Origin of the sequence: Aminobacter sp. BE322 (genome assembly GCF_050433525.1) — a bacterium.
In the GTDB taxonomy this organism is placed as follows: domain Bacteria; phylum Pseudomonadota; class Alphaproteobacteria; order Rhizobiales; family Rhizobiaceae; genus Aminobacter.
Window position 1 is genome coordinate 1 of sequence record NZ_JBNPXB010000013.1, and the last position, 53,093, is coordinate 53,093.

Sequence of the window (53,093 nt, forward strand, 5' to 3'; positions counted from 1 at the left end):
CGGTCGCCGCGCCCTGATAGCCCGAGGCGGTCGCCGCGCCCTGATAGCCCGAGGCGGTCGCCGCGCCCTGATAGCCCGAGGCGGTCGCCGCGCCCTGATAGCCCGAGGCGGTCGCCGCGCCCCGAGTGCCCGAGGCGGTCGCCGCGCCCTGATAGCCCGAGGCGGTCGCGCCTTCTTCGGCCGTTACACGGGCCAGCGTGTATTTGATGGCTGCGTCGATCATCTCGAAATGCGTCAGCTCGCGCACGATCGTGATCTTCCGGGCGGCTATCTTGTCGACCTCGACGTCCATGTCTCCTTCCAGTTCGACCATCGCGAACCGGCTCGTAGCCGGCACGTAATAATCGAAAACAGAAAGCGGGTACTCACAAGCGTGGAAGCCGTTCCGGCACGCTTTGACCGCTCCTGCAACCTCGTAGGTCTCGCCGACCTTGAACTGGTGGTCCCGGCACCGGAAATTCAGGTCGAACCCTTTATAGGCTACGACCTTTGCGCCTGCTGCGTGCGTTTCGGTAGTCATCATTGCCGTCCTTCTCTGTAGGTTGTGCATGTCATTTTGTTGGTTGACTATGGCATACAACTGACATACACAATTGGCAACGTCAAGACGAAAACGGAGAACAAGCGTGGCGGCAAAACCCAAGCGACGCCGGAAGAAGTTCACCCGAGCACCCGGCGCCGGACGTCCACCGACCGGCGTCGAAAAGAAGAGGATCATCGCCTTCCGGATGCCGGCCGATATGATGGACCTTCTGAAGGTCCGCGCGGCCAGGCAGCGCGTGTCGCGCAACATGCTCACCGAGCGGATCCTGTGGGATTACCTGAACCGCGGCGACGACGCCTTGCAGGCGTTGATCGACAACCCGCCGCCGATCGTCGACAGGGAGGCCGCCGGTGCTCAGCCCGACCTCTTCGCTTGACGAGCTGCGCGCGGCCTATCCGCATCTCGGCTTCGCGGTCTATGCGCTCGAGCCAGGCGGTACCGTGACGCTCGAGGTCCACACACCGGACGGCCAGCTCTTTACGTGGTCGGCGCCGACGGTCGACGCTGCCATCGCCAGGGCGTTCCCGCCCGAAACGCTGGAGCCGGAACCCGCTCCGCCCGACATCTTCGACTGACTTGTCTGCTTTCACGACCTACAGAGAAAGGATACCCGACAATGAACAGCCTGACCTACTCGCAGGAAACCGCCATGATCGTCGGCCTTGTGATCGGCTGCGCGATCTCGATCGCGGCCGTTTCCGTTGCCGTCTGGCGCAACCGGCGCCGCGCGACTGACTTCCTGAGCGATCCGGACGATTGGGGGCGGCAATGATCCGCCGCTTCATCAACGATATGCAGCCCTTCGAGCGCGTCGGCGTCGCGCTGAAGCTGGCGATCCTCGTCTACGTCCTTGCCGAGAGGTTTTTGCCATGATCGTTCTAAACCAAGAGGCGCTTGCCATCGCCACCGCCCGTCCTTATGCGGCTCTGCATCGAACGACCGTCGTCCAGGCTATTCGCGATTATCTCGAAGCCCCCCAGTCCCAATCGGGAGAAGCATTCGACATGCTCGCCCATTTGCAAAGGCAGCGGGATTGGTCAGGCCACACATTCGGCCCTGGCTCCAGAACCAAGGGCGTAGTCGATCATATCTGTAGGGAGCTTCGCGAGATCGAAGCCGATCCTTCCGATATCTCAGAATGGATTGACGTGACCATTCTCGCGCTCGACGGGGCTTGGCGTGCTGGTCATACGCCAGATCAGGTCATTGCCGCTTTGGTTGCGAAGCAGGCAAAGAACGAGGCTCGGGACTGGCCTGATTGGCGCACTGCCGATCCCGACAAGGCAATCGAGCACATTCGGGTAGGCGAGTAGATGCGCCAGGCCCTCACCGACGAGCAGGTCAAGCTGCGCTCACACCTGTTCAGCCTGTCGGCGCAGGGCGCCCGCAACCGGCTCGTGCTCGACTACCTGACGCGTATCTACCCCGCCAGCGCTCGCCAGGACGATCTGCTTGCCGCGGCCTACCCTGACGGCAGCGTGCGCCACGTCGCCCATGCCTGGAAGACGCTGAAGGTGATCTTGTCGCGTCTGCGCGCCGAGCTCCGGCCGTTCGGCTACACGATCTCGATGACCGCCGGCGGTGGACCGCGCGTGCCGCAGAGGTTCGGCGTCTACAGAATTGAGCCCATCGACACGACCGTATTGTAGGTTGCGTCTTCCAAAGGCACCCGACATCGGCCTACAGTTATGATCCCGAAAACAGAAACGGCGGTCCTTTCGAACCGCCGTCTCCACCGACAATGACCCTCAACCTACAGAGGCAACACCATGGATAGTCGAAAATCGCGAACGACACAAGCCAACAATACGACATATAGCGCGCTTGTGCCGGGCCAGCACGTCGTTCTCGTCGATGACAGTTGGCGGCCTCGCCGATCGACGCGAGGAAACAGATGGCCGGTCAGAGGCGTCGTCTACACAGTTCGCGAAGCGTTCGTCGACCCTTATGGACGGGTCGCAATCCGTCTAGCCGAGATCGTCAATCCGGTTTTGCACTACTCGGTCGATAAGCGTTCCGTCGGCTATCTGGAGCTCGGTTTCGCCGCGCGCCGCTTCCGCCCGCTGCCCCGCCTGAAGGTCGAAGACTTCGTGTCGACCAACGCGCTCCGCGAGGTCGAAACGGCGGAATGAACATGGTCAAGCTAAATCCCTTCACGACCTATTGGGCGCTCGGCTACTCGCGGCTGATCCCGATCATCCCGCCTGACGCACAAATCTCCGGGCGCTCGTCGCTGTTCAAGCGCGTGGGCACCAAGCAGGACGGCCGCGGTAAGACGCCCGGCACGCGCAGCCGCGACGGACTATGGTCCGGCTTCGATTGGCTCCCCTACGAGGCCGACACGCGCGACCTGGAGCGCTGGCACGAAATGGGCGCCGGCGTCGGCATCAAGACCGGCAACGGCCTGATCGCCATCGACGCCGACACGATGGATGGCGACTGCGCGCGCATCGTCCGCGACCTCGTCGAAGAACACCTCGGCAGGCTCCCCGTCCGCGTCGGCCGATATCCCAAGGCGCTCTATCTCTGCCGTACCTCCGAGCCCTACCGCTACACGCGCGTCGAGTTCGGCGCCCGCAACGACCGGAACGCGCTTACCGACCGCGTCGAGATCCTGAGCGATGGCCGCCAGTTCGTCGCCCACGGCATCCATCCGGTCACGCAGAGCCCCTACGAATGGCCGCGCGAGATCGTCCACTTCGACGATCTGCCGGCCTTCAGCGCGGCTCAAATCGACGGCCTGATGTCGGCCCTCCAGAAGGCGCTTCCCGCCGTAGCCCCTATCGTCCGCGAGGGTGCATCGACCGACGTCAACCAGGAGGCCCTGCGTGGCGCCCTGGACACGGTCAGGAAGGCCGTCGAGGCCACGCCCAACACTTCCGACATCTTCCCTACCCGCGAGGCCTACAGGGACTACGGCTACGCCATCAAGGCCGCCCTGCCCGACGACCAGCTAGAAGCGCTGGAGCTCTACCACGACTGGTGCGCCAGATGGACGGACGGCGACAACGATCCCGATATCGTCGAGGCCGACTGGCGCCGCATGAAGCCGCCTTACCGCCGCGGCGCGGGCTGGCTCTACGAGCTCGCCGAGCAGCACTCGCACGGTGCCTTCAGCCTGGCGGAGGCATGGTTCGACGACATCGACACCCTGCCCCAGGTCGAGCTAAATCCCTTTGAGGTCGCAGCGGCCAAAGAGGCTCAACGCGAGAACACCGATGTCTTCCCGCTGCTGTCAATCGGCGACCTGTTCGACCGTCCGCCGCCTGTGTGGCTCATCGGCCGCCACATCCCGCAGAAGTCGGTCGGCTTCGTCTACAGCGAGCCCGGCGCCGGCAAGACCTTCATTACCCTGGACATGGCGCTATCGATCGCCCACGGCGTGCCGACCTGGCACGGCGACGAGATCAACCCCGGCACCGACACGCCGGCCGTTGTCTACATCGCCGCGGAAGGTGCGTTCGATCTCGGCGACCGCATCCGCGCCTGGTTGAACAGGCGGGGCTTCGCTGACAATTTATCTAAATCCTTTTTCGTGCTCGAGCAGACCGTGAAGTTCATGAGCGCGGACGACATCGCCAAGCTGGTGCGCACGCTGCGCGGCGTCGCCGATCGGATCGGCCACCCCGTCCTGGTCGTCGTCGATACCGTCTCGCGCGCCCTGCCTGGCGCCGACGAGAACTTGCAGAAGGATATGACGCTATTCGCCGAAGCGTGCGACGTGGTCTCGCGCGCCTTTGCCTGCGCAGTCATAGGCGTTCACCATGCCGGCAAGAGCGGCGATATGCGCGGATCCACGGTGCTGCAAGGCGCTGGCGACTTCGTTTTCCGGCTAACCAGGAAAAAGGGCGCGACCGTCGGCGAGCTCTACGCGGAGAAGATCAAGGCGGCGCCGGACGGTTGGAGCGAGCACTACAGGCTTGACACCGTGACCGTGTCCGACGGCCGGTCTTCGCTGGTCGTCGAGCGCGCAGAGATGGGCGTCGGCCCCCGTGTGGAATTGACGCCTGATATAGCTGTGGCCGTGTTGCGGGCGATGGACGCGGCGTGGCTTGCGGGCGAGCCGTGGTCCCTGGCGCCCCAGGCATCTGTTGAGCGGCGCGCAGTCCGGCGCATGGTGATGGACTTCGGATTTGACGCTGCGAAGGCTGAAGAGTTGCTGGCGCTGTGGCAGCAAACGGGCGTTATTGCCGTTGAAACCCTGTCCGCAAAGCGTCGGCTGATAGGCTTGAAGGTGAAGGCGGCGCCCGGACATGCTGTCCAGAATGAAGATATTTTCGGCTAAAATGGCGGCGAGGGTTAGGCGAGGGTTCGGCGAGGGTTGCGCATGGTCCGCTGTAAGTCATTGATTTCATTAGGCGAAAGTCAAATGGCGAAAGTCGGGCGAAAGTCGGGCGAAAGTCGCCGACAATTGGCGAAAGTCCCTAGCTAAGTATTTGATTTCATTGGTGGCGAAAGTTGGCGAAAGTCGTTGGCGAAAGTTGCCTTATTACACACCTTCGGTGGAGGCGGCGACTTTCGCCCGCCGCTTCGCCGCCCGCCTCCCCGATCTCGGTGGCGGAATAGGAAAAAACTATGTAGGACAGTTTGTCCAGAATTGGCCGACGCAAAGGGGAGACGCATGCGGTCCATCAAGCTAATCGCAATAGCGGCCGCGCTATCGGCATGCACAACCCAACAGGCCGACGTTGAAGAAAGTAGGTTCGCGTCGTTCAAAGGTATGTCAATCGCCCAATTCATGGCCGAGACTTTAGTCACACCGAGTGACTACTACGAGGCGAGCGGTTTTCGTGTTTTCGTCGCCGACAAACGTGCGCCGGACGCGCGTTTCGGCTGCACCATCCATTTGGAAACGAAGGCCAACGGTAAAGGGCAAGGTCCGGAAGGTTGGACAATTGTGCGCACCCGACGTCAGGGCGGGTGCGCACAGGTCTAGCCGAACACCGTTCGGTCCGCTTTGACGGGTTTGCCCGGTGCACGGTGCTTGCGGCAGCGTTTGTCGTAGAAGGTCGTCTTCTGGCCCACGTATTGCGTGAACACCTTTCCGCAGTTCGCGCACAAACTTTCGAGAGCCGCCAGTTCATACGGAGGTCGATTTCTTCGCGTAGACTTTTCGAGGGTCACTGAGACACAAAAGTAATGCTGGCCGTTGTGCGCAAACAAGTCGCCCTTTCTGATTATAGCGGGTCTCATTTGAGCGCCTCGTTGTGCTCGTCGCAGATTTTCTGAAGCTTTTGGACAAGCGACCTCGGCGCCAATCCATCAAACAACAGGCGGTCGTCGTGTGGAACACCGCCCTCGATGATGTCGAGAACCGCGAAGTTGGTAGCTCGAGGTAGCGGAAGGCGAGTTCGAAAGTCGATGATTAAGGCCATGAGCGTATCCCGTTCAAAGGAATGTTGATCCAGGGGTTGAACAACCGCGCTCGACGGCTCCGCACGCCTTTAGGCTTTCGCCCTGGACATGATGCGTGCGGCCCCTGGACCAATTCTGTGTGCGGGTGAAGGGTCTTTCGGATAACCTTCTAACCGCGAGCGACGGGCGTTCAAACCCATCGCCAAGGTATGATATACTTCTCGCAATGTCAAACTTAACCTAGCGATCGAAGACGCGTGTCACCAAGCGATCAATGCACCGCCCCGCCAAAAGCGCGGGCAGGGTGATGACGACGATTAAAGCAGCGCCAGAAACAAGCCGGACCATGACGTATCGCTTCCCGAACCGTGAAAGTTGCGCAGGAGAAAGGGCGCGCCGCTCATCCGCCCGCCTTCGTATCGAGTTGTGGGCGAAAGGTTCAGCGGACAATTTGTCCGAAGGAATGGCCGACGTTCAGGCAAAAGTAAAGGGCGCCTCAACGGCGCCCCTTCAATCGGGAAACGATATGGCCGACACAACGGCCGAAGATGATGGCGGGCGCCGCGGCTATCAGGATGAGCGCGGCGCCTAACAGGATCCACGTCAAAGGCGGCCCTCGCGCTTTATGGGCTTATCGCTGCCGTGATACGCCTTTCGCGCGTCGAGCTCATCCCAGGCGGCTTTCACATCCAAGCGCGCGTTGAGGTAGTCGCGGGCAAGGTTGGCCTTGCTTAATAGCGAACTGCCCTTGGCGAGCTCGACGATATCCGCGAAACGCATTTGGCCCATGCCTGCCGCAATGGTCGCGTCGAGAACCTCGGCCCAACGAGCGTTGCGACGAGTGATCAATTCGTGGAGTTTCTTGGCGGAAAGTGTGGTTAGATCGGTCACGGCCTATCCCTTCCGCAAGCGGCTCGCACGCCTTGAACGCTCATGCACTCGGACGTTTCCCCGTCCTTGAGTAGCTCCACCCAATTCCCGCGCAACGTGACGACGAAGCCAAAAGCACGCGCGTAGTCGTCCACCCATTTCTGAAAGCTGTTCATGGTCAGACGCCTTTCGCCAGCACGAAGAACGAAACGCCGTCGTTACTCGGCGCGGCTGACGGCACCCACACATAGCAATTGCCGTACTCGAGGCCGCCACCCATCCAGCCGCCGCGCCACTCGAACTTTTCCGCGAGCGCCTTCGCCGCCCTGTCGTGGAAAGCGGCGGCGATGCGGAAGAGATCGGCGTTAACGAGTGCGGTTTTCATGGTGGCATTTCCTTTCTGTCGGTTTGTATGTTGGTTGTATGCCACATAATAATAGACACTGTCAAACAGAATTTTTCGGCCCTTGGATTGCGTACCGCCGCCATCCGATGTAACTGTATAACATCACAAACGTAACGTTATTACATCACATGCCACGCAAAGACGGTAAGCTAACTAGGGGTGAAAAGGTGCTGGCGGAGGCGTACGCCACGACGGGCAACAAGGCCTTTGCGCGCCACCAAGCCGGCATGAGCGCGATTAGCGGCAACGCGGATAAGGCGCTGCAAAGGCCGGCAGTCCAGGCCGAAATTGCACGCGTGCAGCTCGAAAGGCTGTTCAATGAGGCGTTGCCGGCGGCCGTCAGCACGATTGTTTCGATCCTGAACAACGACAAGGCGCCAGCCGGCGCGCGCGTCCAGGCCTCAAAGGTCGTTTTCGACCGCACGCTAGGCCGCGATGAGGCGTTCAAGGGCAAGGATCCGCACGAAATGACGCCCGACGAGCTGGCGAAGGCCATCGACGAGCTGAAGCGCTTGGCCGCCGACAAGGCTAAGCCGGTGCTCGAGCTCGAGGCGTCGGCGATCGACGATAGCGACCAGGGCGGCGACATTTTCGAGTGATTGTGCGCAGGTAGTGCGCAAGAACGGCGCGCAAAGCCTTAGTTTGCAAGGCTTCTAACTGTATTAGTGAGACAGTTAGCGCGCCGCGCGACCGCCTCGCCGGCCACGCGCGACCGCCTCGCCGGCCACCAGGCCGGACCCGGCCCCCCGGCCATAGTCCGCTCGCCGATCCGGTGGCTGTGCCGGGTGCTCACAGAAAAATTCGCCCCAAAAACGAAACGGGATGTCTTGTCCTGTCAGCCTTCAATCCGTACATTGCCGGACATAACGCCGCGACCGGCGTCTGAAACGCAGCCGCCTAGCCCGAAGAGGAAGACCATGGCGAACCGTGACGAACAGGCCCTCGAAGCCGAACTCCAGCGCAAGAATTTGAACGCTCCCCGGCTCACGCCCGACCACATCGACGGCCAGATCGTCGACGCGGCCTACCACGTCTTTCCGGGCACGACGCTGACCGTCTGCGCGCTCACCCTGCGCAACGGCTTCCATGTCATCGGCGAGAGCGCGGCCGCCTCGCCGGCGAACTTCGACGCGGAGATCGGCCGCAAGATCGCGTTCGACAACGCCCGCAACAAGATTTGGGCGCTTGAGGGCTACCTGCTCCGCACCAGGCTCTCCGAAACCGTGTCCGCCGTCGCTTGACAAACTGGCCGACAACGGCCAACATAGAACCGTCCTCTCAAGACATCCGCACCAGACAAGGCCGCCGCCCCACCTCGCCCGGCGGCCTTGTTTTTTGTCCATTTTGACGGTAGACATTGGCCGACAAAGAGGGTTCTCCGGTGGCCGATCCGACCAAATTCGTTCCTGGCTACAGCTACAGCAACTACCAGACGGCGAACCCGTCCAAGCCCCTGCCCGCGCCGCAGGTCGACAACGACATGGCGAATATCGCGCTGTCCGTGGGCCAGCTCGTCGACGCGGTGAAGGACGTCCGGCGCTCGGATGGGGCGGTCGGGAACAAGTCGATCGGTTTCGACCAGCTCAAGGACGAGTTGAACGGCTTCGGTTTCGAGCCGCCGTCCGAATGGGCCGCCAGCGTGGCGTATGTCGTGCGCGACACGGTGTTCTACGGCGCCGGGTTCTATCGGTGCATCGTCAGCCACACGTCCGGGCTGTCGTTCGAAGACGATCTCGCCGCCGGCAAATGGGATCTGGTGGCGGATTTCACCGCGGCGACTGCGGACGCAGCGGCGAGTGCCGCAGCAGCAGCCGCGAGCGCGACGACAGCGACCACCCAAGCCACGAACGCCTTCAATTCGGCCACCGCAGCGGCCGGCAGCGCGACGACCGCGACGACCCAGGCCACGAACGCCTCCAATTCGGCGACAGCGGCTGCCGGCAGCGCGGCGACCGCGACGACCCAGGCCACGAACGCCTCCAATTCGGCAACGGCAGCGGCCGGCTCGGCGACACTGGCCCAGGATTGGGCGGCGAAGGCCGAGGACGATCCCGTCTCGGGCGGGCTCTATTCGGCTTTCCATTGGGCCATGAAGGCCGCCGCGTCGGTCGTCGGGAACATCGGGGCGGCGATCCACTCGTTGACGGACAAGGCCACGCCGACGGGCGCCGACGAGCTTGCGATCTCCGACAGCGCGGCCGCGTGGGCCTCCAAGCGGTTGACGCTCACCAATCTGGCGGCCTGGTTGGCCTCGCTGGCGCAGACGCTCACCAACAAGACGCTGACCAGTCCGACGATCAACACGCCTACGATATCGGGCGGAACGTGGACAGGCGGTACTGACCTTGCCATTGCCGATGGCGGTACCGGCGCGAGCACGGCAGCAACAGCGTTCAGCAACCTGAAACAGGCAGCATCGGACACGGCAACCGGCGTTGTAGAACTTGCGACCGCCGCTGAGGTAGCTACCGGAACGGATACCGGACGCGTTCCGTCTGTTTCGACCATGGGCAGTCATCAAGGCATAGCCAAGGCGCGGGTTAGGTTCAACGGCACTGGCACCGTGGCCATTACTGACAGCTACAATGTGACGTCAATCACCGACAACGCAACGGGCGATTATACCGCCAATCTGTCGATCACTATGGCCAACGCGAACTTCTCAGCAGTCGGCTCAGGCGGAACTGACGGCTCAGGGAATGGCCGATGGATAGCGATTAATTCCGTCACTACCACGACCGTCCGCGTCGGCACTTACTCGTCCAGTAGCACGCAGAACGACGCCAACTTCGTTTCGATTGCTGTATTTGGAGACTGATGAAAATGGTCCAGCGCATCATTTATCCGACCTTGAGCGGCGGCGTCGCCGTTCTTATCTGCCATCGAGGGGACGGAACTCCCCTATCCCCGCTTCCCCTTTCGGAGGTAGCTCGCAAGGACGTGCCCGCAGGGTTCCCGTTTCGCATCATAGATGAAGCGGATATTCCTGCAGATCGCAGCCAACGCGAACTTTGGGCGGCGGATTTCAGCACGCCCGATGGGTACGGCATCGGTGCCGAAGCGTGGTTTGCGGAACAGGCCGCGCAGGAGGATGCAGAATGAACGTCATCACTATCCGCCCCGCACCGCTACCGAACGTGCAGGACTACCAAGGTGCGATTGTCTCGTTGCTCGACGCCAAGGCGCAGGAACGCCGTTACGACAATGCCGTGTCCATCTCGACATATCTCGGGAGCACCAACTCGCAATGGGCCGGCGAGGCTTCGGCTTTCGTTGCCTGGCGGGATGCGGTGTGGGCTTATGCATACACCGAACTTGACAAAGTGTTGGCCGGGCAGCGGCCACAGCCGACCATCGAAACACTTCTGAGCGAACTGCCCGCGATGCAATGGCCCAATTGACAACCCTTGCGACGGAGGTCGGAAACTACTAAGCGAGTAAGCAACGTGCTTAGGGTTTCGAAGATGTTCAATCTGCTCAGAAAATGGAAAAGCGGGAATTTCCGCTCAGGTGAATATTGGGACCGGCGCTATCGCGACGGCGGAACCTCCGGCGCAGGGTCATACGGCAGACTGGCCGAGTTCAAGGCCGAAATCCTGAACGCGTTTGTCACTGAGAACGGGGTCAAAACGGTCGTCGAGCACGGCTGCGGCGACGGCGCTCAGCTCGAGCTCGCCAAGTACCCGGAATATGTCGGGCTCGATGTCTCTCCGACCATTATCGAGACGTGCCGAAAGCGCTTCGAAGGGGACGCGTCGAAACAGTTCCATGTTTCCGGCGCCGATGTCGGCACCCATGACCTGGCGCTGTCCCTCGATGTCGTCTACCACCTGGTCGAGGACGCCGTATACCTCCAGTACATGCAACGGCTGCTCGGCTCGTCACATCGCTTCGTCGCGGTTTATGCCAGCAACTACGACAAGTGGGCCAAAGCCACGCATGTCAGGCATCGCCGCTTCACCGACGCGATTGCCGAGGCCGGGCAGTGGTCCTTGATTAAGTACGTCCCAAACCGCTATCCGTTCGACCGGCAAAACAAGAACGAAACCAGCTTCGCGGATTTCTACTTCTTCGAGCGGTCAGCTGACTAGCTGTCGCTAATCCCCCACGTCCCTCGGCGGCTTCCAGCCCTTCGGCATTGTCGGTCTCTTCGGGGCTGACAACTTCTTCTCGACCGAAAAAATGCTGCTCTCATAGACTGACACTGGCGTTCCAACGCCGGGGATATGAACGGCGATTAGATCGCCCACCAGCTTCGTCACCTCGCATTTTATGACGACGGTATCGCCTACCTCGATCCTTGGCATCTGAAAGCCCTCCCATCCCAAGAAGTTGTAGCGGGAACGGCCGGCTTTCAACCGTCTTCGAATTTCGCGCGCCAGGCATCCGATTGCCAGCGCGTACAACTGTATGTTATGACGGCCAACAAATATGGACATCCGACATGCCCGAGAACATTCCCTACGAAGGCAAGGTGCTGCTGAAGTTCATCCGCGAGACGGAGACCGGCAAGGACGCTGGCGCCTACGAGACGATCTTCGGCCACAACCAGGACAAGCTGCCGAAGTCGATCACCGCGATGACCATCGCCGAGATCCAGAAGGCTCAGCCGGGCTGGTCGAAGAAGTTCGGCTCCAGCGCCACCGGCGCCTACCAGCACATGAACGCGACGCTCAAGGAGCAGGTCAAGGAAGGCCTCGCCGACCCGACCGAGAAGTTCACGGCTGCCGTGCAGGACCGTCTCGGCTTCGCGCTGTTGAAGCGCCGCGGCTTCCTGTCGTTCATGACGGGCAAGATCGACCGCAACGAGTTCGCCAAGCGCCTGGCGCAAGAATGGGCGTCCTTCCCCGTCCTCGAACCCACGCAGGGCGCGCACCGCAAGCTGAAGCGCGGACAGTCCTATTACGCCGGCGACGGCCTCAACAAGGCGCTCGTCAGGCCGGAGGACGTCGAACGGGTGCTCGCCGAGGTTCAGTCCGTGCCGCGCATCGTCGACAGCTTCGCCGACCCGGTGAAGCCGGCGCAGAAGCCCGGCAGCAAGTCGATGACCGCGGCAACCAGCCTCCTGGCGGCCGGCGCCATGGGCGTGGTCTACGCCGCGTCGGAATGGATCGGCGACACCTTCCGCTGGATAGGGAGTTTCTTCTAATGTGGGACCGTATCCGCCGCTTCTTTCGCAATAGCGAGACGATCTTTTGGGCTCGCGCCCAGGCCTTTGTCGGCCTACTGGCCGGCATCGCGACCTACGTCGATCCGCAGTTGGTCGCACCGGTGCTGCCGGCAAAATGGCTGCCCATTTACCTGCTCGTCAACGGCGTGCTGACCGAATACCTGCGGCGCCGGCGCGGCGGCACGGGAGACAGCGGCGCGTGACCGCCCTGCTCTACAAGATCGGCGTCGCCGCCGTTATCGTCGGGCTGGCCTTCGGCGCCGGCTACGTGAAGGGCAAGAACGCCGGTCGGATCGATCAGTTGCAGGCCACGGTAGAGGCCTACAAGACCAGGAAAGCGATCGAAGGCGATGTCCAGAACCTTGATGCTTACGCTCTGTGCGATCAGCTTGGCGGCCTGCCAGACGAATGCGAGCAACTGCGCGGGCTGGACCAAGCCGCCGAAGGCAAATGACCCGGCGCGGTTGGCAGTTCAGGAAGAACCGCTCGCCCGCTGGATCGTGACAACCGACCGCTACGGCGTGGCGCAGAAGTGCTGGAAATAGAGCGTGTCGCGGGAAGCTGATATGCATTTGCCGCCCAAAGGCAAGATCGAGTGGAACCTGAACACGATCATTACGCTGATCGGGTTCGGCGCCGGCCTCGCCGCCTGGGGCACCACTTGGGGATCGTTCACCGCTGACGTTCGGGCGATGGACCAGAAATTCACCGCATGGGCCACCGCTCACGAAGGCGGCCACAAGGATAGTCTCGCCGCTCAGAAGGAGAACGACGGCCGCGTCGACGCACGTCTTGGCAACGTCGAGAACGAAGCGCGCAAGATCGACAATCTGGCCTATAGGATCACCGTCGTCGAGCAGTCGCAGGCGACCACCTCACAGGCTTTGAAAGAGCTCAAGGACGCCGTCAACGGGCAAGCGGCCGACATAAAGGTCATGCGGGAAATTCTGGAGCAGATGCGCGAGACGCAAGGGCTCCAGCGCCGGCTGCCTGCCAAGGGTTAGCCGTGCCGCACCCAAACGCCATCAACCCGAAGACCGGCAAGCGCTACGGGTGGGAAGCCGAGCAGCGCGAACAGCGCGGCGAAGACGTCAAGACCATCAACAAGCAGATCGCGCTGCTCGAGCGCGTGCAGATGGCGCAGCAGGCGCGCGACCGCTTCATGCCGTTCATCCGGTTCACGATGCCGGACAGTGAGGATCCGAGCGACGTCAACAAGTCCCGTTACAAGAATGCGCGGCACCACGACGCCCTGGCGCGTGTCATCGAAGAGGTCGTCAAGGGCGAAATTCCGTTCCTCATCCTGACCATGCCGCCACGACACGGCAAGACCGAACAGGTGTCGAAACGCTTGCCGGCATGGGTGATCGGCAAACTCCCCGAGTGGAACGGCGTCGTCGCGACCTATAACGACGACTTCGCGGCGGACATCGGCAAGGAAGTCCGCGCGATCGTGAGCACGCCGCAGTTCAAGCAGGTGTTCCCGAAAACGGGCCTGCGCCGCGGCGGCGCCGCTTCCGACCGTCTCCAGACGCTTCTAGGCGGCCAGTGGTCGTTCGTCGGCCGCGGCGGCTCGCTGACAGGCCGCGGCGCGCATATCCTGATCTGCGACGACCTCATCAAGGACGACAAGGAAGCGCAGAGCCAGGCGATCCGTGACCAGGCATGGAACTGGTTCACGAAGGTCGCGATGACCCGCCGCATGGGCATGAAGCTGGTCATCATGACCTTCACGCGCTGGCACAACGACGACCCGATAGGCCGGCTCACGGACCCGGAAAACCCGCACTACAACCGCAAGCTCGCCGAGAAGATCAAGATCATCAACCTGCCGGCCATCGCCGACGAGGACGATCCGCTCGGCCGTAAGCCCGGCGAAGCGTTGTGGTCGGACGGCCCGGACAAGTTCGATCTCGATTTTCTGGAAGAGCAGCGCAGCCTTGATCCGCTCGGCTTCGAAGCGCTCTATCAGCAGCGGCCGAGCCTGTTGGACGGCGATCTTTACCGGCGCGAGAACATCAAGTTCTACCGTCCGAGCGAGTTGCCGGAAGACCTGCGCATCTACGGCGCCAGCGACCATGCCGTCGCTACCGGCCAGCGCAACGACTTCACGGTTCTGCTGAAATTCGGCGTCGACCGCCAGGCGAATATCTATCTGCTCGAGTGCTTCTGGCAGAAGGCGAAATCCGACATTGTCGTCGAGGCAATGCTGAACATGGCGCGCGGCAACATGAAGCCGCTCGTCTGGTGGGCGGAAAAGGGCCACATCTCGAAGTCGATCGGCCCCTTCCTGCGGCGGCGGATGCTCGAGACGAACACCTTTATGAACGTGCGCGAGGTTACGCCGATCGGCGACAAGGCGACACGCGCCCAGTCCATGGTCGGCCGCGTCGCCATGGGCAAGCTCTACTTCCCGAAGGAAGCTGCGTGGACGGAAAAGGCCATCAACCAGATGATGGCATTCCCCAACGGGACGCACGACGACTTTGTCGACACGCTGTCGCTGATCGGGCTCGGCCTACAGAGCCAGTTCGCACCGAGCAATTCTTCTGGTAAGAAGAGGCTCGAAAAGCCCGAATTCGGAACGCTGGCCTGGGTAAAGCTGGCCGACAAGTGGGCGCAGGAGCAGCGCGCGCTCGAAGCGGCTGGAGGTTTTTGATGGATTTTGAGGACGACAACGCCGGACAGATGGACGCGACGCCGGTCGACGTCACCGATGACGTCACCGATGACGGCAAGAACCCGCCCATTCCGGAGCGCGACAAGAAGCTCGTCGAGCAGATCATCCGCACCATCAAGGAAGACAAGCGCCACCACGACAAGGCCTTCGGCCGGATGCGGCGCGACATGCAGGTCGCCATGTGGGGCGCCGAAGAGAACTGGGGCGAGAACAACTATCGCGCCAATGTCACCGGCCGCCACGTCAAGATGAAGACGGCGGCCCTCTACGCCAAGAACCCCCGCGCGACGGCGAAACGGCGCGAAACGCTCGATTTCGCCATTTGGGATGAGAACCCGCAGACGCTTCAGTTGGCGTTCCAGACTGCCATGGCGGTACAGCAGGCGGTCGCGGTGGCACAGCAGGCCCAGGCAGCGGCGCCGATCGATCAGGCGACGGGAATGCCCGCCGTGGTGGAGCCGCAGCTTCCGCCCGGCGCGCAGGAGGCTCAGGCGCTCATCGCGGACTTCCAGCAGGGCATGCAGCGCCGCCAGTTCCTCACGCGCTACGGCAAGACGCTGGAGATCCTGTTTGCGCAGGCGCTTCGCGAGCAGAAGCCGGTCGACTTCAAGCGTGGCATGAAGCAACTCGTCCGGCGGACCAGTACGACCGGCGTCGGCTACATCGAGCTCGGCTTCCAGCGCGAGTTCGGCCCGCGGCCCGGCATGACCGAGAAGCTGGCCGACGCTCGGGCGCGGCTCGACCACCTCCGCAATCTGACCGAAGAGCTCGGCGACGGCGAGTTCAGCCAGGATGACGGGGAGATGGCCGAACTGGAGCACGCTGTTGCGCAACTCCAGCAGGAGCCGGAAATCATTCTGCGCGAAGGGTTGATCGTCGATTTTCCGCAGTCGACAAAGGTCATTCCGGATCGGCTGTGCAAGCAGCTCGACGGCTTCATCGGAGCCCGGCACCTCACCCTCGAATACAGCTACACGGTCGACGAAGTCAAAGAGCTGTTCAAGGTCGATCTCGGCGACAGTTACACCGGCTACTCCGCCGGCGCCGGATCAACGCGCGAGATCAGCTCCAACGACGTCATGGATGACGACTACGAATGGTCGCCGCCGTCCAAGAAGAAAAACGGTCTCGTCTGTGTGTGGAAGCACTACGACAAGCCCTCCGGGCTCGTCTATTACGTCGCCGACGGGTATCACGGCTTTCTTCGTCCGCCCGCCGCGCCGGACGTGTTCGTCGAGGACTTCTGGCCGGTCTACGCGCTCACGTTCAATGCAGTCGAGAGCGAAAAGGAGCTGTTCCCGCCGTCCGATGTGACGCTGCTGCTCGACATGCAGCGGGAGTACAATCGGTCGCGTCAGGGGCTTCGGGAGCACCGCTACGCAGCGCGGCCGCGCTATGTCTTCGCCAACGGCATCTTCGACGAAGAGAATCCGCTGGCTCTGAAGAACCTGAAGCCGTTCGAAGCGCTCGGGCTCAACATGGACCCGACGGCGAAGATCGGAGACATTCTCCAAGTCGTTCCCGTGCCCGGTGTCGACCCGAACCTTTACGAAACCGGCCAGCTATTCTCCGACATGCAGCTCGTCGGCGGCGCGCAGGAAGCGCAGTATGGCGGCGTGTCCAAATCGACGGCCACCGAGAGCGCCATCGCCGCCAACTCGACGAATGCTTCCGACGGCTCCAGCATCGACGACCTCGACGCATTCCTGACAGTCATCGCCAGGGCGTCCGGCCAGGTCCTTCAGCGCGAGATGTCGGAGGAAAAGGTCATGGAGGTCGTCGGCCCCGGCGCGGTTTGGCCGGACGTGACATTGGCCGACATCGCAGGCGAAGTCTTCCTCGAGGTCGAGGCGGGTTCGACCGGCAAGCCGAACCAGGCCGTCGAAATCAACAACTGGAAGCAGATCGTGCCGCTGCTGCTCCAGATCCCGAACATCAACCCGGAGTGGCTGGCTCGCGAAACGCTGCGCCGGCTGGATGATCGCATGGACCTTACCGAAGCCATCGTCTCGGGCATCCCCGCGATCGTCGCGCAAAACACCAACGCGCAGCCGAACATGGCCGACGCAGCGAGCGATCCGAATGCGCAGGGCGGAAAGGGCGCCAATAACGCCCCACAGGCCCCGGCGCAGCCCGGCACGGATGCCGCGTTCGGGAGCAATCAGGTGTAGGTCAATTGTATGTTATGGCTTGCGACAACGCCGGACATAGCGTATCTATCAACGCGGAAACACAGGAGTTTTCATGCCTTCCCTGGACGATAATATCGAGGATCTGGAGCCGTCCGCCGATCCCAACCTGGACGTACAGGCTGATACCGCGGCGCCTGCCGCCAAGCCTGCTGAAGCGAATTCGTCCGCCGCGACAGGCGAAACTGAAGACAACGACCTGCTTTCCGTCGTCCGCGATGTGGTCGGCGAGAGCAAGGCGAAGTCGCAGGCGGCCTCGCCAGCCGAAGGCGAAGAAGACGAGGGTCAAGGCGCGGAGCCCAAGAAGCCGGACGACGAGAACTATGAAGACGTCCCGTTTCACAAGCATCCCCGCTTCCAGCACCTTCTGAGGAAGTCGAAGGCGTTCGAACAGGACGCGGCTCGCTACCAGAATGTGCAGAATTTCCTCGAACAGGCGGGTCTCACCGGCGAAGAAGCCGCAGACGGCCTGTCGGTCATGGGGCTTGCGAAGACCAACCCGGCTGAAGCCTGGAAACAGATCAAGCCGTGGGTCCAGAAGCTGCTTATCGCTTCCGGAGAGGTTCTTCCCGATGATCTCCGCACTCGCGTCCAGAGTGGCGAACTCAGCCAGGAAGGCGCAGTTGAGATCAGCCGGGCGCGCGCGACGGCAGCGTCCGTCACCGCGGCGCAAACCTTCGAACAGCAGCAGCGCGAACGCCGTGAGCAAACCACTCTGCGGACTTCGTTGCTGACGGCTGCCGAGGACTGGGAGCGCGACCGCCAGATCAAAGACCCGAACTTCAGCGCCAAAGTCGAACCGCTCCAGAAGGAGATCGCTTTCCTCCAGATGAAGGAGGGGCGGCCCAACACGCCCGAGGGCGTCAAGGACCAGCTCAAGCGTGCGTACAAGGCTGTGAACGACCAGTTCCGGCCGCCAGCGCCCGCGCCTTCTCAGCAGAGGCGAGAGATCCGTCCCGTCACGGGCGGACAAGTCGCAGGCGGTCAGAAGCCCGAGAACGTGTCGACGCTGGACATCGTCCGCGCCAACCGTCGCCGGGCCTGACCACGGAATGAAGGTCAACAGCCATGGCTTTTACGGCTGACGAAATCGCGAATATCAACAACGCCGCGCTCGAGAATTTCATCGACAAGGGCAAAGTCTGGAAGCAGAACGTTGCCAACAAGCCGATGCTCGCAGCGTTCAACCAGGCAGCCGGCCGGTTCTCCGGCGGCAACGAGAACGTCTCGTTCGCCGTCAAGGCCGGACAGGGCGGCGGCTCTCTCCAGGGTTACTCGGGCGACGACCAGGTCGCCTACTACAACCCGACGGGCATCAAGCGTGCGCGCTTCCCGTGGAAGGAGCACCACATCGGTATGGTCGTCACCCATACCGAGCTGAAGATCGACGGCATCAACATCGTCGAGGACGGCGCTGACCAGGACACGTCCGCGATGGACGGCCGCGAAGAGCACGCTCTGGCGAACCTGCTGGACGAGAAGAACGACACGCTCGGCGAAGACTACGCTTTCTCGTTCGACCGCCTGCTCCACCAGGACGGCGCGGCGGACCCGAAGGCTTTGGCCGGTATCGCGTCCCTGCTTCTGGCGAACCCGAACGCTGGTTCCACCGGCAGCATCAGCCGTGTCGCGAACACCTGGTGGCGCAACCGCGCCGCGACCGCCGCATTCGGCGCCGCTGGCGGTCAGGGTGCGATCACCGTCAACGCCGCGAATGGCGGCGCGCTGATCGAGTTCATGGACAAGGAAGCCCGTGCGCGGTCGAAGTACAAGAACGGCTCGACGCGCGTTCGCTATTTCGCCGGCTCCGACTTCATCGACGGCTACAAGAAGGAGCTCCGCTCGAACGGCTACTACAGCCAGACGGGTTGGCAGGGCCAGAACAACGCCGATGGCGCGATGCCCGATCCGAAGCACGGCGGCCTTCAGCTCGAGTGGGATCCGACGATGGACGACCTCGGCCTGGCGAAGCGCTGCTACGCCATCGACATGGGCCGCACCGGCGTTCGGCTGCTCTACATGGACGGCAATCGGATGAAGAAGCACAACCCGGCGCGGCCCTACGACCGCTACGTGTTGTACAACGGCATCACCACGACCGCCGTCATGATCGCGAAGCAGCTCAACACGTCTGGCGTGTATGATATCGCGTAAGATGTTGGCTGACACGGGGCGCTGACACAGCGCCCCGTTTCCCCATCAACAGGCATTCGGAGAACTCAAATGTCGATTGTAACTGCTGAACTCACGCTAGGAGCGGCCGTCGCGTCGCCCGCTGGCACTTTCACTGCCGCGTATCCGTCCGGCTACGCGCAGGCGAACTTCACCGGCATCAACGCGTCGGCCACCGCGTACATGATTGTCAACGGCAACGACCGCTACGAAGAGGCGGACGACGAGTTCGACATCTCTTACGGCGCGTCGGACGTCACCGTCACCAACAAGACGGGCGGTACCCTGGCGGCCGGGACCTCGATCCTGCTCGGCCTTGCGCGCCTCGTCACCGTCGAAGAACTGGTCGCGCTCACCGACAGCTCGGGCGGCAACGCGTCCAACACCATTGTCGACGTGCCCGCCGCCTACACCGAAGCCACGCTTGCCAATCAGCTCGCGTCGCTCACCGCCAAGGTCAACCAGATCATCACGGCGATTAAAGACCGTCTCTGACGTCTTTCTCGACTGAGCGGGGCTGCGGCCCCGCTTTTCCTCTCAACCATTCGAGGTCAGTTCCATGCAGCTTGCCAGCATCCTTCTCGCCATCGGTGGCGATACCGGCAATACCGTTCCGAAATACGACGTGACGCCCGCCGAGGTGGCCGTTCTCCGCGTGATCCACGGCGACGATGCCGTGACCGAAATCGAACCGATCAGCGAAGTCGCGCGCACTTCGCGCGCCGAGCGCCAGCGTCTCATCGAAATCTACGCTTCTGTCCAGCCCGACGGGTCGCGCCGGTCGCGTGCGGTCGACATGCTTTTCCCTGGCGTCGCGGCGCGCGTTTTCGAGAGCTTCGACGAGATCGACGACCTCGACGAGAGCTTCTTCAAGGCGGAGACGCGCGTCGGCGCCAGGAAGGCCGCTCCCGACCAGGACGTCGCCAAGGCCTCCGCCAAACCGCGAGCCACCCGCAAGTCGAAGCAGGCCGAAGAACCGGCCGCCGCGCAGGGCGATGCCGAAACCACGGCCAGCACCGATGATGTCGGCGAAGACGACGGTATCGGCGACATCAACGATGGCGTCGGCGGCGACGAGAGCGTCTTCGAGTAAGGAGCCACCACATGGCCCGCGGGACCACCCTGGTCAAATTGCTGGACGACTTGCGGGCCGAAACTCGCGTGTCGCTGAACCCTGCGCATAACGCGCAGGCGCGCGACACGCAGATCAAGCTGCTCCAGCGCGTCCAGGAATGGCTGTGGGATGATTTCGACTGGCCGATCCTGCGCGTCGAGCGCATCGTGCCGCTTCTAGCCGGCCAGCGCTACTACGACACGCCCGCCGATCTCGACATCGACCGGATCACCAAAATGGAGGTCCGGCACGATCAGGTCTACTGCGCGCTGAAAGCCGGCATCGACGCCGAACACTACGCGGCCTACGACAGCGATCTCGGCGAGCGGCAATGGCCGCCGCAGCGGTGGAAGATCACCGAAAACGAGCAGGTCGAAATCTGGCCGATCCCCGACACGAACGCCGATCCGCTCACGTTGGAAGGCAATCTGAAGATCACGGGCATCCGCAAGCTGAAGCCGCTCGTTGCCGACGGCGATCGAGCGGACCTGGATGACAGACTGATCGTGCTCTACGCAGCCGCCGAGTACCTGGCCGCCAAGGGCGCCGACGACGCCAAGCTGAAGCTGGACCAGGCGAACAAGCGCTACGGCAAGCTGCGCGGCCAGCAAACCCCACGCAAGAAGTTCTCCCTCTTCGGCATTGGTCAGCCTTCGCGCATCGAGCGCGTGCCGATCGCCGTCTACAACAAGACGAGCTGACGCCGTGGGGACGATTTGGGTTCGCGAGTTCACAGGCGGCCTTGATACCCGCAGAATGCCCGAAACGACGCCGGGCAGCGCGCTCATGGTCGCGAGCAACGGCCACGTCACACGCGGCGGCGAGTTCGAGAAGCGGCCGGCTTTCGTTCCGGAATATACGCTCCCGGCCGGAACGGTCGGCATGTGGTATGACCGCAACAGCATTGTTGTCTTTGGGCACGCTGCGACGCCGGCAGGCATGCCGACTGGCGTAGCGTATCAACGCCTTCAGCATCCGGACAACGTGACGGCCCTAGTCCGCGTTCATTCCGCTGATCTATACGCCGGGAAAATCTATGCCGTTGGCGAGTTTGCGGACGGCAGTATCCATCACTTCTACGACGGCGTGCGCATCGAGGACTGGTATGACGGTCGCGCTCGCGCGGCGTTCATCGTGACTGGCGGCACGTCCTCTCCGCTTTCCGCGATGACCAACATCAAGGTCAACGGCGTGTCCATCATCGCTGCGGCGGTGAACTGGACCGGTGACAGCCAGTCCATGGCAGCGGCCATCGCAGCGGCGATCAACAGCCACACGTCGACACCCGACTATTCGGCGACCGCTGTCGGCGCCCAGGTCAACATATCGGCCGTTACCGAGGGTGACGGCTCCAACGGCTACGCGGTCGATTTCACGTTGTCGAACGGACTGACCGTGTCGCCGTCAGCGGGCCTGGCGCTTAACAACGGCAGTTCGGAGCTCGGCGAGAAGGCGAGCGGGTCGTTCAAGGTCGGCTACGGCATCAGCGGCAATTCCAAGGCGACCGGCTCCTACACGCATAGCGGCAACACGTCGTCGAACTCGAGCATCATGGTCGCGATCAACGGCGTGAACCTGATGTCTGCGGCAGTGACGTTCACGGCCGCAACTTCGCCGACTGACGCCGCCTCCGCGGTTGCGACCGCGATCAACAACCACAATTCAGTCCCGAATTACACGGCAACCGCCTCTGCCGGCACCGTGACGATCAAGACCTCCGACGACACGGCCGCCGTGAACGGCCTGTCTCCGACGTTTACGAAAACGGGCACCGTCCCGACCGGCGCGGTAAATCCCATGGCCGGCGGCTCTGCAGGAACGGCCGGCACCGTTCTTCCGAAGCTGAACGGCGTCAATCTGACCGCCGCTGCCGTTACTTGGGCGACGAGCGAGACCTCGACGGCGGCGGCCATCGCAGCGGCGATCAACAGTCACACCTCGACGCCCGACTATACCGCTACGTCGTTGGGCGCCGTGGTGACGGTTACGACGGTCGACAGGACCAGCGCAGTGAACGGCATGTCGATGACGTTCACGATCACGGCAGTGCTTCCGATCACCGAAAACAAGCCGATGAGCGGTGGCGGCCTGGACAATCTCTTCCAGCCGGGCCTGTTCGTGAAGACCATTGGGTCGAAGATGAACTCGGTGTCGGGGCCGAACTTCCATTTTTCCGGCATCAAGGCTCCGACGAAATGGACGACGGACGCAGTCGGCGCCGGCTTCATCGACATGTCCACGGAAGCGTCCGGTTCGGAGACGCTGGTCGCCTTGGCGAAGTATCAGCAGCAGATCGCGATCTTCGCCGAGCGGGTCACGCAGATCTGGTATGTTGACCCGGATCCCGCGCTGAACCGCCAGACGCAGGTGCTCAACAATACGGGTACGCTGAGCCCGCGCAGCGTCACGCAGTTCGGCGACAACGACATCTTCTACCTGGACGAAAGCGGCCTTCGCTCGCTGCGTGCCCGCGACAGTTCGAACGCCGCGTCAACGACCGATATCGGCGTGCCTGTCGATACCCTCGTGATCGACAAGCTCAGCCAGATATCGGTCGACGACCGGCGCGACATCATCGGTATCATCGAGCCTCGAGACGGCCGCTTCTGGCTCGCGATCAAGGACGTCATTTTCGTCTTTTCGTTCTTCAATGGCGCGCAGGTCAGCGCGTGGTCGACCTACACGCCGAGCGTCATAGTGGCCGGCGCTCCGGTCGTGTTCGACGTCGAGGACATGGCGGTCTTCCGCCGACGCGTCTACATCCGATCCGGCAACACGATCTACGTGTTCGGCGGATTGGCCGACGAGCAGGTTTTTGACGCAACTGTCGCCGAGGCGTGGACGCCCTACCTGGACGCGGACGATCCGACGCGCACGAAGACCTTCACCGGCGTCGACGCGGCCCTCACCGGGGATTGGTCGATCGCCGCGGCCTTTGCTCCTACTGACACGGTGGCCGAAGACGCCGTCGCGGTCCTGACGGAAACGTCCTTCGGACACGACGCCGTGTCGTCGATCGGTGAAAGCACGCACGTCAGCCTGCGCTTCCGCACCACGGGCGCCGGCCCGGCGAAGCTAAGCGCGGCCGTGATCCACTACCAGGGCGATAAGGATGAAGACTGAGCCGTCCCCCGAGGTCAAAGCGATCCTCGCCGAGTTCGTCAAAAAGCAGCGCGCCAAATATGGCCCGGACTGGAAAGAAAAACTGGCGGCCGAAATGGCGGAAAAGGCCGCTCCGGTAGTTACGGCCTTGCTCGCTCTCAGAGACAGGGCCAAGAAATGAGGATTGATCCGGCCTCGCGCGATGACGTGCGGACGGTCGCGTTGGCGATGCGCGGCCGGGATTTCGCCGAATTCTCGGCTGTCTCCTTCGCCGACACCCGCGAGCAACTGGCCGACGCACTGGCCGAACGTTACGGCGACCGCCACGATGTGATGTGCGGCTTCCACAAGGGCTCGCCGGCGTGCATCGGCGGCACGATCCTGGCGCGGCCGAACGTTGCAACGTTGCTCTTCTTCGCGACCGACGAGTTTCCGCGCATCGGGTTACCGACGACAAGGTTCATCAAGAAGCAGCTTTTCCCCCGGCTCGTGGACGCCGGCGTGCATCGCATCGAGGCCGTGTCCATGGAAGGGCACGTCGAGACGCACGCCTGGCTGCGGACGCTCGGCCTCGAGCCCGAAACAGGGCCGATGCACGGCTACGGCCGGCGCGGCGAGGCTTTTATTCAATTCGCGTGGGTGCAGGATGTTCGTTCGGCTCGGCCTTGAAGAAGACATCGATGCCGTGACCGAAATGGCGCGGATGAACATCGAAGAAACGCGACCCGGCCTGACGTTCAACGAGTTCAAGTGCCGAGAGACGTACTACAGCTATCTGGACAATGCGAGCCCGACCATATTCGTTGTCGAAGACAAGCGCGAGGTGATCGGGTTCCTGCTGGCCGAGATGTACGACTACCGAGCGGCCGATGGACTTTTCACGACACAGGAAGTATTGTTCGTTCGACCCGATAAGCGCGGCACTCGGGCAGCCGTAATCCTGATGAAGCATCTCGTGGCCTGGAGCGAACAGCTCGGCGCCAAAGAGATCATCGGGGGCAACGATAACGAGTTCAACTCAGAGCGCACCGCCAAATTCCTCGAGCACTTCGGATTTGAGCGCGTCGGCTTCTCGATGAGACGGGTTACGGCACATGGGCGGCGGTAAAGGTGGCGGCGGCGAAGCCAAAGCTGCGCGCAAGGACGAAAAGGCGCGCCAGGAACGCATCCGGCAGGGTACGAAGCGGATCGGTTCCATTTTCGACGACAACTTCGGCGGTGACTATTTCGCGGGGCGCAAACAGGCGTATCTCGACTACGCCTCGCCGCAGCTCGAGGATCAGTACGGAAGGGCGCAGAAAGAGCTGACATTCGCGTTGACGCGCGCCGGCCTGCTGGACAGCTCCGTTCGCGGCGAAAAGACGGGCGAGCTCCAGCAGAAATACGACCTGAACAAGCAGCAGATCGCCGATGAGGCGCTGTCGTACGAGGCGCAGTCGCGAACGGCCGTCGAGGATGCACGGTCGAACCTGGTCGCCACCCTGAACGCTACGGGCGATGCCGAGGGCGCGGCCAGTTCCGCGCTCGCCCGTTCCGCGGCGCTCTCGAAGCCGGCCGCGTTCAGCCCGCTCTCGCAGCTCTTCGCCGACTTCACGGCGGGCCTTGGCACGCAGGCGGCGTTGGAAAAGGCGAACTACTATTCCGGAGGCCAGACAGGCGTCCGCTACAACACCGGCCTGTTCGCGCCCAAGAACGCGGTGAAGGTGACGTAAGATGTGCGATCCGCTCACCATCGCCGGCGTCGCCCTTACCGGCCTGTCGACCGGCATCAACTACGCCGCCCAAGCCAAGGTTCAGCGCGCTCGCGACGACGCCATGGCGGCCGAACGCATCCGCCAGAACCAGCTTGACCAGGAGGCACAGGCCCTCAACGTCCAGTCGCAGGACCGCTACCAGGATTTTCAGGGTCAGCAGGACGAGCGGTCGGGTCAGTTGGGTCAGTTTTTCACCGGACAGGAAGTGGCCGAACCCACGGCAGCCGAGGCCCTGCCCGCTTCCGGGTCGAACATCACGGTTCGCGAGGAAGCGAAGCAGCGTGGACAGGCGCGCGAGTTCACCGACAAGACCGGCACCGCCCTCGGCGAACTCCGCTCGTTCGGGGATCTGCTCGGCGAGATCGGCCGCGCCCAGGCGCAGGACGCCAGCCTCGTCGGCCAGATCGGCGGTTTCAAGCGCGGCTCGTCGAACGTGTTGCCGCTCGAGCTGGATGAAGCAAACCGCAAGGGCGACAGCCTGAAGCTGTTCGGCGATCTGGCAGGCGGCTTCGGCGGTTTGGCGCTCAATGCGGGACTGTCCGGCGGCGGCATGTTCGGGGGCGGTGCGAAGACAGCCAACGTTGCGCCAAAGGTCAGTCCGTCGACGTATGGCGCGCCCGGAAGCCGCGCGCTTGGCGCCGCGCTGGATCGCGCCAGCGTGCCGGGGTACGCCGGCTATGGCACCCCGAAGTCGTCCTTCTACTCGTTCTACGGGCCGTAACCCATGCCGATTGCATCAAATCGCCACTACAACGACCCGGCACTCGGTCAGGCGTTCAACAATCTGGCGCAGATGTTCGCTCCGCCGAGCGGCTCCGACTTGGCCGGCTATGCGACGGCGAAGGCGAAGCGCGAAGAGGCCACGCGGCTGGCGGAGCTTTTCGACTACGCGCGCGATCCGGCATTCCAGCAGCAGATTTTCGACCGCCTCGGCCAAGCGACGGGCACCTGGACGCCGTCGACAGGCTACTACGGGGTCGACGTTAACGCGCGGACCTCGCGCTCCAACAACGCCGCGGACAATGCGCGCGCCTTGCAGACGAACGCCGCCGACAATGCGCGCGCGCTCGAGCAGACGCGGCTCCAGAACACCAAAGACATCACGACCAAGATGCTGGACCCGGTCGCCGCCGGCGCGACGCGTTTCGTGCCGTCGACGATCGCCGGCATGTACGACGTGCCGGAGCGGCAGATCGGCGTCATCTCCGCAAACCCCGGCGAGCGCATCGTCACCCCCGACGGTCGTACGATCGAGGGCGCCACCAAGCCGATGTCCGAAACGGAATGGCAGGCAACGCAGGCTGAACGCCTCCTTCAGTCCGGCGCGCTCACCGATCAGATGCTCGCCGATGCAATTGTCGGCGAGCGGGCGCCCGTGAAGGCCGTTGGCCCGGACGGCAAGACGCCCGTCTTCATGACGCCCGGCGAAGCCGCCCGCACGGCAGCGCAGCCCTTCGTGGAGGCCGGCTCGCAGGCCAAACCGGCCAACGCCGTGGCGCTCATGCCGGATGGGAAGACGCGCGTGCCGGCCGTACAGGATCCGGACGGACGATGGGTTCACGCTCAAACGCGACAGCCCCTTCCGGAAAGCATCCAGATTTTCGACTTGCCGAAAGCGACGGGCACTGCGGCGGACGTCGGCCTCGCCCCGACAACGGCCAACGAGACGCAGGCCAACAACCAGGAAGCCGAGGTGACGCGCGCGCTCAACCTGCTCGATATCTACGAGCAGATGGTGCAGGACAACCCCGGATCGATCGGCCTCGCCGGCCTCATCCGCGGCACCGCGCAGAACGCAGCCGCCACAGCGGCCGATCTGGCGACGTCGTTCGGAAAGTCCGCGCCGCAGATGGCAGAGGCCGCCGAAGAGCTCAAACGCGGGCTCCAGGGTGTCGCGCCGGAATTCTTCACGTCGGCCATTCCCGAGATTGAGTTCCTTCAGGGCACGCTGGCCTATTCGCTGGCTCGAACCGAAAATCCGAGCGGAGAGGTCAGCCGTCAGGCTTTCGAACGCGCGCTCGAGCGCGTCAAGGGTGGCGGGCTGCTGGCGAACAGGCAAAGCGCGCTCGCGGCGATTGGCGCGAACCGGAAGGTGCTCCAGACGCAGCTCGACGGCATCCGAACGCTCCGCGCGCCCGGCACCGGCCGCACGGACACCGGCTTCCGCGGTGAGCCCACGCCGCCGGCACCTCCCGCACCGCCCGCCCCGAACGGCGGCGCCGAGCGGTGGGAACGCGGCCCTGACGGTCGACTGCGAAAGGTCCAGTAATGGCGCGCATTATCGAGTTCGAAGGCCGGCAGATCGAGGTTCCGGACGACGCCACGGACGCCGAGGTCGAGGAAATTCTGACCGGACAGGCTCCACAGGTCGCCCCGGCCGCATCGGTCGCGCTGAAGGCGCCCTCCCTGGTCGACACGGTCATGTCGGGCGCGGATTACCTCGACGACACGGCGGCCATTGGCTTGACCGGCGCACGCAAGGGTGTCTCGGCGGTGCTCGGCTTGCCCGTCGACATCGTCAACAACGCGCCGCGCGTGCTCAACGCGCTGCCTGGCGTCGATGGCGTGGGTCCGATCAGCGACACGCCCTTCATGGGCTCCGACTTCATCGACGCCATTTTCGGCGCGCCGGCGGACGCAGGGGCCGCCGCTTTTAACGCTGGCGCGGAAGCGCTCGGCTCGGATAACCGAATGGCGGGCGCGGAAGGCCCGCAGCCGCAGGACGTCGCCCAGCGCTTTGTCGGTCGTATCGGCCAGGAGGTCGGCGCAGCCGCCGTGCCAGTGGGCGCCGGGCTCTCGCTGGGCGCTCGCGGCGTTCAGGCGGCGCGCGAACTGCCTTGGATCGCCATGATGTTCGCCGAGCCCGCCGCAATCAACCCCGGTCGCTTCGCCGGCCGTGAAGCGGCGGCCGCCGTCGGCGCGGGCACGGGCGGCGCCGCCGCGAACGAAATCGTCGACAAGAACACGGCCGGCGGTCAGATCGCCGATCTCGTTGGCGCCATCACGGGCGCCGGCCTTACCGGGCTCGGCCGCACGCTCGCAGGCGGCGTAAAGCAGACGTTCGACGCTGTGCGCCAGAACCCGAACTATGTCGACCAGGTCGTCAAGGACGCCGTCGTCGATCGGCTCGGCAAAGCCGCCAACCTGCCGGGCTCGGAAACGGCCGGCGGCACTTTCGACACGGATCCGCTCGTGGGTGAGATCCTGCGCGGATCCGACACGCGCCCGTCGGAGGTCATTCCCGGCTACCAGGAAAGCCTTGCCGATCGCACCGGCAACGCGGGGCTGGCCGCGCTCGAATACGGTCGCCAGCAGGGGCCGAATTCTGGCATGTTCACGCAGCGGCGTTCCGCGAACACGGAGGCGGTCGACAGCGCCATGTCGCAGCTCGAGCCGCAGGCGACGCCCGGCGCGCTCCGCGACGAACTCGACCTTGAGCGCACGCGCCGGCTAACCGACGCTGGCGTTGCCCGGCAGATGGCCGAGGATGATGTCGCGGCGGCCGTGATGGGCCTCCAGCCGCAGTCCACGCCCGCGCAGCGCGGCAACACCGTGCGTACCGCGCTGGAAGACGCCCGCGACGTCGCTCGCCAGCGCACCGAGGACGCCTACGCGGCGGCCAATATTGCGGGCAAGCAGGTCGACCCCGCTCCGCTGACGGAGAGCCTGGACAACGCGCTTGCGGGCCTGACGGAGGTAGAGCGCGGCCTTGTGCCGCAGGGCGTCATCGACCGCGTCGCCGCGCTCGGGCGGCCCGCCGAAGCGAGCGGCCATGGGCACGGCGGTAACGCGGTGACATTCCTTGACGCCTACGGCGTTCCGATCCAGCGCCCGCCGGCACCGCCGCAGGCTGTCGATCTGAAGCAGGCCACCGACCTAAAATCGGAGCTGCTGCGCCTCCAGCGCGCCGCCGCAGCCGATCCGCGCGCCGAGCGCGGTGGGCGCAATGCTGCGCGCGTCCTCGGCCAGATGGCCGATACGGTGGACGGCTTCATCAGCCGCAACCTGACGCCGGATGAAGCGGCCGCCTTGGACACGGCCCGAGGCGCGAGGTTCGAAGAGGCGCAGGCATTCGGCCGGCAGGGCGATCCTGTCGCGGCGGCTCTGGCGCGCAACGAGGGCGGCGTACCCAAGATGCGGGACGACCTCGTCGCCGGCTCGTTCGTCAATCCGCAGGCCATGGATCGGCTCTTCGCGGAGGCCGACACGCCGGCCGTTCGCCAGGCTATCCGCGATGAAGTGTTGTCGCGTGGCGACACCTCGAGCGCGGAGCGCATCGCGCGCTTCCAGTCCGACTATGCCGAGCAGCTTCAGCGCTTCCCCGGCCTTTCGGGCGAGATTGGCCGCGCCGCCCGCGCCCGCACGGCAGAGGCCGGCGCTACGGCCAGCGAACAGGCGCTCCAGCGCGATCTCGGCACCGACACGCAGCCGGGTCGCGGGACCGTCGGCCGCTACCTGCAATACAGCGACGCCAATTCCGAAAAGGCGATCAGCGAGGTTCTGTCCGCCAAGGATCCTGGCAAGGCCGCCGACGAGATGCTGACCTTCATCAACGACAAGCCGCAGGCCGTCGAAGGCGCCCGTGCGGCGTTCTGGAAGAAGCTGCGCAGCGAAAGCCAGAGCGTCGATGCGACGCAGCGATCCATGGGCGGCAAGCGTGCGTGGCGCGGCGACTGGCTGAAGGGCTGGCTCGACAACCCGGGCACGGCCGCCGTGGCGGAGCGGCTGTATCGCGACAATCCGGAGCATCTGGAGCGCGTGCGCGCCATCGCCAATGTGCTCGACAACGCCGATCTGCGCGTCCGGGGCAAGGCCACCGGGTCGTCCGGCACGACGCAGGGCATCTCGAACATCATGACGCCGGAAACGCTCCAGAGCCGTGGCTACGCCTACATGCGGGGCCAGATCAGCGGCACCTATCTGGCAACGTCGATTGCCGCTGTCATGGCGCGGCGCGCGGTGCGCGGCGCGCGCACCGAGGCCATCGAACGCGTCACCGACAAGGCGCTTCTGGACAGCGATTTCGCGGCGGCCTTGCTCAAGGAGAACAACCCGGCGAACCGGGCGATCCTGGCGCGAGGCGCGCGCGGCTGGCTCGGCAACGAGGCCTCGACCTTCGTCAATCTTCTGAACGAAAGCGACGACGAGACCGAGAACAAGGTCATGGAGGGCGCCAATGGCCGGTGAGTTCGACTTTTCGCGCTTCGCCGTCGGCGGCGCGCAGCGAGCGGACAGCTTCTCGGGCATGCAGCCGGCGTTCCGATCGGCGCTGGCGCAGATGTTCCAGGCCGCGCCGCCGGAGATCCAGCAGAACCTCCGTTTCTCGTCGGGCTTCCGTTCGCCGCAGCGCCAGGCGGAGCTTTGGCAGGGCGCTCTCGCCAAATACGGTTCGCCCGAAGCGGCCCGCAAGTGGGTCGCCCCTCCCGGCCGTTCGCAACACGGCCACGGCAACGCGGCCGACGTGAAGTATCTGGCGCCGGCCGCTCTGAAGTGGGCGCACGCCAACGCCGCTCAGTTCGGCCTGTCTTTCCCGCTCTCAAACGAAAACTGGCACATCGAGCTTGCCGGTGCGCGCGGGCAAAAACACGGGGCTCCAGCCTCCGCCGCGCAGATGATGGCTCAGGGCCGGCCCTCGCTTGCCCAAAGCTTCGTTGAGCCGCAGGCGGCTCCCGGCGGTCTCGGCGCGGTAATACCGGGTGCGGAAGGTGCGGGAACGTCTCCGAATTTCGGAGCCCTGGCGTCGATGTTCGCGCAGCAACAGGCCGACAGGCGGCGGCAGCGCGAAGAGGAAGCCGCGGCTGAGCAGGTCCGCCGCGAAGCCCTATTGGGCGGCTCGCTCGCCAACCTCTACGGCTGAAGCGATCCGATAAACCACAGAGCGGCCACTGCGAAAGCAGCGATCGTTATCACCGAGAAAAACTTCGACACATTTGCGTCGAAGCGAGCGAAGCTGGCATCGCGTTCGCGCTGAATTTTCTCACTCTGCCACATGACTTTCTCCGCGGTCGGACAGCTTGTCCCCTATTCTCCACAAAAATTGCCGTTTGAGAAGCGCGCCAGGAGTGCGCAAAATAGTGCCCAAACGCGTGTATGATGGGCAGTAGGCCGATTGTCCGGCGGGGCGCAAGGTATTGAAAAATAAGGGAGAAAAATGGTGCTGCCAGAGAGGATTGAACTCTCGACCTCTCCCTTACCAAGGGAGTGCTCTACCACTGAGCTACGGCAGCATCCGTGGACGCGGCGGCTTGTGCCACATGATTCCCGGGAGCGCAAGTTATGAGTTGCACCAAATCGGCTATCATTTTCCACAGGCCCCCTTATGCCACAATACTGGCCATTTCCATTGCCAAGCCGATATGAACGAACGACAAGCGGGGACCACCACATGTCGTCGACGAAGAAAACGCCCCAGAGCGACGCCGACCGGCGCAAGGCGCGGCTTGCGGCCGAGCTGCGTGCCAACCTGATGAAGCGCAAGGCGCAGGCACGCTCGCGGCGGACGGGCGAGGCCGATACGAGACCGGAGGGCCTGGCCGCCGCCGGTGACGACGAGGAGAAACCCGAGAAGGCCTGACCGGCGACGGCGGGCGCTTGGCGCAGAGGACGGCGAAGCCCTGATTCTTGAACCGGGTGGCGCTATGGTCTAGACGGCGGCAAGAAAATTTCTCGCCAGCACCGGGCAATCCCCGGAGAAACGACGGTTTATGGATCGCATCAGAATTGTCGGCGGCAACGAGCTGACCGGAAACATCCCGATCTCGGGCGCGAAGAACGCAGCCCTTCCCCTGATGATCGCCTCGCTGCTCACCGACGATACGCTGACCCTCGACAACGTGCCGCACCTGGCCGACGTCGAGCAGCTGATCCGCATCCTCGGCAACCACGGCGTCGACTATGCCGTCAACGGCCGCCGCGAGCGCCAGAGCGAAGGCTACTCGCGCACCATCAGCTTCACCGCGCGCAACATCGTCGACACCACCGCACCTTATGAGCTCGTCTCCAAGATGCGCGCCAGCTTCTGGGTCATCGGCCCGCTGCTCGCCCGCATGGGCGAGGCCAAGGTGTCGCTGCCGGGCGGCTGCGCCATCGGCACCCGCCCCGTCGACCTGTTCATCGAGGGCCTGCAGGCACTCGGCGCCGACATCGACGTCGACAACGGCTACGTCGTCGCCAAGGCCAGGAACCGGCTCACCGGCAACCGCTACGTCTTCCCCAAGATCTCCGTCGGCGCCACCCATGTGCTGATGATGGCGGCGACGCTTGCCCGCGGCGAGACGGTGCTCGAAAACGCCGCCCGCGAGCCCGAGGTGGTCAACCTCGCCGAGTGCCTCAACGCCATGGGCGCGAAGATCACCGGCGCCGGCACCTCGACGATCACCATCGAAGGCGTCGATTCTTTGTCGGGCGCGCGCCATCGCGTCATCCCCGACCGCATCGAGACCGGCACCTACGCCATGGCGGTGGCCATGACCGGCGGCGACGTGATCCTCGAAGGCGCACGCGCCGACCTGCTGCAGGGCGCGCTCGACGTGATCGCCCGCACCGGTGCCGAGATCACCGAGACCAATTCCGGCATCCGCGTCATGCGCAACGGCTCCGGCATCTCGCCGGTCGACGTCGTCACCGCGCCCTTTCCGGGCTTCCCGACAGACCTGCAGGCACAGTTCATGGGCCTGATGACGATGGCGAAGGGCAGGGCCAAGATCACCGAGACGATCTTCGAGAACCGCTTCATGCACGTGCAGGAGCTTGCGCGGCTCGGCGCCCACATCACCTTGTCGGGCCAGACGGCGATCGTCGAGGGTGTTTCCAAGCTCAAGGGCGCGCCCGTGATGGCGACCGACCTGCGCGCCTCGGTGTCGCTGGTCATCGCCGGCCTCGCCGCCGAGGGCGAGACGATGGTCAACCGCGTCTACCATCTCGACCGCGGCTTCGAGCGGCTCGAAGAGAAGCTGTCGCGCTGCGGCGCGATCATCGAGCGCATCAGCGGCTGAGCAGGATAGGCAATAGGGGAGTAGGGCAGTAGGGCAATATCCGAAAAAACGCTGCCCAGTCCCCTGTTGCCTTACTCCCCTACTCCCTTACTGCCCTACTCCCCTCCGGCCCGGTTGCGCGCTGCGTCAAGACCGCCTAACAAGACGGGAAGCATATAGAGTTTCCCGCGCAGGCAGCCGACCCAAGATGACCCAGCTCAAGCTAGTCGCCCTCGACGAACAGGATCTGGAGATCGTCTCGGCGCATGTGCAGGACGCCGTGGTCAAGGTCGGCGACCTCGAATACCGGGCCTCGGCCAAGCGTTTCGCTTTGGAGATGAACCGCTTCGCCTGGGAGACGAGGACGGGCCTGCTGCGCCCCAGATATGAGCGGCGCCGTTCGATCCTGCATTTCGACCGGGTGCTCTCGGCCAAGCTGCACGGCGTGTCGCGCGACAAGAAGGACGAGGTGCTGGAACTGCTCGCCATCCGCTTCGCGCCGGCCCAGGAGCCGGTAGGCACCATCGAGCTCACCTTCGCAGGCGGGGCTGCGATCCGGCTCGCAGTGGAATGCATCGAGGCGCGGCTGACCGACACCGGCGCTGCCTGGCAGGCCTCCTCCCGCCCCAATCACAATACCTGAGCATTTGCGACCATGGCCATCACGCTTCGCCACTCCGACGCAGACTTCGAGAAGCGGTTCGCGCAGTTCCTGACCACCAAGCGCGAAGTATCGCCCGACGTCGAGGCGACGGTGCGCGCCATCATCGACGACGTGCGCAGTCGCGGCGACGCAGCGCTCATCGACTACTCGAAGAAATTCGACCGGGCCGATCTCGCCTCGCTCGGCATCGCCGTCACCCGCACCGACGTCGAGCAGGCCTATGAGGACGCCGCCCCCGAGACGGTGGAAGCGCTCCGCTTCGCCCGCGACCGCATCCGCTCGCACCATGAGCGCCAGATGCCCAGGGACGACCGCTACACCGACGCCGTCGGCGTCGAGCTCGGCTCGCGCTGGACGGCGATCGAGGCGGTCGGCCTCTACGTGCCCGGCGGCACGGCGAGCTATCCGAGTTCGGTGCTGATGAATGCCGTGCCAGCCAAGGTCGCCGGGGTCGAGCGCATCGTCATCGTCGTGCCCGCCTCGGGCGGTACCATCAACCCGCTGGTGCTGGTCGCGGCCGACCTCGCCGGCGTGTCCGAGATCTACCGCGTCGGCGGGGCGCAGGCGATCGCAGCACTCGCCTACGGCACCGAGACGATCCACCCGGTCGCCAAGATCGTCGGTCCCGGCAACGCCTATGTGGCGGCCGCCAAGCGGCAGGTGTTCGGCACCGTCGGCATCGACATGATCGCCGGCCCGTCGGAAGTGCTCGTCGTCGCCGATAGCGACAACGACCCCGACTGGATCGCCGCCGACCTGCTCGCCCAGGCCGAGCACGACGTCTCGGCGCAGTCGATCCTGATCACCGACGATGCCGAATTCGGCAAGGCCGTGGAAGCAGCCGTCGCGCGCCAGATCAAGCAGCTGCCGCGCGGCGAGACCGCCGCCGCCAGCTGGCGCGATTTCGGCGCCGTCATCCTGGTCGGGGACTTCGACGCCGCCATCCCGCTCATCGACCGCATCGCGGCCGAACATCTCGAACTCGCCGTCGCCGATCCCGAGGCGCTGCTGCCGCGCATCCGCAACGCTGGCGCCATCTTCGTCGGCCGGCACACGCCTGAGGTCATCGGCGACTATGTCGGCGGCTCCAACCACGTGCTGCCGACGGCGCGCTCGGCGCGCTTTTCGTCGGGGCTGTCGGTGCTCGAATTCGTCAAGCGCAGCTCGATCCTCAAGCTCGGCCCGGACCAGTTGAGGGCGCTCGCGCCGGCGGCGATCGCACTCGCCAGGGCCGAAGGGCTCGACGCGCATGCGCGCTCCGTCGCCATCAGATTGAACATGTAGGCGGCGATGTCCGACAAGGGCCACGCACGCTCCCGCCTCGTCGACGTCGAGCTCGACGAATCGATCGGCCGCTCGACGCCGGACGTCGAGCATGAACGCGCCGTCGCCATCTTCGACCTGATCGAGGAAAACAGCTTCCACCCGATCAACGACGACGGCCACGGCCCCTACAGGCTGAAGCTGTCGCTCGCCGATTCGCGCCTGGTCTTCGCCATCTCGCGCGAACACGGCGATCCGGTGGTCACCCACATCCTGTCGCTGACGCCGTTCCGGCGGATCGTGAAGGACTACTTCATGATCTGCGAGAGCTACTACGAGGCGATCCGTTCGTCGACGCCGAGCCAGATCGAGGCGATCGACATGGGCCGACGCGGGCTGCACAACGAAGGCTCGCAGACGCTGCTCGACCGCCTCGCAGGCAAGATCGAGATCGATTTCGACACCGCCCGGCGCCTGTTCACGCTGATCTGCGTACTGCATTGGCGCGGATGACGCATGGCGGACGACGCTAAACGCCCGCGCTCCGTACTGTTCATGTGCCGCATGAATTCGGTCCGCTCGCCGATGGCCGAGGCGATCGCCAGGCACGGGCTGTCGCCGTCGATCTTCGTGGCGTCGGCCGGCGTCCGCGCCGGCGAGCGCGATCCCTTCGTCGACGCCGTGCTCGCCGAGCAGGACATGCGCCTCGCCGGCCATCAGCCGCGCACGATCGGCGATCTCGAGGACGACTATTTCGACCTGATCGTGACGCTTGCCCCGGAAGCGCACCATGCCGCCCTCGAGTTCACGCGCTCGATGGCGGTGGACGTCGAGTACTGGCCCACCCCCGACCCGACCGTAGTCACCGGCAGCCGTGACCAGATCATGTCGGCCTACCGCGACGTGCGCGAGCGGCTGAAGGCCAAGATGGCCGAAAGATTTGTAGTGGGAACGCCGGAAATGGACGCCGATTAAGCGTGTTCACAAAGCGCCGATTATCATATAGGTTCCGCGCAAATTCCGGCCGGGGCGCCGGCAATGCCACCCAAACCAAAGGTATCTAATGCCGAAGGAAGAAGTCCTCGAGTTTCCGGGCACCGTGACGGAATTGTTGCCGAACGCGATGTTCCGGGTCAAGCTCGAAAACGAACACGAAATCATCGCCCACACCGCCGGGCGCATGCGCAAGAATCGCATCCGCGTGCTGACCGGCGACAAGGTCCTCGTAGAAATGACGCCCTACGACCTGACCAAGGGCCGCATCACCTACCGCTTCAAGTAAGTCCGCGCGCGGCCCGCGAGCGAGCCTCCACCTACAGGATTGTGCGTTGAGCGATCTGCAAAAGCTTGTGCTTGCCTCGGGTTCGCCCCGCCGCGTCGAGCTGCTGCAACAGGCCGGCATCGAGCCCGACCGGCTGTTTCCGGCCGACGTCGACGAGCGGCCGATGCGCGCCGAAAACCCGCGCTCGCTGGCCAAGCGGCTGTCGGCGAGCAAGGCGCAGCGCGCCCATAGTGTGATCGCCAGGGAACCGGAGCATTCGCCGGGCTTCATCCTCGCCGCCGACACGGTGGTGGCCGTCGGCCGCCGCATCCTGCCCAAGGCGGAGACGATGGACGAGGCGCTGCACTGCCTGCAGCTGCTCTCCGGCCGCTCGCACAGGGTCTACACCGGCCTGGCGCTGGTCACGCCGGCAGGCAAGCTGCGCCAGCGGCTCGTCGAGACGCGTGTGCGCTTCAAGCGCCTGTCGCGCCAGGACATGGACAGCTACCTCGCCTCGGGCGAGTGGCGCGGCAAGGCCGGAGGCTACGCCATCCAGGGCTATGCCGGCACCTTCGTGGTCAAGCTGGTCGGCTCCTACAGCAACGTCGTCGGCCTGCCCCTCTACGAGACGACCTCGCTGCTTTCTGGCGAAGGCTACCAGGTCCAGATGAGCTGGCACACCGGCAGCCACCCGTGACTGGCGTTTCCAAGGACAAGGTGACGCCGCTGCGCGCCAGGCGCCCCTGCCCCGAATGCGGCAAGCCTTCGGCGCGGGAGACCTATCCGTTCTGCTCGCCGCGCTGCAAGGCGGTGGACCTCAACCGCTGGCTTTCGGGCAGCTACGCCATCCCCGTGCGCGACGACGAGCAAGAAGATTCCGACCGCGCACCCGGCGCCGGCGAGGAAGGCTAGCCGGCGTCTCCAGCTTCCGCAGCGGCCTGTGATTTCTTTCGAGAAAAACGCATCGGAGCGGCTGGACAGAGGGAAATCTCGTGCTATAACCCACGCGCTTTCGGGGGTGCGGCGCACCTTCAGAAAGACCGGATCGAGACCCCCAGCGGCCTGATCCAGGACAGTTGCCCGGATAGCTCAGTTGGTAGAGCAGCGGATTGAAAATCCGCGTGTCGGTGGTTCGAATCCGCCTCCGGGCACCACTTATTTCCCCCAGAACCGCCTCAGCCCACTGCGCGCGCCACAGACACCAGGACAGGCGAACCTACTTGGCCATTTCGTCGCCCCGGCCCGTCCCCCGCGCTGCGGTCACGCAGCCTTCAGATAGATGACGCGCATGACTGCGACCTCCGTCCCGGAGTTCGTGGCTCCCTCCTTGGTGGAGCCCTTGGTGCAGCTCCAAACGTCGCCTGCCTTGGCCGCAAACTCCATCTCGCCCGCCTTGACCTGCAGTTCGCCTTCGGTGACCTGGCAGACCATGTCGTCCGTCATCGGTTCACCGACGGGAAAAGCTGCTGCAGGCTGGAAAACGACGTCGATCATCTCGAGGTTCTTGTACGCGGCAATCACCGACTCCCGCTTGCCGAGTTCCACGACCCTCACTCCGGGGAAAATCTCCTTGCCCTCGGTCGCGCCGTAAGCCTTGGCGGCTGCCGGCGTCGCCGAAACGACCAGGGGCGTCGCGGCCACCGTCAGACCGAGTGCAAGTGCGGACCTGCGATTCATCAGTTCCATGGCTTCCTCCTACGTAAATCGCCCACGAAGTAGGCAATCGAGAATCATCGAACTGCTGTCGCCGCCAGTCAATGCGCACTTCCGATGTAGCCTCGCTGGCGCTCAACGTTCATGGTCGAGAGAGAGAGGCCCAGAGTTCACCCAACACCACTCGTACCGTGCGATGCGCGTCGCACCGAATGCGGGCATTATCCTGCTTAGGGGGGCGGAAACACCCGCCGCCGGCGGTGAAATCGTTCGCCTCATGGGGAGCAGCAAGCGCAGGCTGCCTTGCAAGCCTGCGCTGCGCCGTACCATGGCCAGCCTACAGCCAGCCGCGGCGCTTGAAATACACATAAGGCACGATGGCCGACAGTACCATCAGCCCCAGCGCCCAAGGATAGCCAAGCGTCCACTTCAACTCCGGCATGAGGTCGAAATTCATGCCATAGATCGACGCCACCAGCGTCGGGGGCAGGAAAACGACGGCTGCCACGGAGAATATCTTGATGATCTGGTTCTGCTCCAGATTAATCAGCCCCAATGTCGCGTCGAGCAGGAAGTTGATCTTGGCGGACAGGAAAATCGCGTGTTCGCCCAGCGACGCGGCATCGCGCTGGATCAGCTTCACGCGCTCCCTGATATCCTTGGTGGCCTTGCGGGAGGACGAGCCGGCCGTGCGGTTGATCTCCACGGCGGTGTGATAGGCCGCAAGCCGGATCATGCTGATCAGGCTTTCCCGGAGCTTCGTCAGCAGGTCGCCCTTCCGGCCGATCTGCTCGATCAGAGACTGGAGATCGCGTGTCTTCTTCGTCGCGCTCTTGGCCTTGTTGCGGAAGACCTCGCGCGAAATCGCATCGGCTTCGTCGCCAATGCGTTCAAGCGCGTCAGCCACCCGGTCGATGAGTGCCTCGACCAGGCCGAGCATGACCGCCTCGCCGGTCATGCACTGGCCTGCATTGCCCCGCAGCCCTTTCGCGATGTAGTGAGCGAACGGCTTCGAGTCGAAATGGCGGACAGTCACGAGCGTCTGCCCCTTCAGGATGAAGGTGATCGGAGCCTTGAGCGGATCGTCGCTTTCGATCTCGGTAACGGCCGTCATGGTCATGAACTCGGCGCCATCCTCGTTGTAGAGGCGGTCCGAAAGTTCGATTTCCGCCATCTCGTCCCGCGTCGGGATGGCGATGCCGAGATGCGCCTCGAGGCGCCTGACCTCATCGGCCGAGGCGCTGAGGAGGTCGATCCAGAGGGCGCTTGCGGCCTCCGGATCGTCGAAGTCGGGGATCGTCTTGAGACGGCCGTTCTGGCCCGCAAAGATGCGCAGCATTTGTGGCTCCTTCTGGCAAGCTGTGACGCCGCCCGCGGAGCCCTGAGATCAGGAGCGTCGCGCGACCGGCAATATCGAAGAGGAACTTCGACTGTCGGGGTCCATGGTTATGTCCTGTCGTTTGATGACGGTGGGATGACCGTCGGTTGCGCGATGCGCCATCTTTGCCGCTGAGTCAACACACATTGGGGCCTTGGCACTAAACGGATATCGCCCCCTCGAACAAGCAGCCGGCGGTGGTCGGGTCATCGGCATCCGATACGGCCAGAACCTCTATGGCGCGCTCGGACCGCCAGGCGTGTACCCCCTCGATCTTCGCGAGGGGGGACAAGCCATCGATACGAACGAGGTTCAATTCCTCGTCGAGGATGCAAAGCGCCGAACCAGCAAGCCTGCCGTCGCGATAGGCGTCGGCGGTATCCTCGGCGACCGCCGAGAGCACGATCGAGCCGCCTGCGAGGGCGCAGGCATCGGTGACGCACAGCGGCACCTCCTCGACGGAGGGAAGGCGCAACGACGTGGCCGAGAGAATGTCGACCACGCCGCCTTGCAGTGCCCGGTCCAGCTCGACGGCAAGAACGGTGTTGTCCGGCCGCGAGGTGTTGCCACGATTGAACAGCAGCAGTTGACTGCCCCGCACGACCGCACCCTCGACGTTCACCTCATCCACCGCGCCCGCGATCGCCTGGAAAAGCGGAGCCATGTCGAGGAGCCGGACCGCCCCCACGCCTCCATCTGGGTCGAGGCCGATCATCGCGGCACGGCGGCGCTTGTCGGTCGACCCCGAGCCGATCGCCAGAAGCACCGACCGGCGCCCATCCTCTCCATCTGGCAGTCGGAGCAACACTTCGAAATCGGGCTTCATAGCCTTGCGCAGGACCGGATCGCGCGGAAGCCGCCCCGGAAGCAGGCGGACCATCTCCCCCGGAGCACCGCCTTCGATAGGGAAGATCGCGAGGCCGAGTTCGTCGTCGCCCACGACATACAGCTTCGATCCGACGGCGACCAGGCCGCTGGCTGCCGACAAATGCCGTTGGCCCGAAGCGCCGGGACGATCGATGGTCAGGTGACGTCGAAGCTTGAGTTCCATCGGTCCTGCAGGTGTTGGTGTCGTCGCTCGAATTGCTATCAGACAATCGCATCGGTTTCTGCATCAGGCCGAACGTGCCGCAATCGGTGCAGCGCGCCCTCCCCCTTCGCCGGTTTGGTTAGCCGCCTCCCCCATTCCGATGAATTTACAAGCGGACCGGGGGGCGCGAGGTTCGCCGATCACCCTGTTGATCGCAGCGCTTGTCCCGAAAACATCTGCGGAGGAACTGCCATGAGGTCTTCACATCTCGCCAGCTGCGCCCTGATTGCCCTGGCCTTCGTCTGGAACGCCGGTCCGGCCGTCAATCCCGCCAGGGCCGAGGGGCCCAGCAAGGCCGAACTCGACGCCGCCCGCCAGGCTCTGGAGAAGTACAAGGATCCCTACGTCGCCGTCCGCGACCTCTATCTGTCGACGGTGGGTTGCGTCCACTACAGCGGCGAGAAGATGGAAGGCCGGATGGAGTATGCGAAGGGCGCAATGGGCGTCCACTTCGTCAATCTCACCGTCAAGGGACCGCCCGACCTGGCCAAGCCGAACGTGCTGGTCTACGAGCCCGACGGCGGAAAACTGCGCCTCGTCGCCGTCGAATGGCTGGTTCCGCTCGCAGTCGCCAAGGAGCGGCCGACCCTGATGGGCCAGCCCTTCCAGGGACCGATGGAGGGACACGAACCCCTGATCCCCAAGGAGTTCGCCCACTACGACCTGCATGCCTGGCTGTTCAAGGACAATCCGAACGGCATGTTCAGCGCCACCAATCCGGACGTGACATGCGAGGGCTATCCCTTCAGCCTGCTTGAGGAGCCCACCAAGATGGTGCCCGCCCCGTGAGGCAGCGCGCAGGCGGCCCGCGCACTGTCAGCCGGGCTATGCGCGGGCCTCCAGTGCTCTGATCTCGGCATCGGCCAGCAGCGCGCCGTGGTGGCCGATGACGGTTGCCGCGACGCGGGCGGCGAACGCGGCGGCGAGGCCTTCGTCGCCGGTTTCGAGATAATTCGCCAGGAAGGCGCCGTTGAAGCTGTCGCCGGCACCCGTCGTGTCGACGACCTTTTCCGCCCGTGCGGCGGGGACGAAGGCTTGGCGGCCGCCGAAGCTCAGGGTGATGCCGTCGGCGCCGTCCTTGACGACGAGCTTGTCGACGCCGAGGCCGCGATAGCGCGCGATCGTCGCCTCGACCGAGGCGTCGCCGAAATGCGTCGCCTCGTCCTCGAAGCTCGGCATGACCATGCTGGAGACCGCCGCACCATCGGAAATCGCGCGCCGCATCCTCTGGGCATCGTCCCACAGGCGCGGGCGGATGTTGGGATCGAAGGCGACGAGCTTGCCGGCTGCCTTGGCACGGCCGATCTCGGCGAGCAGCGTCGCGAGCGCATCCGGCGCAAGGATCGCCAGCGTGATGCCGGAAAAGAAGACCGTGTCGGACGCATCGATCGCGGCGCGCAAGCCGGCCGGGTCGTCGGCGAGCAGACGCGCGGCCGAAGCCGAGCGCCAGTAGGAGAAGCTGCGCTCGCCGTCCTTGAGATGGATCATGTAGAGGCCGGGCGCGCGCTCCGGCACGCGCCGGACAAAGCCGGCGCCGACGCCCGTGCCTTCCATGAAGGCGAGCATCTCGTCGGACACGGGATCGGTACCGACGGCGGTTAAATAGTCCACATGCCATGCACCGGGCAGGAAGGCGCGGAGGTAGAAGGCGGTGTTGAAGGTGTCGCCGGCGAACCCCTTGCGCAGCAGACCGCCCTCGGCCTGCCTGAGTTCGACCATGCATTCTCCGATCAACAGTGCGCGCGCCATGCCGTGTGCCGTTCCAGGGTAAATTGGCCAGGGTAAATTGGGCCAGTGTGAATTGGTATCGCGGGAAGCCTCAGCCGCGACCTTGAGCCCGGCTCGCGCCATGGCCGTCGTCGTCGATCATGTGGCCGAGGCGGCTCGAAAGGTCGGCCGCGGCGTCAAGCAGCGTCTTCAGGTAGTTCGCATGGTTCTTCAGCCCATCCTCGCGCGGCGCAACCAGGCAGAGTGTCGCCACGCAGACGCGGTCGGCCTGGTAGACCGGCACGGCGAAGCAATGAGTGAAGTTCTCGACGGCGCTGTTGAAGGTGTAGTAGCCGACCTTCGCCGCCTCGCGCACTTCGGCGATGAAGGCGGCCGGATCGATCCACTGGCCGTTGGGCAGGCGGAAATCCTCCTTCGGGATGAAGTCGAGGATCTCCTGGTCGCTCATGTGCGAAACCAGCAGCCGGCCCGACGCCGTCCACGGAATGGCGACCGGGTCGCCGACGTTCGACGAGATGCGGAACGGCCTCGAGCCCTCCTTCATCTGGGCGACGGTGTATTTGTTGCCTTCGAGCAGGCACATCTGCGCGGTCTCGCGCGTCTCCTCGGCGATGTGCGTCAAAAGCTTGTCGCATTCGCGCATCAGGTCGAACTGCTCGGCATAGGCCATGCCGAGGAAATACAGCTTGCGCCCCAGGAACACTCGGCCATCGTCGCCGCGATATTCCAGGATGCCCTGCCGCATCAGCAGGTTGACCAGCTCGTAGACCGACGAACGCGGCGCGCCGATGCCGGACGCGATCTCGTTGGGGCGCAGCGGCGCACGCTTGAGACGCAGGTAGTTCAGGATCTCGAAGGCGCGGTCGAGACCCCGCGCGCGCCTGCTTGTCATGTCGTCCTGTACGTCGTCCATGCGCCGCCTCCCGGGCGGATTTGCTGATGAATCCGGTGCCGACTCACGGCGCCTTGTAGGCCACGCAGTCGATTTCGACCTTGCAATCGACCATCATACTCGACTGCACGCAAGCGCGCGCCGGCGGATGGTCGCCGAAATACCCGGCATAGACACCGTTGAAGGACCAGAAGTCGCGCGGGTCGTCGAGCCATACGCCGACGCGCACGACGTGTTCCAGCCCATAGCCCGCCTCCTTCAGGATGGCGATGACGTTTTCCATCGTCTTGTGGGTCTCGGGAATGATGCCGCCGCCGACGATCTCGCCGTTCTCCATGGCGACCTGGCCGGACACGTAGAGCCAGCCATTGGCCTCGACGGCACGGGCGAACGGCAGGGGTTGCTTGCCTGCCCCGGTCTGGCCGGTGCCGTAGCGCTTGATCGTCATGTCTATTCTCCGAATGCTAGTTGAAAGTAGAGGTCTTGAGGAACTCGGCCAGCCGCTCGGTCTGCGGCTTGACGAACATCTGGCGCGGGTTGCCCTCCTCGCCGATGCGACCCTGGTTCATGAAGATGACGCGCGAAGACACTTCATAGGCAAAGCGCATCTCGTGGGTGACGAGCAGCATGCTCATGCCGTCGCGGGCGAGGTCCTTGATGACCTGCAGCACCTCGTTGACCAGCTCGGGGTCGAGCGCCGAGGTGACCTCGTCGAACAGCATCAGCTTTGGGTTCATCGCAATGGCGCGGGCAATGGCCACGCGCTGCTGCTGGCCGCCGGAGAGCTGGCCGGGGAAGCGGTCGCGACGCTCGGCCAGGCCGACGCGGTCGAGCCATTTCTCGGCAACGCCGCGCGCCTCGTCGCGGGCTATGCCCTTGACCTTGACCAGGCCCAGCATGACGTTCTGCGCCGCCGTCATGTGCGGGAACAGGTTGAACTGCTGGAAGGCCATGCCGGTCATCGCGCGCTGGCGGGCGATTTCCTTTTCCTTCTTGCGGCGGCGCGTGCCGCCGACAGTCTCGTAGCCGATCTCCTCGCCGTCGATGCGGATCGAGCCGCCCTGGAATTCTTCCAGCATGTTGATGCAACGGAGCATGGTCGTCTTGCCCGAACCGGACGAGCCGATGATGGAGATGACGTCGCCCTGGGCCATGGTGCAGTCGACGCCCTTGAGGACTTCGACCTCGCCGTAGCGCTTGTGCAGGTCGCGGATTTCGAGAAGGTTGCCGGTCATGGATGCGGCCTCACGAGGGGATCGAGGTCTTGCGTTCGACGTAACGGCCGAAGCGCTCGATGCCATAGTTGATGACGAAGTAGAGGAAGCCCGCGAAGATATAGAATTCGAGGCTCATGAAGGTGCGCGAGATCAGCTCCTGCGTCCTGAGCAGGAGCTCGGCCACGCCGATGATCGACAGAAGCGTCGAGGCCTTGACCATCTCTGCCGCCGTATTGACCCAGGCAGGCAGCACCTGGCGCAGCGCCTGCGGCCCGAGCACATAGGCGAAGGTCTGCGGGAATGTCAGGCCGATCGCCTTGGCGGCCTCGGTCTGGCCCTTGGGGATCGACTGCAGCGCGCCACGGACGATCTCGCCGACATGCGACGAGCAGAACACCGCGAGCGCCAAGACGCCAGCCTGGAACGGCCCGAGGTCGATGCCCACGGTGCCCAGCACATAGTAGCTCGCGAGAACCAGCACCAGCACGGGCGTGCCGCGGATGAAGTCGGTATAGCCGCGCACCAGCCAGCGCACGGGACCCTTCCCGTAGGTCAAAGCCAGGCCGACGCCGATGCCGAGCAAGGTGCCGACGAGGATCGCCAGCAGCGAGATAGAGACGGTGACGCCGAGGCCCTTGAGGATGGGCATGCGGGCCAGCCACAGCGTTTCGAGGAATGCGACGAGTTCCATGTCGGTCACCTCGGGATGGACATGCGCTTCTCGAGCCGGCGCAGGATTGCGGCCAGCACGGAGCAGGTGGCGACGTAGAGAAGGCTGGCGACCATCCAGGTCTCGATGACGCGGAAGGTCTCGACGTTGATCTTGCGCGCCTCAAAGGTGAGTTCCGGCACGGCGATCGCGGCGGCGAGCGAGGTGTCCTTGAACAGCGAGATCATCGTGCTCGACAGCGACGGCAGCACGTTGCGCAGCATCAGCGGAATGACGATCGAATTGCGGATCTGCGCCTGCGTCAGGCCGATGGCGAGGCCGGCTTCCCTGAGCCCGCTGGGCACGGCCAAGAGGCCGCCGCGGAAGACCTCGGCGAGATATGCGCCGGAATAGACCGACAGCGTCGCGACGAAGCTCTCGATCTTGCCGAGGCGCAGGCCCAGCTGCGGCAGGGCGAAGAAGGTGAACAGCACCAGCACCAGGATCGGCGTGTTGCGGATGATGGTGACGTAGATGCGGGCCGGATGGCGCAACAAGCCACGCTTCGACAACAGGCCGAAGGCGGTGACGAGGCCGATCGCGCAGCCGATGGCGATCGCCACGAAGGCGAGGCCGAGGCTGAGCGCGAGCCCTTCGAGCAAGAGGTCGAAGCTGCGCCAGACCGCCGAGAAGTTGAGGGTGTAACCCATGGTGCCGTCCGAGTGAGAGATGTGGCGCGGCCGAGTTCAGGCCAGGGGCCGCGCCACTTTTGGCGAGTTTACTTGTACTCGACCGGGAAGCCGATCTGCGGCGGGGCGAGCTCCTTGCCGAACCAGGTCTTGTAGGAATTGGCGTAGAAGTCGAACTCGACGCCGGTCATCGCCTCGTGCAGCGCGGTGTTGACGAAGTTCAGCCAGTCCTGGTCGCCGCGCTTGACGCCGCAGGCATAGGTCTGCGGGTTCCAGCCGTAGCCGCCGTCCTTGTAGCGGTCCGGGTTCTGCTTCATGTACCAGGCCAGCGACGACTGGTCGGTGGCGGCGGCATCGGCGCGGCCCGATTCCAGCGCCTGGTAGATCAGGTCGACGGACTCGTACTGGTCCACCTTGGCCTCCGGCAGCGCCGCGTGCACCATGGCCTCGGCATAGACGTTCTGCAGCACCGAGACGGTGACGCCCGAGCCGGCGGCCTTGAGCGCGGCATAGTCGGCATACTGGCTGTCGGCCTTGAGCATCAGGCCGACGCCCTCGCGGTAATAAGGAATGGTGAAGGCGATCTGCTGGGCGCGCTCGCCGGTCACCGTCATGAACTGGCAGGTCAGGTCGACCTTGTCGGTGGTGATGTTCGGGATGCGGGCATCCGACGACTGGTTGACGTATTCGATCTTGTCCGGGTCGCCGAAAAGCGCCTTGGCGACGATGCGGCCCATGTCGACGTCGAAGCCTTGCAGCCTGTCGTCGGCGCTCTTGAAATGCCAGGGCGCGTTCGTGCTGCCCGTGCCCATGATCAGGCGGCCGCGTGCCAGAACCTCATCGAGCTTGCTCTGCTTTTCCTGCGCGCCGGCAGGCAGTGCCGCCATCAGCGCGAGCGCGGCGACGGCCGCGGAAAGTGCGATCTTCATCTCGCCGTTCCTCCCAAAAAGAGTTCCCTAAAACAATGTCCATTATTATGGACACATGTCCTGAATAATGGATTGACGTATAAAGCGGCACGCGGCATTGTTTGTCAAGCGCTTCGCGGGCAAGGTCCGGGCGCTCGTGAATTGGAGGCAAGGCAAGGCATGTTCGACGAGATCCAGACGCCCGCGGTATTGGTGGACATCGACGTGGCGAAGCGGAACATCGAGCGCTTCCAGGCCTATGCCGACAGCCACGGCCTCAAGGTCCGCCCGCACATCAAGACGCACAAGCTCCCGGCCATCGCCGAGATGCAGCTCGACGCCGGCGCCGTCGGCATCACCTGCCAGAAGGTCTCGGAAGCCGAAGCCATGGTCGCCGGCAGCGACCGGCTCGACGACGTGCTGATCACCTACAACATCCTGGGCGAGGACAAGCTCGCCGCGCTGGTGGCGCTGTCCCGCAAGGTCAAGCTGGCCGTCGTCGCCGACAATACGATCGTCATCGACGGCCTGTCGGCCGCCTTCGCAGCAGCCGGCGCCACGCTGAACGTCTTTGTCGAATGCAACACCGGCGCCGACCGCTGCGGCGTTGGCACGCCGCAGGAAGCGGCCGAACTCGCCGCCCGCATCCATGCCGCGCCCGGCATCGCCTTCGCAGGCCTGATGACCTATCCGCCGGTCGGAGGTGTTGCCAAGGTGCAGGCCTTCATGACCGGGGCCAAGGCGCTGATCGAGGCCAAGGGCATCGCCGTTCCCACTATTACCTCGGGCGGTTCGCCCGACATGATGCTGGCCCACCTGGCCCCCGTCACGACCGAGTTCCGCCCCGGCACCTATGTCTACAACGACCGCTCGCTGGTCGCCCGCGGCGTCACTACCTGGGACGACTGTGCGCTGACCGTGCTCGCCACCGTCGTCTCGGTGCCCGCGCCCGACCGCGCCATCGTCGACGCCGGCTCGAAAACGCTGACCTCGGACCTGCTCGGGCTCATCGGCCACGGCCATGTGCTCGGCCGCCCCGACATTTCGATCGACCAATTGTCGGAGGAGCACGGCCGCCTGCGCAGCGAAGGCGACATCGGCCTCGAGGTCGGCCAGCGCCTGCGCATCGTTCCCAACCACGCCTGCGTCGTCACCAACATGGTCGACGGCGTCTATGTCCACGGCAAGGACCGGGCGCCGGAGCTGTGGCCGGTGCCGGCGCGCGGCAAGATCGTCTGAGGGTCAGCCGATCGCCTTGACCATGCGCAGCAGCGGCACGGGCGCACCGCCCCGATCATCGCTGACGAGATCGACCGCCTCATAGCCGCAAGCGCGGTAAAGCGGCACGCCGGCCATCGTCGCCATGAGTTCCGTCCGGCCGAACCCTTCGGCCCGGGCCGCCTCTTCGCACAGCGTCATGATCAGCGTGCCGACACCTCGGCGCGCGAAGCCGGGATCGGTGTACATGGCGCGGATGCGTGCCGGCTCCGTTGTCGGATCCAGCAAGTGGGCATCGCGCCCCGGCGTGTGGTCGCTGCCGTAGAGCGTGGCGCGGCGGCTCCAGCCGCCGCAGCCCGCAATGGCGTCGCCCAGCAGGATGACAAAATAGGTGCCGTCATCCACGAGTTGCGTGTCGAGCCCCATGATGGCCCGGCTCGACTCGATCTGTTCGGGATTCAGGAAAGGCTTCTGCAGTTCGGCTATCGCCGCATCCATGATCCCTTTCAGGACCGGCAGGTCGGCATGCGTCGCCAACCGATGCGTCAAGACGGGCTCCGTCATGGAAACCTCCCCAGCCGCGCACGGAAGGGCCGGGCGCCGGCAAGCCGCCATAATACGCCTGTTTGCGCAGCGGATTAACCGTCGCCATCCGAATCAGCGAACGACCAGCACCGGTACCTTGCTATGGGTCAGCACTTCCACCGTCTGGCTGCCCAGGATCAGGCGGCCGAGGCCGCGGCGGCCATGCGAGGCCATGACGATGAGATCGCAGCCCCTCTCCTGGGCGACCTGGTTGATGGCTTCCGCCGCCCACATCTCCTCGACGTGCAGCGTCTCGGCGTCGACGCCGAGCTTGTCGGCGTCCGCCTTGGCCGCCTTCAGCACCTTGGCGCCATATTCCTCGCCGGCCTTCTGGTAGGAGACGATGTCCTCGGCGGTCGCCACCGGACCGTACATGCCGGCCGAGGCGAAGATCGGCGCCGGTTCGGTGACGTTCAGGATCGCGACCTTGCTGTCGAGCCCCTTGGCCAGCTTCAGCCCGTGATCGAGCCCCTTCTGCGCCAGTTCCGAGCCGTCGGTGGCTATGAGGATGTGGGTGTACATGGGCTGTCTCCTTGCCGCAGCGGATTTCGGCGCCAGCCTCGCCCGGCAGCCGGCGCCCGGTCAAGGTCAGCCGCGCGGCTGCGGGGACACGTCGCACGCGCGGCGGATTGGTCAGTTCTGGCAGATTTTGGCCGGCAGCCCCTCGGGAGACCTGCTTGCCTCGTCCCCAACGGAAAAGACGGCGCACTCCAGCGTGTTCGCCATCTTCTCGCCGTCGATCTCGAAGGCCATGGCGCTGTCGCCGTCGCGGAAGACCTGGTGGCTCAGGACCCATTCCAGCTGCGCCCTGACGATCGCCGGGTCGAGCCCGGGAGAGCGCTTGAGCACGGCGCGCACGCCGAGCTCGGGGGCCTTCAGGCAGTCGCGCCACGCCTGCCGCGTTATCGACCGCAGCTTGCCGGCCAGTGCGGGGTCGCGGTCCAGCACCGAATCGAGCGCGACCAGGGCGCTGGAATAGATGTCCAGTCCGTGGTCGGCGAAGTAGAGGAACTGCAATCCGCTGCTGTCGTGGCCGCGCATCTGCATGGCGAATTTCAGCGTCGCGTCGAAGCAGGTCGCGGCGAGCACGGCCCGCGTGGCGACCAGCCTGTCGCGCTCCTCCGGCTGCACGCCGAGATAGGTGTAGTCATCGGTCGCATGGCCGTTCTTGGCGAGCAGCAGCGGCAACAGCCGCGCCGAGGTGTCGCCGTTCGGCCCGCACAGGGTACTGCCCGACACGTCGGAGAGGGTGATGGGCCTGCCGTCCGCGATATAGCCCAGGCAGCATGGCGAATGTTCGTAGACCGGCAGCAGGCAGGTGATTTCCTGCTCGCCGCTGCGCAGGGCGCGCTCGAACACCGAGGATACGTCGCCGAAACCGATGTCGGCGGCGCCTTCGGCGAGGGCGCGTGTGACCTGCGAAGAGCTGAACCCCTCGACGAAGCTGCAGGCGAGCCCGAGGTCGGCGAAATAGCCTGCGTCCGCAGCGTGCAGGAACGGCGAGTTCTGTCCCTGGTAGAGGTGATTGAGTTTGAAGCGCAGGTCCATTTTCACAAGATTCCCGGACTTTGGAAAATGCCGCTCTTGAGAAACAGATTCTCCAGAAAGTATCCTATCGGTGGAGGCTACCGTCCTTGGTAGCCTCCCGGGTTTGCGATATAACCACCCCAACCGGTTTTCAAGCTGGCCACCAAAGGAGAGATCATGGGATTCGTGCGGACGGCGCTGCTGGCCATCATTGCGGCTTTCGGCATTAGCGCGGCGGGCGCGCAGGACTTCAAGGCCGGCCTCGTCAACGCCGACACGATAACGGTCGGCACCTCGGGATCGGCCCCGCCCTTCAGCATGACGAGCGCCACCGGCGAGCTCGAGGGCTTCGACATCGACGTCGTCAACCTGATCGCCAAGCAGCTCGGCGTCACCGCCAAGTTCGAGAAGCTCGACTTCGCCGGGCTTTTGCCAGGCCTCACTGCAGGCCGCTTCGACCTCATCGCCTCGGGCGTGACCCGCACGCCGGAACGCCTGGCCTCGAAGGACTTCTTCCTGCTCTCGCCCTACATCGTCAACGGCGTCGCCGTCACCCGCCGCGAAGCCGACAGCGCCATCACCGGCTGGAAGGACGTCTGCGGCAAGACCATGGGCGCGGTGCGCGGCGGCACCTTCCAGAAGGTCGCCAAGGAAAAGCTGCCGGCCGGCTGCGTCACCGAAAGCCGCGAATATCCCGGCGCGACGGAGCTGTTCCTCGATCTCGAAAACCGCCGCATCGACTTCGCCGCCCACGACTTCCTGGGGCCGAAATATCTCGCCAAATCGGGCAAGCTGACCGGCGCAGTCACCCTCGACGACCTGCTCTCGACCATCACCCAGAGCGTCGCCGTCAACAACAAGAACAAGCCGCTGGCCGACGCCATCGACGCCCAGTTCGAGACCTGGCGCAAGGACGGCACCCTGCAGGGCCTCGCCGACAAGTGGTTCGGCGCTTCGATCGACTGGTCGAAGGCGCAGTAGCCAGCCTTCCGGGAGGGGCGGCCGGACATGGAAATAGCGATTGCCTGGCTGCCGCGGTTGCTCACCGCGGCAGTGCTCACGATTGCGCTGTCGGCAGTGGTCTTCACATTGTCGGCAGCGTTCGGCCTGCTGCTGTCGCTCGTCCACTACGGCCGCGAGAAATCCTGGCTCCGGCGCGGCATCGAGGCGTTCAGCGCCTTCTTCCGCTCGGTGCCGGAGCTGGTGGTGCTGTTCCTGTTCTTTTTCGGCGGGCCGCAGATCGGCGTCGACTTCGGCCCTATCGGCTCGACCATCATCGCCTTTGCACTGGTCGGCATCGCCTTCGACTACCAGGTGTTCAAGGGCGCGCTGAAGGCCATCCCGTTCGGGCAGTTCGAGGCCGGCCTTTCGCTCGGCCTGCCCAAGAAAATCGTGTTCCTGCGCGTGCTGGTCCCGCAGATCCTGCCTTTGGCGCGCAAGGGCTGGATCACCTACGCCATCGGCACGGTCAAGCGCATGTCCATAGCCTCGGCGGTCTCGGTCAGCGAGATCCTCTACGTCACCAAGCAGGGCATCGCCGCCACCAACGCACCGTTCACCTTCCTGACGCTCGCAGTCGGCCTCTATATCCTGATCGTCACGCCGCTGCTCGTCTTCAACGAGCGCAAGCCGAAACAGGCGGTGGCGCGATGAACGTGCTGCTCGACCCGACCTACCAGCGCATGCTGCTCGACGGACTCGTGATGACGCTCGTCATCTCGGTGGTCGTCATCATCGTCTCGAACGTCATGGCACTGCCGCTCGCCATCTACATGCAGCGGCCCAATGGCGTGTTTCGGCGCGTCATCGTCGGCTACAGCTTCTTTGCCCGCGCGGCCCCCGTGCTGGCGCTGCTGTTTGCGCTCTATTACGGCCTGCCACGCCTCGGCATCTATCTCGAGCCGGTGCCGTCGGCGCTGATCGGCCTGATCTTCGCCTCGACCGCCTACAATCTCGAATTCCTGCGCTCGGGCTTCGAGAGCATCCCCGCCGGCCAGCTCGACGCGGCCAAGGCGCTCGGGCTCGGGCCGTTCGCGACCTACTGGAAGGTGATGATCCCGCAAGCCTACAGGCTCGCGGCACCGTCGCTGTTCTCCAACGCCATCCAGATGGTCAAGGGCAGCTCGCTTGCCAGCCTCGTCGCCATCGACGAGCTGACGGCGGCCTCGACCGTCATCATCTCCGAGACCTACAAGGCGATCGAGGTGCTGCTCGTCGTGTCGGTGTTCTACCTGCTGATCGCGGCCGTCATCATCGGCCTGCAATACGCCTACGAATCCCGCCAGGCCTTCGGACGCCGCTAAGCGGCGCATCGACTGGCGCAATTCCGGACGGAAAACCGCTTCACGGTTTTCCTAAGATTGCTGGTCAGCCCCTGTAGACCAGCCCCTCGGGATCGATCTCCGGCTTGCGGCCCGCCACCAGGTCGGCCAGGAACCTGCCCGAGCCGCAGGCCATGGTCCAGCCGACATGGCCGTGGCCGGTGTCGAGATAGAGGCCCTTGTAGCGGGCCGGGCCGATCACCGGCACCGAGCCCGGCATCATCGGCCTGAGCCCGGCCCAGACCTCGGCCTTGGCCGGATCGAAGGCACCGGGGAACAGCTCCTTGCCGGTCTCGAACAGGCGGGTGAAGTCGGACGGCTTGTGGCTGCGGTCGAAACCGGTGAACTCCGCCGTCGAAGCCAACCTGAGGCGATCGCCGAGGCGCGAATAGGCGACCAGCCGGTCCTCGTCGACGCCGCCCATGGTCGGTCCCTTCGACGGATCGTCCATGGTCACGGTCGCGGTATAGCCCTTCACCGGATAGACCGGCAGGTCGATGCCGTTGCGCCGGCCGATGAGCCCGCTCTCCGGCCCCATGGCGATGACCACGGCATCGGCGTTCAGCCGGCCGGCGGAGGCCTTCACGCCGACGACGCGGTCGCCCTCGACGATCAGGTCCTCGACCGTCGTGTCGAACATGAACTTCGCGCCCAGCTTCTGCTCGGCATGGGCGGCTAGCGCCTCGACGAACATGCGGGAATCGCCGGTCTGGTCCATTGG

General features: G+C 64.4%; 69 protein-coding genes and 2 tRNA genes (1 of these 71 running past the window's edge). 50 read left to right on the forward strand and 21 right to left on the reverse strand.

What is annotated here, in order from left to right:
• The coding region (locus J2X50_RS17395; protein ID WP_429096793.1) for a DUF7666 domain-containing protein at positions 1-523 on the reverse strand (523 nt) is incomplete at its 3' end.
• 103 nt (positions 524-626) lie between these two features.
• Between J2X50_RS17395 and J2X50_RS17400 the strand changes: the two genes are divergently transcribed.
• From J2X50_RS17400 to J2X50_RS17435, 8 genes are all read left to right on the forward strand, one after another.
• Positions 627-920 (forward strand): hypothetical protein, encoded by a 294-nt coding sequence (locus tag J2X50_RS17400; protein ID WP_429096795.1) that lies wholly within the window; start codon positions 627-629, stop codon positions 918-920.
• Positions 895-1,119, forward strand: a complete 225-nt coding sequence (locus J2X50_RS17405; protein ID WP_429096798.1) for a hypothetical protein — start codon at positions 895-897, stop codon at positions 1,117-1,119. Before J2X50_RS17400 ends, J2X50_RS17405 begins: the two co-directional genes overlap by 26 nt.
• Positions 1,120-1,160: 41 nt before the next feature.
• Positions 1,161-1,316: a hypothetical protein gene (locus tag J2X50_RS17410; RefSeq protein WP_429096801.1), complete on the forward strand. Its 156-nt coding sequence runs from the start codon at positions 1,161-1,163 to the stop codon at positions 1,314-1,316.
• 97 nt (positions 1,317-1,413) lie between these two features.
• Positions 1,414-1,857 (forward strand): dATP/dGTP pyrophosphohydrolase domain-containing protein, encoded by a 444-nt coding sequence (locus J2X50_RS17415; RefSeq protein WP_429096803.1) that lies wholly within the window; start codon positions 1,414-1,416, stop codon positions 1,855-1,857.
• Entirely contained in the window at positions 1,858-2,193 is a 336-nt protein-coding gene (locus J2X50_RS17420; protein WP_429096805.1) for a hypothetical protein, read from the forward strand.
• A 120-nt stretch (positions 2,194-2,313) separates the two neighbouring features.
• Positions 2,314-2,676, forward strand: coding sequence for a hypothetical protein (locus tag J2X50_RS17425; RefSeq protein ID WP_429096807.1), 363 nt, complete (start codon positions 2,314-2,316; stop codon positions 2,674-2,676).
• A gap of 113 nt (positions 2,677-2,789) precedes the next feature.
• The gene (locus J2X50_RS17430) at positions 2,790-4,829 is read left to right on the forward strand and encodes an AAA family ATPase (protein ID WP_429096809.1); all 2,040 of its coding nucleotides are present in this window, start codon (positions 2,790-2,792) and stop codon (positions 4,827-4,829) included.
• A 336-nt stretch (positions 4,830-5,165) separates the two neighbouring features.
• Positions 5,166-5,480, forward strand: a complete 315-nt coding sequence (locus J2X50_RS17435; RefSeq protein ID WP_429096810.1) for a hypothetical protein — start codon at positions 5,166-5,168, stop codon at positions 5,478-5,480.
• A gap of 253 nt (positions 5,481-5,733) precedes the next feature.
• Here J2X50_RS17435 and J2X50_RS17440 read toward each other — a convergent pair whose 3' ends face one another.
• Entirely contained in the window at positions 5,734-5,919 is a 186-nt protein-coding gene (locus J2X50_RS17440) for a hypothetical protein (RefSeq protein WP_429096812.1), read from the reverse strand.
• Between the two features lie 287 nt (positions 5,920-6,206).
• Here J2X50_RS17440 and J2X50_RS17445 point away from each other — a divergent pair, with 287 nt between their 5' ends.
• On the forward strand, positions 6,207-6,491 hold the full coding sequence (locus J2X50_RS17445; protein WP_429096814.1) for a hypothetical protein: 285 nt from the start codon (positions 6,207-6,209) through the stop codon (positions 6,489-6,491).
• 11 nt (positions 6,492-6,502) lie between these two features.
• Here the strand turns inward: J2X50_RS17445 and J2X50_RS17450 are convergent, their stop codons facing one another.
• Entirely contained in the window at positions 6,503-6,790 is a 288-nt protein-coding gene (locus J2X50_RS17450; RefSeq protein ID WP_429096815.1) for a hypothetical protein, read from the reverse strand.
• A gap of 157 nt (positions 6,791-6,947) precedes the next feature.
• Positions 6,948-7,154: a hypothetical protein gene (locus tag J2X50_RS17455; protein ID WP_429096816.1), complete on the reverse strand. Its 207-nt coding sequence runs from the start codon at positions 7,152-7,154 to the stop codon at positions 6,948-6,950.
• A gap of 188 nt (positions 7,155-7,342) precedes the next feature.
• On the opposite strand from J2X50_RS17455, the gene J2X50_RS17460 reads away from it, so the two are divergent.
• From J2X50_RS17460 to J2X50_RS17485, 6 genes are all read left to right on the forward strand, one after another.
• Entirely contained in the window at positions 7,343-7,774 is a 432-nt protein-coding gene (locus J2X50_RS17460) for a hypothetical protein (protein WP_429096817.1), read from the forward strand.
• Positions 7,775-8,092: 318 nt separating this feature from the next.
• Entirely contained in the window at positions 8,093-8,416 is a 324-nt protein-coding gene (locus J2X50_RS17465; protein ID WP_429096819.1) for a Gp49 family protein, read from the forward strand.
• 140 nt (positions 8,417-8,556) lie between these two features.
• Positions 8,557-9,993, forward strand: a complete 1,437-nt coding sequence (locus tag J2X50_RS17470; RefSeq protein WP_429096821.1) for a hypothetical protein — start codon at positions 8,557-8,559, stop codon at positions 9,991-9,993.
• Positions 9,993-10,277, forward strand: coding sequence for a hypothetical protein (locus tag J2X50_RS17475; RefSeq protein WP_429096823.1), 285 nt, complete (start codon positions 9,993-9,995; stop codon positions 10,275-10,277). Before J2X50_RS17470 ends, J2X50_RS17475 begins: the two co-directional genes overlap by 1 nt.
• Positions 10,274-10,576: a hypothetical protein gene (locus J2X50_RS17480; RefSeq protein WP_429096825.1), complete on the forward strand. Its 303-nt coding sequence runs from the start codon at positions 10,274-10,276 to the stop codon at positions 10,574-10,576. Before J2X50_RS17475 ends, J2X50_RS17480 begins: the two co-directional genes overlap by 4 nt.
• Before the next feature lie 63 nt (positions 10,577-10,639).
• On the forward strand, positions 10,640-11,266 hold the full coding sequence (locus J2X50_RS17485; RefSeq protein ID WP_429096826.1) for a class I SAM-dependent methyltransferase: 627 nt from the start codon (positions 10,640-10,642) through the stop codon (positions 11,264-11,266).
• Between the two features lie 6 nt (positions 11,267-11,272).
• On the opposite strand, the gene J2X50_RS17490 is transcribed toward J2X50_RS17485, so the two are convergent.
• Positions 11,273-11,482, reverse strand: coding sequence for a hypothetical protein (locus tag J2X50_RS17490; protein WP_429096827.1), 210 nt, complete (start codon positions 11,480-11,482; stop codon positions 11,273-11,275).
• A gap of 137 nt (positions 11,483-11,619) precedes the next feature.
• Between J2X50_RS17490 and J2X50_RS17495 the strand changes: the two genes are divergently transcribed.
• The 20 genes from J2X50_RS17495 to J2X50_RS17590 all read left to right on the forward strand — a co-directional run bounded on the left by J2X50_RS17495 (position 11,620) and on the right by J2X50_RS17590 (position 31,213).
• A complete protein-coding gene (locus tag J2X50_RS17495) occupies positions 11,620-12,324 on the forward strand; it encodes a hypothetical protein (protein WP_429096829.1) in 705 nt (234 codons plus the stop codon).
• A complete protein-coding gene (locus tag J2X50_RS17500; RefSeq protein WP_429096830.1) occupies positions 12,324-12,548 on the forward strand; it encodes a hypothetical protein in 225 nt (74 codons plus the stop codon). Before J2X50_RS17495 ends, J2X50_RS17500 begins: the two co-directional genes overlap by 1 nt.
• A complete protein-coding gene (locus J2X50_RS17505) occupies positions 12,545-12,799 on the forward strand; it encodes a hypothetical protein (RefSeq protein WP_429096832.1) in 255 nt (84 codons plus the stop codon). The genes J2X50_RS17500 and J2X50_RS17505 overlap by 4 nt, the downstream gene beginning before the upstream one ends.
• Before the next feature lie 112 nt (positions 12,800-12,911).
• Positions 12,912-13,349 carry a hypothetical protein gene (locus tag J2X50_RS17510; RefSeq protein ID WP_429096833.1) on the forward strand — a complete coding sequence of 146 codons (438 nt, stop codon included), beginning with the start codon at positions 12,912-12,914 and terminating at the stop codon, positions 13,347-13,349.
• Between the two features lie 2 nt (positions 13,350-13,351).
• On the forward strand, positions 13,352-15,004 hold the full coding sequence (gene terL, locus J2X50_RS17515; RefSeq protein WP_429096834.1) for a phage terminase large subunit: 1,653 nt from the start codon (positions 13,352-13,354) through the stop codon (positions 15,002-15,004).
• Positions 15,004-17,196 carry a hypothetical protein gene (locus J2X50_RS17520; protein ID WP_429096836.1) on the forward strand — a complete coding sequence of 731 codons (2,193 nt, stop codon included), beginning with the start codon at positions 15,004-15,006 and terminating at the stop codon, positions 17,194-17,196. The genes terL and J2X50_RS17520 overlap by 1 nt, the downstream gene beginning before the upstream one ends.
• Positions 17,197-17,269: 73 nt before the next feature.
• Positions 17,270-18,259 carry a hypothetical protein gene (locus J2X50_RS17525; RefSeq protein ID WP_429096837.1) on the forward strand — a complete coding sequence of 330 codons (990 nt, stop codon included), beginning with the start codon at positions 17,270-17,272 and terminating at the stop codon, positions 18,257-18,259.
• Between the two features lie 23 nt (positions 18,260-18,282).
• Positions 18,283-19,368 (forward strand): phage major capsid protein, encoded by a 1,086-nt coding sequence (locus J2X50_RS17530; protein WP_429096839.1) that lies wholly within the window; start codon positions 18,283-18,285, stop codon positions 19,366-19,368.
• A gap of 69 nt (positions 19,369-19,437) precedes the next feature.
• Positions 19,438-19,881, forward strand: coding sequence for a hypothetical protein (locus J2X50_RS17535; protein WP_429096840.1), 444 nt, complete (start codon positions 19,438-19,440; stop codon positions 19,879-19,881).
• A 64-nt stretch (positions 19,882-19,945) separates the two neighbouring features.
• On the forward strand, positions 19,946-20,479 hold the full coding sequence (locus J2X50_RS17540) for a hypothetical protein (RefSeq protein ID WP_429096841.1): 534 nt from the start codon (positions 19,946-19,948) through the stop codon (positions 20,477-20,479).
• Between the two features lie 11 nt (positions 20,480-20,490).
• Positions 20,491-21,201: a hypothetical protein gene (locus tag J2X50_RS17545; RefSeq protein WP_429096843.1), complete on the forward strand. Its 711-nt coding sequence runs from the start codon at positions 20,491-20,493 to the stop codon at positions 21,199-21,201.
• 55 nt (positions 21,202-21,256) lie between these two features.
• Entirely contained in the window at positions 21,257-23,623 is a 2,367-nt protein-coding gene (locus J2X50_RS17550; RefSeq protein ID WP_429096845.1) for a hypothetical protein, read from the forward strand.
• A complete protein-coding gene (locus J2X50_RS17555; RefSeq protein ID WP_429096846.1) occupies positions 23,613-23,783 on the forward strand; it encodes a hypothetical protein in 171 nt (56 codons plus the stop codon). The genes J2X50_RS17550 and J2X50_RS17555 overlap by 11 nt, the downstream gene beginning before the upstream one ends.
• On the forward strand, positions 23,780-24,271 hold the full coding sequence (locus tag J2X50_RS17560) for a hypothetical protein (protein ID WP_429096847.1): 492 nt from the start codon (positions 23,780-23,782) through the stop codon (positions 24,269-24,271). The genes J2X50_RS17555 and J2X50_RS17560 overlap by 4 nt, the downstream gene beginning before the upstream one ends.
• Complete coding sequence (locus J2X50_RS17565; protein WP_429096848.1) at positions 24,249-24,710, forward strand: N-acetyltransferase family protein; 462 nt, start codon at positions 24,249-24,251, stop codon at positions 24,708-24,710. The genes J2X50_RS17560 and J2X50_RS17565 overlap by 23 nt, the downstream gene beginning before the upstream one ends.
• Positions 24,697-25,314: a hypothetical protein gene (locus J2X50_RS17570; RefSeq protein WP_429096849.1), complete on the forward strand. Its 618-nt coding sequence runs from the start codon at positions 24,697-24,699 to the stop codon at positions 25,312-25,314. Before J2X50_RS17565 ends, J2X50_RS17570 begins: the two co-directional genes overlap by 14 nt.
• Before the next feature lies 1 nt (position 25,315).
• Positions 25,316-26,077 (forward strand): hypothetical protein, encoded by a 762-nt coding sequence (locus J2X50_RS17575; RefSeq protein ID WP_429096850.1) that lies wholly within the window; start codon positions 25,316-25,318, stop codon positions 26,075-26,077.
• A 3-nt stretch (positions 26,078-26,080) separates the two neighbouring features.
• The gene (locus tag J2X50_RS17580; protein ID WP_429096852.1) at positions 26,081-27,625 is read left to right on the forward strand and encodes a hypothetical protein; all 1,545 of its coding nucleotides are present in this window, start codon (positions 26,081-26,083) and stop codon (positions 27,623-27,625) included.
• The gene (locus tag J2X50_RS17585) at positions 27,625-30,543 is read left to right on the forward strand and encodes a hypothetical protein (RefSeq protein ID WP_429096854.1); all 2,919 of its coding nucleotides are present in this window, start codon (positions 27,625-27,627) and stop codon (positions 30,541-30,543) included. The genes J2X50_RS17580 and J2X50_RS17585 overlap by 1 nt, the downstream gene beginning before the upstream one ends.
• Complete coding sequence (locus tag J2X50_RS17590) at positions 30,533-31,213, forward strand: M15 family metallopeptidase (RefSeq protein ID WP_429096855.1); 681 nt, start codon at positions 30,533-30,535, stop codon at positions 31,211-31,213. The genes J2X50_RS17585 and J2X50_RS17590 overlap by 11 nt, the downstream gene beginning before the upstream one ends.
• Here J2X50_RS17590 and J2X50_RS17595 read toward each other — a convergent pair.
• Complete coding sequence (locus J2X50_RS17595) at positions 31,204-31,347, reverse strand: hypothetical protein (protein ID WP_429096856.1); 144 nt, start codon at positions 31,345-31,347, stop codon at positions 31,204-31,206. The two genes, J2X50_RS17590 and J2X50_RS17595, sit on opposite strands and share 10 nt — an antisense overlap.
• A gap of 161 nt (positions 31,348-31,508) precedes the next feature.
• Positions 31,509-31,583: transfer RNA gene (locus J2X50_RS17600), tRNA-Thr, on the reverse strand.
• 158 nt (positions 31,584-31,741) lie between these two features.
• Here J2X50_RS17600 and J2X50_RS17605 point away from each other — a divergent pair.
• The 10 genes from J2X50_RS17605 to J2X50_RS17650 all read left to right on the forward strand — a co-directional run bounded on the left by J2X50_RS17605 (position 31,742) and on the right by J2X50_RS17650 (position 37,671).
• The gene (locus J2X50_RS17605) at positions 31,742-31,930 is read left to right on the forward strand and encodes a hypothetical protein (protein ID WP_429096858.1); all 189 of its coding nucleotides are present in this window, start codon (positions 31,742-31,744) and stop codon (positions 31,928-31,930) included.
• Positions 31,931-32,060: 130 nt separating this feature from the next.
• Positions 32,061-33,350, forward strand: a complete 1,290-nt coding sequence (gene murA / locus J2X50_RS17610) for a UDP-N-acetylglucosamine 1-carboxyvinyltransferase (RefSeq protein ID WP_429096860.1) — start codon at positions 32,061-32,063, stop codon at positions 33,348-33,350.
• A gap of 187 nt (positions 33,351-33,537) precedes the next feature.
• Positions 33,538-33,972 carry a DUF2948 family protein gene (locus J2X50_RS17615; protein ID WP_429096862.1) on the forward strand — a complete coding sequence of 145 codons (435 nt, stop codon included), beginning with the start codon at positions 33,538-33,540 and terminating at the stop codon, positions 33,970-33,972.
• Positions 33,973-33,984: 12 nt separating this feature from the next.
• Positions 33,985-35,277, forward strand: a complete 1,293-nt coding sequence (gene hisD, locus J2X50_RS17620) for a histidinol dehydrogenase (RefSeq protein ID WP_429096864.1) — start codon at positions 33,985-33,987, stop codon at positions 35,275-35,277.
• A gap of 6 nt (positions 35,278-35,283) precedes the next feature.
• Complete coding sequence (locus J2X50_RS17625) at positions 35,284-35,769, forward strand: UPF0262 family protein (RefSeq protein WP_340036340.1); 486 nt, start codon at positions 35,284-35,286, stop codon at positions 35,767-35,769.
• A 3-nt stretch (positions 35,770-35,772) separates the two neighbouring features.
• Complete coding sequence (locus J2X50_RS17630) at positions 35,773-36,231, forward strand: low molecular weight phosphatase family protein (RefSeq protein ID WP_429096865.1); 459 nt, start codon at positions 35,773-35,775, stop codon at positions 36,229-36,231.
• Between the two features lie 88 nt (positions 36,232-36,319).
• The gene (gene infA / locus J2X50_RS17635) at positions 36,320-36,538 is read left to right on the forward strand and encodes a translation initiation factor IF-1 (protein ID WP_019172992.1); all 219 of its coding nucleotides are present in this window, start codon (positions 36,320-36,322) and stop codon (positions 36,536-36,538) included.
• A 46-nt stretch (positions 36,539-36,584) separates the two neighbouring features.
• Positions 36,585-37,214: a Maf-like protein gene (locus tag J2X50_RS17640; RefSeq protein WP_429096868.1), complete on the forward strand. Its 630-nt coding sequence runs from the start codon at positions 36,585-36,587 to the stop codon at positions 37,212-37,214.
• Positions 37,211-37,429, forward strand: coding sequence for a DNA gyrase inhibitor YacG (yacG, locus tag J2X50_RS17645; RefSeq protein ID WP_429096870.1), 219 nt, complete (start codon positions 37,211-37,213; stop codon positions 37,427-37,429). Before J2X50_RS17640 ends, yacG begins: the two co-directional genes overlap by 4 nt.
• Before the next feature lie 166 nt (positions 37,430-37,595).
• Positions 37,596-37,671: transfer RNA gene (locus tag J2X50_RS17650), tRNA-Phe, on the forward strand.
• Positions 37,672-37,777: 106 nt separating this feature from the next.
• On the opposite strand, the gene J2X50_RS17655 is transcribed toward J2X50_RS17650, so the two are convergent.
• The 3 genes from J2X50_RS17655 to J2X50_RS17665 all read right to left on the reverse strand — a co-directional run bounded on the left by J2X50_RS17655 (position 37,778) and on the right by J2X50_RS17665 (position 40,599).
• Entirely contained in the window at positions 37,778-38,203 is a 426-nt protein-coding gene (locus J2X50_RS17655; RefSeq protein WP_429096871.1) for a hypothetical protein, read from the reverse strand.
• A gap of 304 nt (positions 38,204-38,507) precedes the next feature.
• Positions 38,508-39,509, reverse strand: coding sequence for a magnesium transporter CorA family protein (locus J2X50_RS17660; protein ID WP_429096873.1), 1,002 nt, complete (start codon positions 39,507-39,509; stop codon positions 38,508-38,510).
• 199 nt (positions 39,510-39,708) lie between these two features.
• Entirely contained in the window at positions 39,709-40,599 is an 891-nt protein-coding gene (locus tag J2X50_RS17665) for a DUF6929 family protein (protein WP_429096875.1), read from the reverse strand.
• Between the two features lie 231 nt (positions 40,600-40,830).
• Between J2X50_RS17665 and J2X50_RS17670 the strand changes: the two genes are divergently transcribed.
• Positions 40,831-41,427, forward strand: coding sequence for a hypothetical protein (locus J2X50_RS17670; RefSeq protein ID WP_429096878.1), 597 nt, complete (start codon positions 40,831-40,833; stop codon positions 41,425-41,427).
• 36 nt (positions 41,428-41,463) lie between these two features.
• Here the strand turns inward: J2X50_RS17670 and J2X50_RS17675 are convergent, their stop codons facing one another.
• The 7 genes from J2X50_RS17675 to J2X50_RS17705 form a co-directional block, all read right to left on the reverse strand.
• Positions 41,464-42,387 (reverse strand): sugar kinase, encoded by a 924-nt coding sequence (locus tag J2X50_RS17675; RefSeq protein ID WP_429096879.1) that lies wholly within the window; start codon positions 42,385-42,387, stop codon positions 41,464-41,466.
• A 70-nt stretch (positions 42,388-42,457) separates the two neighbouring features.
• Positions 42,458-43,279, reverse strand: coding sequence for an IclR family transcriptional regulator (locus tag J2X50_RS17680; RefSeq protein WP_429096882.1), 822 nt, complete (start codon positions 43,277-43,279; stop codon positions 42,458-42,460).
• Positions 43,280-43,322: 43 nt separating this feature from the next.
• Positions 43,323-43,706, reverse strand: a complete 384-nt coding sequence (locus tag J2X50_RS17685) for a RidA family protein (RefSeq protein WP_347964429.1) — start codon at positions 43,704-43,706, stop codon at positions 43,323-43,325.
• A 16-nt stretch (positions 43,707-43,722) separates the two neighbouring features.
• Positions 43,723-44,493, reverse strand: a complete 771-nt coding sequence (locus J2X50_RS17690; RefSeq protein ID WP_429096886.1) for an amino acid ABC transporter ATP-binding protein — start codon at positions 44,491-44,493, stop codon at positions 43,723-43,725.
• Positions 44,494-44,503: 10 nt separating this feature from the next.
• On the reverse strand, positions 44,504-45,166 hold the full coding sequence (locus tag J2X50_RS17695; RefSeq protein WP_429096889.1) for an amino acid ABC transporter permease: 663 nt from the start codon (positions 45,164-45,166) through the stop codon (positions 44,504-44,506).
• Between the two features lie 5 nt (positions 45,167-45,171).
• Entirely contained in the window at positions 45,172-45,834 is a 663-nt protein-coding gene (locus tag J2X50_RS17700; RefSeq protein WP_429096892.1) for an amino acid ABC transporter permease, read from the reverse strand.
• A 68-nt stretch (positions 45,835-45,902) separates the two neighbouring features.
• Complete coding sequence (locus J2X50_RS17705) at positions 45,903-46,742, reverse strand: transporter substrate-binding domain-containing protein (protein WP_429096895.1); 840 nt, start codon at positions 46,740-46,742, stop codon at positions 45,903-45,905.
• 159 nt (positions 46,743-46,901) lie between these two features.
• Here J2X50_RS17705 and J2X50_RS17710 point away from each other — a divergent pair, with 159 nt between their 5' ends.
• Positions 46,902-47,960, forward strand: coding sequence for a D-TA family PLP-dependent enzyme (locus tag J2X50_RS17710; protein WP_429096897.1), 1,059 nt, complete (start codon positions 46,902-46,904; stop codon positions 47,958-47,960).
• Between the two features lie 3 nt (positions 47,961-47,963).
• Here J2X50_RS17710 and J2X50_RS17715 read toward each other — a convergent pair whose 3' ends face one another.
• The 3 genes from J2X50_RS17715 to J2X50_RS17725 all read right to left on the reverse strand — a co-directional run bounded on the left by J2X50_RS17715 (position 47,964) and on the right by J2X50_RS17725 (position 50,072).
• Positions 47,964-48,503 carry a GNAT family N-acetyltransferase gene (locus tag J2X50_RS17715; protein ID WP_429096899.1) on the reverse strand — a complete coding sequence of 180 codons (540 nt, stop codon included), beginning with the start codon at positions 48,501-48,503 and terminating at the stop codon, positions 47,964-47,966.
• A gap of 93 nt (positions 48,504-48,596) precedes the next feature.
• Positions 48,597-49,046: a universal stress protein gene (locus J2X50_RS17720; protein ID WP_429096901.1), complete on the reverse strand. Its 450-nt coding sequence runs from the start codon at positions 49,044-49,046 to the stop codon at positions 48,597-48,599.
• 111 nt (positions 49,047-49,157) lie between these two features.
• Complete coding sequence (locus tag J2X50_RS17725; RefSeq protein ID WP_429096903.1) at positions 49,158-50,072, reverse strand: ABC transporter substrate-binding protein; 915 nt, start codon at positions 50,070-50,072, stop codon at positions 49,158-49,160.
• Between the two features lie 156 nt (positions 50,073-50,228).
• On the opposite strand from J2X50_RS17725, the gene J2X50_RS17730 reads away from it, so the two are divergent.
• Genes J2X50_RS17730 through J2X50_RS17740 form a run of 3 tightly spaced genes read left to right on the forward strand, consistent with a single transcriptional unit; the run spans position 50,229 to position 52,354 of the window.
• Positions 50,229-51,032: a substrate-binding periplasmic protein gene (locus tag J2X50_RS17730; RefSeq protein ID WP_429096905.1), complete on the forward strand. Its 804-nt coding sequence runs from the start codon at positions 50,229-50,231 to the stop codon at positions 51,030-51,032.
• Positions 51,033-51,059: 27 nt separating this feature from the next.
• Positions 51,060-51,704: an ABC transporter permease subunit gene (locus tag J2X50_RS17735; RefSeq protein WP_429096908.1), complete on the forward strand. Its 645-nt coding sequence runs from the start codon at positions 51,060-51,062 to the stop codon at positions 51,702-51,704.
• Positions 51,701-52,354 carry an amino acid ABC transporter permease gene (locus tag J2X50_RS17740; RefSeq protein WP_429096910.1) on the forward strand — a complete coding sequence of 218 codons (654 nt, stop codon included), beginning with the start codon at positions 51,701-51,703 and terminating at the stop codon, positions 52,352-52,354. Before J2X50_RS17735 ends, J2X50_RS17740 begins: the two co-directional genes overlap by 4 nt.
• 64 nt (positions 52,355-52,418) lie before the next feature.
• Here the strand turns inward: J2X50_RS17740 and J2X50_RS17745 are convergent, their stop codons facing one another.
• A protein-coding gene (locus J2X50_RS17745) for a D-amino acid dehydrogenase (RefSeq protein ID WP_429096912.1) crosses the window boundary here: on the reverse strand, positions 52,419-53,093 show its 3' portion. 576 nt of this gene lie beyond the right edge of the window; only the last 675 of its 1,251 coding nucleotides appear in the window; the start codon falls outside the window, past its right edge — the gene reads right to left on this strand; its stop codon occupies positions 52,419-52,421.

What these genes read in the sequence shown, in the direction of transcription:
- J2X50_RS17410 (WP_429096801.1), top strand. Translation starts at nt 1,161, where the DNA reads ATGAACAGCCTGACCTACTCGCAGGAAACCGCCATGATCGTCGGCCTT.
- J2X50_RS17415 (WP_429096803.1), top strand. Translation starts at nt 1,414, where the DNA reads ATGATCGTTCTAAACCAAGAGGCGCTTGCCATCGCCACCGCCCGTCCT.
- J2X50_RS17420 (WP_429096805.1), top strand. Translation starts at nt 1,858, where the DNA reads ATGCGCCAGGCCCTCACCGACGAGCAGGTCAAGCTGCGCTCACACCTG.
- J2X50_RS17425 (WP_429096807.1), top strand. Translation starts at nt 2,314, where the DNA reads ATGGATAGTCGAAAATCGCGAACGACACAAGCCAACAATACGACATAT.
- J2X50_RS17435 (WP_429096810.1), top strand. Translation starts at nt 5,166, where the DNA reads ATGCGGTCCATCAAGCTAATCGCAATAGCGGCCGCGCTATCGGCATGC.
- J2X50_RS17440 (WP_429096812.1), bottom strand. Translation starts at nt 5,919, where the DNA reads ATGGCCTTAATCATCGACTTTCGAACTCGCCTTCCGCTACCTCGAGCT.
- J2X50_RS17445 (WP_429096814.1), top strand. Translation starts at nt 6,207, where the DNA reads ATGACGACGATTAAAGCAGCGCCAGAAACAAGCCGGACCATGACGTAT.
- J2X50_RS17455 (WP_429096816.1), bottom strand. Translation starts at nt 7,154, where the DNA reads ATGAAAACCGCACTCGTTAACGCCGATCTCTTCCGCATCGCCGCCGCT.
- J2X50_RS17465 (WP_429096819.1), top strand. Translation starts at nt 8,093, where the DNA reads ATGGCGAACCGTGACGAACAGGCCCTCGAAGCCGAACTCCAGCGCAAG.
- J2X50_RS17475 (WP_429096823.1), top strand. Translation starts at nt 9,993, where the DNA reads ATGAAAATGGTCCAGCGCATCATTTATCCGACCTTGAGCGGCGGCGTC.
- J2X50_RS17480 (WP_429096825.1), top strand. Translation starts at nt 10,274, where the DNA reads ATGAACGTCATCACTATCCGCCCCGCACCGCTACCGAACGTGCAGGAC.
- J2X50_RS17485 (WP_429096826.1), top strand. Translation starts at nt 10,640, where the DNA reads ATGTTCAATCTGCTCAGAAAATGGAAAAGCGGGAATTTCCGCTCAGGT.
- J2X50_RS17490 (WP_429096827.1), bottom strand. Translation starts at nt 11,482, where the DNA reads ATGCCAAGGATCGAGGTAGGCGATACCGTCGTCATAAAATGCGAGGTG.
- J2X50_RS17495 (WP_429096829.1), top strand. Translation starts at nt 11,620, where the DNA reads ATGCCCGAGAACATTCCCTACGAAGGCAAGGTGCTGCTGAAGTTCATC.
- J2X50_RS17500 (WP_429096830.1), top strand. Translation starts at nt 12,324, where the DNA reads ATGTGGGACCGTATCCGCCGCTTCTTTCGCAATAGCGAGACGATCTTT.
- J2X50_RS17510 (WP_429096833.1), top strand. Translation starts at nt 12,912, where the DNA reads ATGCATTTGCCGCCCAAAGGCAAGATCGAGTGGAACCTGAACACGATC.
- J2X50_RS17520 (WP_429096836.1), top strand. Translation starts at nt 15,004, where the DNA reads ATGGATTTTGAGGACGACAACGCCGGACAGATGGACGCGACGCCGGTC.
- J2X50_RS17525 (WP_429096837.1), top strand. Translation starts at nt 17,270, where the DNA reads ATGCCTTCCCTGGACGATAATATCGAGGATCTGGAGCCGTCCGCCGAT.
- J2X50_RS17530 (WP_429096839.1), top strand. Translation starts at nt 18,283, where the DNA reads ATGGCTTTTACGGCTGACGAAATCGCGAATATCAACAACGCCGCGCTC.
- J2X50_RS17535 (WP_429096840.1), top strand. Translation starts at nt 19,438, where the DNA reads ATGTCGATTGTAACTGCTGAACTCACGCTAGGAGCGGCCGTCGCGTCG.
- J2X50_RS17540 (WP_429096841.1), top strand. Translation starts at nt 19,946, where the DNA reads ATGCAGCTTGCCAGCATCCTTCTCGCCATCGGTGGCGATACCGGCAAT.
- J2X50_RS17545 (WP_429096843.1), top strand. Translation starts at nt 20,491, where the DNA reads ATGGCCCGCGGGACCACCCTGGTCAAATTGCTGGACGACTTGCGGGCC.
- J2X50_RS17550 (WP_429096845.1), top strand. Translation starts at nt 21,257, where the DNA reads ATGCCCGAAACGACGCCGGGCAGCGCGCTCATGGTCGCGAGCAACGGC.
- J2X50_RS17555 (WP_429096846.1), top strand. Translation starts at nt 23,613, where the DNA reads ATGAAGACTGAGCCGTCCCCCGAGGTCAAAGCGATCCTCGCCGAGTTC.
- J2X50_RS17560 (WP_429096847.1), top strand. Translation starts at nt 23,780, where the DNA reads ATGAGGATTGATCCGGCCTCGCGCGATGACGTGCGGACGGTCGCGTTG.
- J2X50_RS17565 (WP_429096848.1), top strand. Translation starts at nt 24,249, where the DNA reads ATGTTCGTTCGGCTCGGCCTTGAAGAAGACATCGATGCCGTGACCGAA.
- J2X50_RS17570 (WP_429096849.1), top strand. Translation starts at nt 24,697, where the DNA reads ATGGGCGGCGGTAAAGGTGGCGGCGGCGAAGCCAAAGCTGCGCGCAAG.
- J2X50_RS17575 (WP_429096850.1), top strand. Translation starts at nt 25,316, where the DNA reads ATGTGCGATCCGCTCACCATCGCCGGCGTCGCCCTTACCGGCCTGTCG.
- J2X50_RS17580 (WP_429096852.1), top strand. Translation starts at nt 26,081, where the DNA reads ATGCCGATTGCATCAAATCGCCACTACAACGACCCGGCACTCGGTCAG.
- J2X50_RS17585 (WP_429096854.1), top strand. Translation starts at nt 27,625, where the DNA reads ATGGCGCGCATTATCGAGTTCGAAGGCCGGCAGATCGAGGTTCCGGAC.
- J2X50_RS17590 (WP_429096855.1), top strand. Translation starts at nt 30,533, where the DNA reads ATGGCCGGTGAGTTCGACTTTTCGCGCTTCGCCGTCGGCGGCGCGCAG.
- J2X50_RS17595 (WP_429096856.1), bottom strand. Translation starts at nt 31,347, where the DNA reads ATGTGGCAGAGTGAGAAAATTCAGCGCGAACGCGATGCCAGCTTCGCT.
- J2X50_RS17605 (WP_429096858.1), top strand. Translation starts at nt 31,742, where the DNA reads ATGTCGTCGACGAAGAAAACGCCCCAGAGCGACGCCGACCGGCGCAAG.
- murA (WP_429096860.1), top strand. Translation starts at nt 32,061, where the DNA reads ATGGATCGCATCAGAATTGTCGGCGGCAACGAGCTGACCGGAAACATC.
- J2X50_RS17615 (WP_429096862.1), top strand. Translation starts at nt 33,538, where the DNA reads ATGACCCAGCTCAAGCTAGTCGCCCTCGACGAACAGGATCTGGAGATC.
- hisD (WP_429096864.1), top strand. Translation starts at nt 33,985, where the DNA reads ATGGCCATCACGCTTCGCCACTCCGACGCAGACTTCGAGAAGCGGTTC.
- J2X50_RS17625 (WP_340036340.1), top strand. Translation starts at nt 35,284, where the DNA reads ATGTCCGACAAGGGCCACGCACGCTCCCGCCTCGTCGACGTCGAGCTC.
- J2X50_RS17630 (WP_429096865.1), top strand. Translation starts at nt 35,773, where the DNA reads ATGGCGGACGACGCTAAACGCCCGCGCTCCGTACTGTTCATGTGCCGC.
- infA (WP_019172992.1), top strand. Translation starts at nt 36,320, where the DNA reads ATGCCGAAGGAAGAAGTCCTCGAGTTTCCGGGCACCGTGACGGAATTG.
- J2X50_RS17655 (WP_429096871.1), bottom strand. Translation starts at nt 38,203, where the DNA reads ATGGAACTGATGAATCGCAGGTCCGCACTTGCACTCGGTCTGACGGTG.
- J2X50_RS17660 (WP_429096873.1), bottom strand. Translation starts at nt 39,509, where the DNA reads ATGCTGCGCATCTTTGCGGGCCAGAACGGCCGTCTCAAGACGATCCCC.
- J2X50_RS17665 (WP_429096875.1), bottom strand. Translation starts at nt 40,599, where the DNA reads ATGGAACTCAAGCTTCGACGTCACCTGACCATCGATCGTCCCGGCGCT.
- J2X50_RS17670 (WP_429096878.1), top strand. Translation starts at nt 40,831, where the DNA reads ATGAGGTCTTCACATCTCGCCAGCTGCGCCCTGATTGCCCTGGCCTTC.
- J2X50_RS17675 (WP_429096879.1), bottom strand. Translation starts at nt 42,387, where the DNA reads ATGGCGCGCGCACTGTTGATCGGAGAATGCATGGTCGAACTCAGGCAG.
- J2X50_RS17680 (WP_429096882.1), bottom strand. Translation starts at nt 43,279, where the DNA reads ATGGACGACGTACAGGACGACATGACAAGCAGGCGCGCGCGGGGTCTC.
- J2X50_RS17685 (WP_347964429.1), bottom strand. Translation starts at nt 43,706, where the DNA reads ATGACGATCAAGCGCTACGGCACCGGCCAGACCGGGGCAGGCAAGCAA.
- J2X50_RS17690 (WP_429096886.1), bottom strand. Translation starts at nt 44,493, where the DNA reads ATGACCGGCAACCTTCTCGAAATCCGCGACCTGCACAAGCGCTACGGC.
- J2X50_RS17695 (WP_429096889.1), bottom strand. Translation starts at nt 45,166, where the DNA reads ATGGAACTCGTCGCATTCCTCGAAACGCTGTGGCTGGCCCGCATGCCC.
- J2X50_RS17700 (WP_429096892.1), bottom strand. Translation starts at nt 45,834, where the DNA reads ATGGGTTACACCCTCAACTTCTCGGCGGTCTGGCGCAGCTTCGACCTC.
- J2X50_RS17705 (WP_429096895.1), bottom strand. Translation starts at nt 46,742, where the DNA reads ATGAAGATCGCACTTTCCGCGGCCGTCGCCGCGCTCGCGCTGATGGCG.
- J2X50_RS17710 (WP_429096897.1), top strand. Translation starts at nt 46,902, where the DNA reads ATGTTCGACGAGATCCAGACGCCCGCGGTATTGGTGGACATCGACGTG.
- J2X50_RS17715 (WP_429096899.1), bottom strand. Translation starts at nt 48,503, where the DNA reads ATGACGGAGCCCGTCTTGACGCATCGGTTGGCGACGCATGCCGACCTG.
- J2X50_RS17720 (WP_429096901.1), bottom strand. Translation starts at nt 49,046, where the DNA reads ATGTACACCCACATCCTCATAGCCACCGACGGCTCGGAACTGGCGCAG.
- J2X50_RS17725 (WP_429096903.1), bottom strand. Translation starts at nt 50,072, where the DNA reads ATGGACCTGCGCTTCAAACTCAATCACCTCTACCAGGGACAGAACTCG.
- J2X50_RS17730 (WP_429096905.1), top strand. Translation starts at nt 50,229, where the DNA reads ATGGGATTCGTGCGGACGGCGCTGCTGGCCATCATTGCGGCTTTCGGC.
- J2X50_RS17735 (WP_429096908.1), top strand. Translation starts at nt 51,060, where the DNA reads ATGGAAATAGCGATTGCCTGGCTGCCGCGGTTGCTCACCGCGGCAGTG.
- J2X50_RS17740 (WP_429096910.1), top strand. Translation starts at nt 51,701, where the DNA reads ATGAACGTGCTGCTCGACCCGACCTACCAGCGCATGCTGCTCGACGGA.